Here is a 57,671-nt window from a genome sequence, read left to right as displayed (position 1 = left end):
GGGAGATCGATTGCCATTAATGTCAAATATACCAGCTATTGCTCTTGCAAATTTTCATTTAATTTTCAATGTGACGACGAGCTTAATCTTTATTGTCTTCTTAAATCCTTTTTCGAGTCTTATTGATCGTATGTTAGGAGAAGGGCAAATGGACTTTGAACGTATTGAGCTGGGATTAAAAGAAGAAACACAATTTGATGAAATTGAAAAAAATCTGATGGTGGATCTTGAAAAAACTTTTCGATTTGTTCAAGAAAATTACAATTTAGTAACATTGAGTATCGAAACAAATTATCGAGGAATCTATGAAGCCGCAAAGAAGCGTATCGAGTATATGGACTTTCTTAAAGCAGAACTTTTAGGATTCTTTTCTAAGTTTATTTCAAAATGTAACAATGAAGACGAGATTGATCGTATTGTGAATGTAATGGCAATGTATGAGTATATCTTCCAAATGCATGACTCAGTTAAAGATATTGCAGGTGTAAAAGAGTCTATGGACAATAATTATATTGAGCTTAAAAGTGATGTGCTTATGATTGTCCGAGAAATAGCAAGTACGACACTTTCTGTTTTTGAGAATATCACTAGTGAAGACCAAAAGGATAAAGATTTAAAGAAGATCTCACAAGAGTTTCAAAGAGATCTTGAGGGTTTTGGAAAGAAGGTTTTTATTTTAATGGCCAAACCGGAACGTAATGATGCTGGCGCAATTATGCATCTTTTAACTTATTCTCAGCGTCTAAAAGATAAGTTAATGAATTTTCATCATCTTAAAGAAGGACATATTGCTCCATGAGTCTACTAAGGAAACTTGAAGATTTATATCTTGATTCTCTTGTATACTTTGCTTCAAAGAAGAAAGGGATGCTCTTAAAGATTAGGAAGTCTTTGATCGTTCTACGTGATGGCCTAGAAAAAGAAGGTGCTGAAACAAGAGAAATGTTTGTCATATATGGACGATATACTCAGGGGCGGGCTTCTAATGAAGAAATGAAAGAAGCAAATAAGCAATTTCTCGAAATTATCAAAGGCTTAGGAGTCGGTGCATTGCTTGTTCTTCCTTTTGCTCCGTTAACTATTCCCTTTGTTGTAAAACTTGGACAAAGGCTAGGGGTTGATATTATTCCTTCTTCCTTTCGATCTAAAGATTAGCTCTCTAAGCTACGCTTTAGATTCTCATAAAGATAGTCTTTAAATATTTTTACATGCTTTGGCGTATGCTTTGAAGGCTTAGATAGTAGAAATAGAGTTCTTGCAAGGTACTTTAAATCTGGTAAAACTTTGATGAAGCTATTTTCCACAAGCTCCCTCTTACAATAGAAGCTAGGAATCATCGCTGGGCCTTTATTCTTTGCAACGTAATCTTTTAATATGGGGAATGAGTTACTAGCAAATTGTGGAACAACCTCTTTAAAACATGACTTATTTAAAGGATTACCATAAAGATCAGTTAAAATTGCTACAGGATGTTTTTGAAGATCATTTACTTCATTAACCTTTGTCGAAGTTTTTAAATATTGTGCTGAGGCAACGAGTCCGACTTCAATATCACATACTTTCTTTTGTATTAACGATGAATCCTTCAGTTTTCCAATTCGAAGGGCCATATCAAGTTTATGTTCTTTGAAATCCATGAGTATATTAGTGGAGTACAACTCAATTCTTATTCCTGGATACTTATCCATAAATTCGCAGACGATATCTGTAAGTATGAGTTGGGAAAGGTCTTCTGGCGCTGTGATTTTTATGAGTCCTTTCATTTCATTAGTTTGATTTTTAATTTTTAAAACGGAAGCATCTAATGACTCAAGTGGTGTTCTTATTAATTGTAAAAGACTTAAGCCTTTTTCTGTAAGCACAATTCCTCTTGGCCCGCGAATTAATAAAGTCTGTTCAAGTTCATCCTCTAACTTAACGAGATCACGACTTATTTTAGACTTGGGGTGTCCTAGTACTGTTGACGCCTTTGTTAAACTTCCAACTTCTGCAACTTTTTCAAATATCTTAAGTAAATTTAGATCCATAGAGTGTTCCTTATATGGAACATTATATTGCAATATTGTGGTCTTTTGCAACACTCCCTTTTTCCCCATAATAGAATACATAACAAAGCAAATCAGGAGAAAATAATGAAAGCTAAATTTATAATTCTAGGACTAATTTTAACTTCTTTTACGGCAATGGCCGATAATATTGACTTAGCTAGAAGCTCTTTTGTGTGGAAAGGAACAAAGATCACAGGTGATTTTCACTCTGGCCCAATTAAAATGAAAAGTGCAAGTTTAGATAATGGAAGAGGTTCTTTTGTCGCAGATATGAGTTCAATTGACGATACAACTCTTAAAGGGGAATGGAAGTCTAAGTTCTTATCGCATATTAAGAGTAGTGACTTCTTTGATGTTGAAAAGTATCCAACAGCAAAGTTGAAGATTGATAAAATTGATAATGGCCATTTATACGGGAAGTTAACAATAAAAGGTAAGACTAATGCCGTTACAGTTCCTGTAACTAAAAAAGGTAAGGTTTACTCTGGTGTATTAGCTTTTGATCGTACAGAGTTTGATATGGTCTATGGTTCTGGAAGTTTTTTTAAGAACCTTGGTGATAAGGTAATTTCAGATACAGTAACTCTCACATTTAAAGTCGTAACAAAGTAATTGAGGGGATAGTCATGACTAAAAAGAGAATACCAACACTATTTTTAGGACATGGCTCTCCTATGAATGCTGTTGCAAGTAATGACTTTACTGAGCAGCTTAGAAGCATAGGAGAGGAACTTCCGAAACCAAGAGCAATACTCATGATATCTGCGCATTGGGAAACTCAAGGTACTTGGGTCACGGCGATGGATAAACCAAAAACAATTCATGATTTCTACGGTTTTCCAAAAGAATTATATGAGATCGAATATCCTGCACCAGGCTCTCAAGAACTTGCCAGAGAAATAGTTGATCTTATTGGTGAAAGCATCAAGCTTGATAATGAAAATTGGGGCCTTGATCATGGCACATGGTCAATATTGAAATTTATGTACCCTAAGGCGGATATTCCAGTTGTTCAGTTGAGTCTGGATATGAGAAAGCCACCTCAGTATCATTTTGATTTAGGTAAGAAGCTTAGCGTTTTAAGAGAAAAAGGTGTTCTGATCATAGGAAGTGGAAATATTGTTCATAACTTAAGAGCAATAAGCTGGAGTCAAGACGCCCAAGTTTCAAATTGGGCAAAAGAATATGATGAGCTTATTAAAGAAAAAATTATTGAAAAAGATTTTGATTATTTAATAAACAAATTTCAAAAAACAGACATTGGTAAAATGAGTGTACCTTCGATTGAACACTACTTACCGCTCTTATATATCATCGGAGCATCAAGTAATGATGATCAGTTGAAATTTGATTTTGAAGGGATTCAAAACGCTTCCATTTCGATGAGAAGCTTTAGCTATAGATAAAAAGGAGAATTATATGATTGCATTAACAGGAGCATCTGGACAACTCGGCCAGTTAGTAATTAAGGCGTTATTAGATGAAGGTGTTAAGGCCAATGAGATTGTTGCAATTGCAAGATCGACAGATAAGTTAAGTGATTATGAAAAACAAGGTGTACAAGTAAGATTTGGGGATTATGAAAAACCAGATACTCTTGATAAGGCACTCGCAGGAGTTGATAAATTACTATTAATATCAGCTAGTGAAGTAGGGAAGCGATTACCTCAACATAAGAATGTAATTGAAGCAGTTAAAAGATCTTCAGTTAAGCATCTTACTTATACAAGTATACTCCACGCTGATAAGTCGCCTTTGGGACTTGCAAAGGAGCATGTTGAAACTGAACAACTTATTAATGAGCTCAATATTGCAACAACTATTCTTCGTAATGGTTGGTATTCTGAAAACTATACAATGGGACTACCTAATATCATCGAACACTCTACTGTAATCGGTTGTGCTGGAGATGGAAAATTATCAACTGCTGCACGAGAGGACTATGCTTTAGCGGCAGCAAAGGTATTAACGAGTGAAGGACATACTGGAAAGGTTTATGAGCTAGCAGGAGATGAGGCCTTTACACTTTCTGAATTTGCAGAGGTCTTAGGAAAAGAATTTGAGCGTGAGATTAAATATCAAAATTTAAGTGAAGTAGAGTTTAAGTCCGCTCTAATGCAGGCCGGACTACCTGAAGGTTTTGCACAGCTCTTGGCCGACTCTGAAAAAGGTGCATCCAATGGAGGCTTATTTGATAATCAAAGACAATTATCAAAGCTCATTGGACGCCCAACGACAACAATCTCAAAATCAATTAGAGATTTTAAAGAAAGTTATCAGTCTTAATTATTTTGACTAGCTAAGGACTCATTCATGCGAGACACCTGATGAACTAGATCGCTTCCGATATCGTTTATCTCTTTTAGTGATTGCTTGAGTGAGTCTTTAAAATTTGTTAGTTGATCGAGTAGACTTGAAAGTTCTCCTGAATTTCGGTTTAACTTTGCCGCTTCAATCTTACCACTTATGCTTACCATCTCTAGTCCAATTGATAGCTTCTTCACATCATTACAGACTCTTTTGAATTCACTAAATTCTTTTTGAATATCAATTAGGCTCGATTTAGCGTTCATATTCTGTTGATTTTGTAAGTGTGCTAAGATTCTCATTTCGTTTTCTTTTTGAATAGGCGAGGGTTTAGTCTCCTTTTCAAAGAAGCTGTAAATTTCTCTTTGCAAAATTGAGTTACAAACGAAGAACTGGCAGTCTTTAACTTTGTCTTGAACGAGCTTTCCCGAAACCATAAACTTATTAATTTCCTCTTGAATCTCTTTTGCAAGATTATCGTATTGTGTGGAGATAGTTGCTATCGAAGCTGCCTCTTCTCCAATCTTTGCCGCCTGAAGTTCTAAGTTCATAGGGACAAGCGAAGTCTTTTGATACTCCTCAAAAATACCTTCTGACTGCTCTTGTAAAAACGATCCTGACTTTAAGGCCTTGCGCAAAAGATTCAGTTCCTCAATTGGTTCTTCTCCAAGTGCTTTCTGTCTCGATTCAAGCTCTTGCATAAGCGCCTCAATCATAAAGTTTTCGTAAGACTCAAACCCTAATTCGCCAATCATTTCAAGAAGCTTCTCCTGAGATTGTGCTGGTGTAAGCTTCTTGCGCTTCTCTAGTAGAGTTAGCTCAATGTACTTCTCTTTTACGATCTCAAAGAAATGACTACTAGGCTTTAGTCTTACTGATAGATAGCCATCGTCAATAGGTGAGACGAGGGCATAGACCCAATAATTACTTCCATCCTTGGCCTGATTGTTTACGTAGGCGCCGATCATCTTATCTTTGGCAATAGTGTCCCAAAGAAGTGAGAAAACCCCTCGGGGCATCTCTGGATGTCTTACAACCTTGTGGGGCTTACCAAGCATTTCCTCCCACTCGTACTGACTGACTCGTTGAAATACTGAATTTCCAGACGCGATAACTCCTCGCTTATCGGTCCTGGAAAAGAATAGTTCATCAAAATCGAAGTTACTCTCTCTCTCCTTCGACATGCGTCCTCCCTTTTCTGAAAAAAATGATGAATATTTTCTGTTTAGAATACAAAAACTAAACAAAACATGATCTATGTCATAAATTGTTGAAATTATTGATTTCTTAACGGAGTTATCTTAACTAGTTGGATTAAATTTACAACTAAATAATTAGTGTATAAATTTCACCACTTATTTTCTTTGTTGAGTGTTCAGGGTAGATAGGCATATGCAAAATCGTCTACTTATCCTTATTCTGTCTTTGAATATGAGCTTTCAAGCATGTGGGTTAAATCTCGCAGGGCAAAGTGCGTACTTTGATAAGGAAGATATAGCAAAGGCCCAAGCAGGTCTGAGCTCTCAGGAAATGTCTCTGTTAGGAGAAGTTGATCTTTCTAAGCAGAGCTGCGAGTACGATGTGCTAGAAGAGATTAATCAAGTAGCGAATCATAAACTTTATGAGGCGCTAATATACTTGCGCTCGTCTTCGAAAATGGATGATACACAATATCGTCTATTGCTAAGAACGATGAAGTCATTTGAGAAGTCGAAGAAAGAAAAATTTCTAGCACCTCTTAATCCTATTGTTAAAGATTTTAGATCACAACCTTTTGATAACTTCCAAAGGGCACAAGAGAGAGGACTGTGCTTTAATCTAGCAGCGATGAGTCTTTTTAAAGAACTTGCACAAAAGAAGCCAATCAAATTTTTAAAGAAGGCATATCATGAGGAGCTTATAAGTAAGCGTACATATTGGATGCTAAAAAGACTAGCTCAAGAAGACTATCATCTTGAGCCACAGACGTTGGCCGAGTATTTGAAAGAACAGGCATTTTTAACAAAACAATTTCCCGAACGACTAGATATAAAAGGTACAAACTTTATTTCAAGTCGACGTGATAAGAGTAAGGTTTCTCGAAGAGAGGCATTACTTGCAAAGTACAATCAATTTCAAATTATCTATCTTCGAGGAATGACTCAAAGATTGTTAAATCGACTTAATGCAGATGAAGTTATTATCAATGTGATAATTGATGATGAAAGTGTTGAAGAGATTATTCTTGATCCAATGGAGCAGTATCGATTTGCTGCAAAGATGGTTAGAAAAGAACTTGGAGATCTTCAAATGATGAATTTATTTGAAGGTGTTAATGTTTCCTTTGAGGATATTCTCTCTGCTTCTTATGAAACAGGACTCGTGTCAGGAGATGATTTAAGTACTCTTGCACTTGTCGATGATGTTTGGAATCCAGAGCTAACCAAAGCAGAAAAGAGAAAAAGATTTATTAGAAGATATGGAACAATTTTTGTTGCAGCAATTCCTACTACTTTCTACTTTGTGAAGGTTTTATCTTTAGTGGGAATTGAGATGTTAACAGAGACAAAACAGGAGCCAGCACGTGATCACTCAATTTTCTAAGTTGCTTCTTGTTTCATTTCTTACAGTAACTACTTTTGCAAGTTATAAGGCCCAGGTTATTACGCGAGATAATGACATGGATCTGATTAAGAAAGAAGTTGAGCTTGATCTAGTTAATACTCCAATCCTAGAAAACAAAAGTTTTAAAATTGTTTATGGGAAATCAAATGAAGCAATCAATCTTGAGAGTTTAACGGACGAAGTTGAAAAGCTAAGGGCCGCAAGTGTCTTTTATCACTTAACAAAGGCAAAACGTTATTTTCTTAATGTCGTTAAGTCTGATTACGTAAAAGAGTTACCTCAACTTATCGTTCGCTTAAATATAACAAATCAATTTAATTCAATTGGTCACTTCGCTCACGATAATTTATCACCTGAATATAATAATGCTCTTTCAATTCCACCTGGAGAGGGTAGAGAAAGGTTTGGGATTAAGCCTTGGAATTATGAAATTTGGTTTCGTCCGGCAAAAGAAATCAACCTTCCACAGGAAGGGTTAAAGAATGACTTTGAACAAACTGCTGCTATCTTTAGTGAGTTTAGGAATCAATCAAGATTAGCAAGTTTTCAAAAATTTATAAGTGACTTATTTTTACTTTCTGGGGATGCTCTTGCGCAGAGTGGTTTAAATATTCTTGGATCGACTGCAATTATTGAAGCTTCTTTTTATGCAATGAAAAAGCTTTACGGACTTCTTCAAGGAAAGAAGTTCTTTTTAGATACAAGCTTTATCCCAGAAGTTGTTTATCATGAGTTTGCTCATGTTGCTTTGAGTGATCATCTTGGCCTTAGTCATTCTTCTCCTGTTAATGAAGGTATGGCAGACTTCTTTGCGGCATCAATCGCTGATAGCGCAACGATTGCTGATAATGTGAAAGATTATGCGAAAAGAGTCCGTGAAAAAGATGCCTTTCGCGATGAAGTTTATAATGCAGGATTTGAAACAAATGCTTACGCCAATATTGATTTTGTCTTGGGCGTATTATGGCAAGTACGCGAACTTGATAAAGAATCAAGTCATGGTCTTGTTTATGATGTACGTAAGAATATCACGAGCAGTTCAAATATTAGAGGAGGTTTATTGAAGTCGATTCTCAAAGAGTGTCGTAAATCATGTAAGTCACCTTTGAGGGATCGTATAAACCTTCTAAATGCCTATCACGAGATGGGTTTATAAAGTAAGTAGGCTTTTATTAAATTGACAAAATATGTTTAGATAGGGTAGTTACCCATAACGTTATTAATAGGGAGATGTTCATGTTAAGAAAATTAGCTGCTGTAGCACTTGTATGCTTTTCGTTCTCGGCTCTTGCAAATGTTGAAGCTAAAATCGCACCAATCTTTGAAGAAGTTGAGTTTAAATTATCTGTAGAATGGGATCAAAAAGATCAAAACTTCTACAATGAAACTGTTAAATCATTTGAAAAACAATTAGGTGATCTAGCTCAAGAAGGTGTTAAGCCATCTGAAGTTTTAAATTACCTACAAGCAAATATTAAAGATAAGAAAGTTGCTACTGAACTTTCTAATCTTGTTGGTTCAATCAACGTAGAAAATATGACTCTTGAAGAATCAAAGTCACTAATTCAAGACTATGTTGATGGTATGAAAAATACAGGTGCTAACTACTCTGGTTACTATAGCTACGACTATGGACTATACTTTGTAGTGTTTGGTGGTGTTGCATTTTATTACTACTGGTATGCATTTCACTATACTTACTACTATGATTGTTACCGTGATTACTGGGGTAACTACTACTGTTACTAGAATCAAATTCTAATATAATAAAGGCTCCTTTCGGAGCCTTTTCATTTTTAAGCTCTTCCAAACAAATAATCTCTAAGTAAAGTTGTCCAGTATATTACCGATAATAGCCTAATAATTTTAAGGGCCCAAATATGGTTTTGAATTTGAAATCGACAGTTATTGGTTGTGGAACTTCAACACAAAGTGGAAATGATCGCGTATTTAGTTTTGTTGAGTTCAGCGATGGAACTAGAATTGAAAATGTGATTACTTCATCTTCTATTGCGGAATTCTTCGATAGTGATGAAGAGATAGAGTTAGCATATTTCAAAGTCGGACAGTACTACTATATCGCGAGGGCAAAGGTAGCAAAGGATGTTAAGGTCGCGACAACTACGCCAATTCTCGTAAGTATGATCGTTAATTTCATTTCTATCTTCTTTTGCTTTGGTATTTTATCTTTCATTATTACTTTTATTGTAATTATGTACTTTCTAAAAGATTTCAAAATGGCATTAACTTATGCTGCCATCATAGGCGTTATGCCTGGAGCCTATTATCTTACGAAGTTATTAAAACTATTTATTGAACTCAGGCAGTGTCGAGCACTAATAAAGTAGGGGAATTAAAATTGCCTATTAACCAATTCAAACATACAATATTTATATGCAAAATAAATATAATGTAACGTACGTATTCTTCGGTTTTATCTTTCTTTTAGTCTGTTATCTTGTATGGATGATGGCCAAGCAAATGATTGCTCCAATCATCTTTGGCTTTGTTCTGGCTGGAGTATTTAATCCTCTAAATACTAAGATAATTGAAAAATTTAAAGTCTCTGACAATATGGCCGCATCGATAACAAGTTGTTTAATTATTCTACTTGTTCTTATTCCTCTAATCTTCTTATCAATTGCTCTTAGTAAAGAAGCTCTAAGCCTTTATCAAACGATAATGAAGGCAATGTCTCATCATGAAGTTAACGACTTTTTATTTGGTGATGGGCCAGTCGCTGCTCTTATTAAAAGTGTTTCAGATATCACTGGAGTTGATATTGATATGGAACAAGTTAAGACGACAGTATTTGGTACTCTTAAAGGAATATCGGGAACTGTTATTTCGAGTATCAATTCAATTGTAGGAAATATCATCACATTCATTTTTGATCTCGCAATTATGATGATTGTGGTTTTTGGTGTTTTTGTTGAAGGAAAGAGGTTAAAGACATATATATTTGATCTTTCGCCACTTCCATCAGACCAAGAACAAAAAATCCTCGATAAGTTTAATCAAATGAATTATGTAACACTGGTTTGTAATGGTGTTGGTGGAGTGATTCAAGGAGTCCTTGGTGGACTCGCTCTTTGGGTGGCAGGAATTGAGTCAGTTGTTCTTTGGACTGTTCTTATGATTTTCTTGGCCTTCGTTCCTTTAGTTGGTATCTCTGTTGTTACGATTCCTGCAAGTCTTTATCTCGTCCTTACAGGAAGTCCTACTTCAGGTGTCATCCTTTTTATTTTCACAGCGCTAGTTGGTCTTGTTGTGGAAAATTGGTTTAAGCCAAAATTCATTGGTAACCGTATTCAAATTAATTCAACTTTCGTTCTTCTTTCGATTATAGGAGGAATGGGTGTTTTTGGTATGGGAGGAATCTTCTATGGACCAATTATTGGAATACTATTTCTAACGATTGTTGAAATTTATCACGATCAATATAACGTCGTTTCATAGGCGAAAGGAAGTGGAGAGCAGTGGAAGTTTTTAAACTTATTTATTCTGTCCTTGGTGGGCTTGGTATTTTCTTCTATGGAATGAAGAATATGTCAGAGGCACTACAATCAGTCGCTGGCGACGTCGTTAAAAATACGATTAATAAAATTACAACAAATCGCTTCTCTGCTGTCATCGTTGGAACTCTTGTTACCATCTTTGTTCAAAGTTCATCTGTAACTACTGTTATGACTGTTGGTTTCGTTAATGCTGGTTTAATGAATTTAGGACAGGCCATTGGAGTTATTCTAGGGGCCAATATCGGGACAACAGTTACTGGTTGGATCATTTCAATAAAAGTAGGGAAGTATGGACTTCTCTTTATCGGTCTTGGAATCTTTCCTTTGCTATTTGCTAAAACTAATCGCTATCGCCAAATTGGGCGTATCCTTTTTTCAGTTGGTATGATCTTCTTTGGTTTAAGTATTATGTCCAATGCATTTAAACCACTTAGAACAATGCCTGAATTTTTAAGTATGATTTCATATTTCTCTGAACAGAATTACGGAGCATACTTTGCGTGTATTATTGTCGGCTGTATATTAACTGTCGTAATTCAATCTTCTTCTGCAATGTTGGGTATTACAATAGCCCTAGCTGGATCAGGTGTTATTCAATTTCATACGGCCGCTGCTCTGGTATTAGGGGAAAATATTGGAACAACCATTACCGCTCTTTTAGCGAGTGTTGGAGCTAATATAACCGCCAAAAGGGCAGCTCGAGCTCACGCTATATTTAATCTCTTGGGTGTACTTGTTATCTTTTTATTCTTTCCATTCTATGTTGAATTTATCGATTACTTAGTTCCAGGTGCTGCAAATGCTGTCAATGCAGATGGTGACTTTATCAATGTTGCTGTTCATATTGCTACAGGACATACTATCTTCAATGTCGCGGCCACGATTATTTTTATTCCTTTCTTAACTCAGTTAGCAAATTTTGTGACAAGGATTACTCCTGCTACCGGAGAGAAAGAGCAACACCACCTTGTCATGTTAGGTGATCCAAGCCAAATGGTAACTGCGGCTGCGCTTGCACAAGCACAGGCCGAGGTTAATAAAATGAAAGATATCGTTTCTAGACTTTATGCTTTAGCAGAAGAGATTTATATTAAACAGAACTTTGGCGAAAGGGAGAAGATTGCTCTTAAGGCCAAGGATTATGAGAGAATTACAGACAATATACAAAAAGAAGTTACCATTTTTATCGTTAAACTTATGGTTAATCCTTTAAGTGAAGATGAGTCACGCCGTTCTCAGTCGATGATTAAGGAAGTCGATGAGTTAGAGAGTATTGCTGATTATATCGAAAGGCTCATTGCTTATAGTGATCGAGGTGATATATCAAAACTTATGAGAGATGAGGCAAAGAAAGACTTTGATGACTTATTTGTTAATGTAAAGGCATTCTATGATTCAGTCTCAAATCAAATTTCTCTTGATAAGGTTGATTATAGTGTTGCTGAAAGAAAGTCTAAGGAATTAAGAGACCAGGCCGAGCAAATAAGAAAGAAGCACTTAGATCGTGTTTCAAGTGGAGAGTATGATGCACTTGGTGCACTTACTTATTCCGATATGATTGTTGCACTTCGAAAAATTAGAAGTCATACTGAAAATGCTGCTCAAGCACATGTTTAATTAGGAGTATTTATGGGTACGTATACAACGATTACTAAGGGAAACTCTGAAAGTATCGAGTTAAGCCTTACGGCAGATAAAAAACAGACCATTACAATTACTCCGCCGCCTGAATTTAATGGTGTCGAGAGTGAGTGGAGCCCTGAAGATCTTTTTAGTGCAAGTATCTCTAGTTGCTATATTCTAACATTCAAGTCTTTTGCTTCTTTTAAAAAACTTGCTTTTAATAATATTGAAGTAAAGGCAGATGCTCATCTCGAAAAAGTGGCCAAGGGCTATGAATTTACGAAATGTGATATTCACGTTCATTTAGAAATTTGTTGTGAGTCAGATGTTGATCCTTATTTAGATCTTCTTTACAAGGCCAAGGATAATTGTCTTGTTACAAAGTCAATGAAGTGTGAGTTTACTCTACATCCTAAAATTAAAAACCTTGCAAAGAAGTAACTTACATTCTTCCTTTAAGCATTCCATGCCAGTAAACAATTGGCAAAATATGTGCTTTTAGAAAGTACATGCTCCAGCGAGGCTTTGCTTGATCAAATGGGAAAGTCTCACATGGATTTCCGTCGTAATCAAATTCTGCAAGAATTAGTTGTCCGTAGCCAGTTACAATCGGACATGAGGTATAACCATTATAGCTTGTATTGAAATTAGTTTTATTATTAATGAATTTCACAATATTTTCGACAAGAACTGGAGCCTGCTTTCTTACTGCCGCACCTGTTTTGGCCGTTGGGACATTTGTCGCATCGCCAATCGCAAAAACATTGGAATATTTCTTATGTTGAAACGTATGCTTATCAACATCAATCCAGCCCGTGCTATCAAGTAGATCACTATCCTTTAAGAAGTCTGGCGCTGACATCGGCGGAACAACATGAATAAAAGAATAATCTTTTTCTATCAGTTCATTTGTTTGGAGATCTCTAAAATAGGCCTTGTTATTTTCACCATCTAGTTTTTCTAAATTGATGTGAAAGTGTGTTTTGATATCTCTTTCTTTTATAATCTTTTCAAGTGCAGCTTTATATTTTGGAATTCCAAAAATTGCCTGACCTGGACTTGCAAACTCAATCGTTACATTGTCTCTATTGCCATGTTTACGTACATAGTCTTCAACAAGGTACATGATCTTTTGAGGAGCACCACCACATTTTAGTGGGGAGTTTGGAAAGGTAAATAGCGCGTTGCCATTTTTAAGTTCTTGGAGAAATTTCCAAGTATAATCCACATAGTCATAGCTATAATTTGAACAAACACCTTTCTTTCCGATGGAGTCTTTTAGGCCTTCAATTTCATTCCAATTAATTTGAATTCCTGGTGCAACTACCAGGATATCGTAGTTTAGTGTTCCATGCTCAAGAGTTTCAACTTCCTTCTTATCTGGTCGGATTTGTTGACAACGATCCTTGATCCATTCAACACCATCTGGAATGACTGAAGCAGTTGTACGTCTTGTATCTTCTTTTTTTCCGATACCAGCGCCATTAAGGGTCCAATAAGGTTGGTAGTAATGATACTCAGAAGGTTCAATGACAGAAATAGTATATGAAGGGCTTAATTCATTTCTTAAGCGTGCCGCCATTGTAATACCGGCCGTTCCACCACCAACAATAATAATTTTCATAATTATTTTCTCTTATTTATTTGCTTTAAATGTTGCCCAAAAGTATCCACGAATATCACCGCTCTTATATCCAGTGGCCTTATCACTCGGATAAAGCTGAGTGATCTTTGACTGTACTTCAGGTTTTAGGTTATCTCCATGGCAGTTAAGACAAAGAGGCATTGTTTTGATTGGCATGATAATACCATTCTTATCTGAGTCGATTCTTACGACGGAATATTTCTTCTTATTTTTTCCTGACTCATAACTCATAATTGTGTCATTCATCCAACCCTTTACAGTATTGTTTGGATTTCTATTCTTAAGACTGACACGGCCGACTTCGACTCCGTCTTCATGAAACTTCTTAGTGATCGGCATGGCCTTTGTATTACAAACCGATACAGCGTTAACTGGAGAGACTTTCATTGCTGCTTGAAGCTCTTTCTTAAGTGCCATTGCTGTTTTCTGTATTGCTTGGACGGCCTGCTGCTCAGAGGCAAATAAACTTGACGTAATTAGTAGGGAAATAATTATCTTTTTCATATAAATATCCTACCATAAACTCTATTGAGTAAGTTTGATCCTCATCAAGTTTAGATTTTTTTTAACCTTCATGCTTGTTATAATCTAGAAATTACTAGGAGAAGATTATGAATCAAAAATATACACCACCAAAGGTTTGGACATTTACAGAAGGAAATGGGGGACAGTTTGCAAGTATTAATCGCCCAACTGCAGGAGCGCGCTTTGAAAAGGAACTTCCTCAAGGAGAGCATCCGTTTCAACTGTACTCTCTAGGTACACCAAATGGAGTTAAGGTTACGATTATGTTTGAGGAGCTATTAGAGCTTGGAATTAAAGAAGCCGAGTATGATGCTTACTTAATTAATATTGGAGAAGCAGACCAGTTTGGTTCTGACTTTGTTGCTATTAATCCAAACTCTAAGATTCCAGCTTTACTTGATAAGAATAATGGTCAACCAATTCGAGTATTCGAATCAGCATCAATTCTTGTTCACTTGGCAGAAAAGTTTGGACACTTCTTACCAAAGGATCCGGCCAAGAGAGCTGAGGTATTTAATTGGCTTTTTTGGCAAATGGGAAGTGCTCCTTATTTAGGGGGAGGCTTTGGTCATTTCTATGCCTATGCTCCTGAGAAATTTGAGTATCCGATTGATCGATTTGCGATGGAAACAAAAAGACAGCTAGATGTACTTGATAAGCAATTAGAAAATAATAAATACATTGCAGGAGATGAATACTCGATTGCAGATATAGCGATCTTTCCATGGTATGGGGCACTTGTTAAAGGCAAGCTCTATGATGCAGCAGAGTTCTTGTCAGTACATGAATATAAGAATGTTATTCGTTGGGCAGATGAATTGATTAAGAGGCCGGCGGTATTAAGAGGAAGGCTAGTTAATCGAGCTTGGGGAGATGAAGATCAACAAATCCTTGAGCGCCATGGCCAAAGTGACTTTGACGCTAAGGATATTACATATCGTTAGAATTTATAACCAAATCCAAGGCCCAGTCGATTTACTGATAAATCGGTTGGGCCATCCATAAAGTGCATTTTGAAAATTGCATGAGCAAAAATTTTCTTTGTGATATCGCCCATTACATAGGCCATAATCTTGCCTCCAGTAAACTCTTGTTTATCACTTGTGTTAGCGTAACCTATGTCTCGACTTGAAAGTAGTGAGTGAGAGTAGCTAAATTTTGCTAAGAAGTTTCTTCTGTATAACTTAAAGTTTTTTTGTACACCAACAGTTAAAAAGAAGATTTGGTTCTTATCAAATTTAACTTGATCGGCTTCTGTTAATCCATCAAAATTGAAAGTATTAAAACGCTCGAAATCTAGACCAGCATATGCTTCTAGTCCATAGTCTGCAAATTTATACGTACCGTATAGGTTAAAACCAATCTCTGGATCAACTGAAACATTATCAAGATACTGATTTGCAGAAGCAGTATTTAGGTGAGAGTAGTAAAGACTTGCTTGAGCACCATACTTGGCATTCACTTGATATACTGACGTAAGGCCCAGGGAAACGGAAGAGTTTTGCTTGAACTCAACAGATCCTGGTGCACTTTTCTGGTTAAATTCTCCAAGAGAAGTCATGTAAAAAACTGAAAATTTTAGTGGGCCAGAATCGTTTTGTTTTTTAGGTGTTGGTCTATCTGATTTAACGACTCCAAATAACGCCTTAATTTGCTCATCAGTTAAGTTTAGAATATTCATGAACTTATTTATATCAATGAGTTCAATCTCGACATAGAGTCTAAAGCTTTTATCTTTTAAATTATTCCAGTCTTTGATATGCCCATTTTCACGTCTTGTTTTCTTGGCCATGAAATCTTCTTCTTCATAGTTATAAGAATCAATTAGAAGTTGTTCATAGATTGTTTGAAGTTTTTCACTATTCACTGATTGATATGAAAGTCTAAGATATTGATGCTTAGAATTTCTCTTTGATTCCTCTAAGTTTATTGAATCAGCATATAAATAATTAAATGATAAAAAGAAAAGGCAGGTTAGTTTTAAAAATTTTTGTTTCATTAATTCTCACTTTTATTTACTTTAGTTAAATTATTTTAGTTGAAGATAATCCTTCATCCTATAGAGCGATTTCTGCAGTCTATAAAAAGATATCTGATGTAAAAGCTCGTTTTTTCTAAACTTTTTTTATCCCTCATATGATTTTGTTTAAATAACTTAAAAGTATTTACCGATAGTAAAAATATTGAGTTTAAAAAGTGGGGGAGAATGCAAAACATTCTATTATTGTCGGTTATTGTTTTATTGACCAGTTGTTTAAAAGAGTCGGAGGTTAGCTTTAATTTTGGAATTGAAGTAGCGGCACTAGAAGTTATTTTAAGTGACAGTAGTTCTGGTTCAACAACTCATTCAAATATTAATAGTATTGATATGACAAAAAGTGGTGGAGACGATCTAACTCAGTACTGTATTAGTGAAACGCAAACAACTCCTCCAGTCGATACAAGTGCAGGATCATGTGGAGGAGGAAATTGGGTCACAGGATTTCCAGCTTCATTTGCTTTATCAGGTGGTGATGGACTAAAGACTGTCTATATTTTTGGAGCAGATGATTCAAATGCAATTTCTTCTGAATCCGTGACAAAATCAATTACCCTCGATACGACTGATCCGACTGCTGTTTCCGCATTAACACTTGGAGCAGTTCCCGCCAGTTTATCAATTACTCCTACGGTGACATGGACAACGGACTCAACTGATAACTTAGTTCTTGTGGGTTATCAGGTAAGAGTCATTAAAGTTTCAGACTCTTCTGTTGAGCAGGATTGGACTTCTTTCACAAAAGGAGATTCTGTTAGTGGTTTATCTTTAGATGGAGCAGAAGATTATCGAATCGAAATTCGTGCCATAGATGAAGCTGGAAATACAAGTGTTGTGGTCTCTGATACATTTACAACTTTAAATGTCGCAGGTGGGCTTACATTAGGAGCAACAGAGTTCTCTCTTTTATATCAACCAGGAGGAGCAGGGCCTGGTGAGACTGAGTCGATTACACTAACAAACTCAGGCGGAATAACTACTGGTCTATTACAGGCGCCCCTTATTTATGGAAGTTCAGGGAATTTTCAAGTTACAAACGATACTTGTACTGGAACAACTTTAAATCCTGGTGAAACTTGTACTATTGATATGACGATTAATGCTTCTGCGGATGGATATTATTTTGCCAATATTTATATTACAGATGGAGCGATTGTTTCCTCTGAACATCGTGTGCAGGGAATGGCCACAGGCTATAGTGCTGGAAATTTATATTACTTTGGTTCTTGGGATGTTGGTGCGCCTATTGATGTTTATGATCCACAAAAATTTCAATCTCTTTATCCAAATGATCTCAACAAAGTAGTTGGAAATTTAACTTGGTCAAAAATTGTTGGTGGAGATCAACACTCTTGTGGAATCACAACTCAGTCTAAGCTCTATTGCTGGGGTGAAGGTTGGTATGGTGAGATTGGTTATGGAGTTGATGAACCTAAGTATATTCCTCATATCGTTGATGGTGAGAAAACCTGGAAGGATGTCTCAACTGGTTATCGTTTAACATGCGGAATTGATGGTAGTGATGATCTCTATTGTTGGGGAGATAATAGTTATTATCGGTTTGGTGATGGAACAGCAACTGATTCATTTGTTCCAAAACTTGTTCCGGGAGGAATGAAGTGGAAAATGGTTTCAACTCGAAACTATCACGTTTGCGCTATTAACTCCCTTGATGACCTTTATTGTTGGGGGAGAAATAATTATGGTCAAATCGGAATGGGAGATAATACAACAGTTATTACGGCACCTGAGCATATAAGTTCAGGAACGAAGTGGAAAAATGTTGCAGTCGGTGAATATTCCACATGTGCAGTTACAGTCGCGGGAGTTGGATACTGTTGGGGAATGGGGTCTAACCATGTTTTAGGAGATGGGCTAAGTGCTGATACGTATTCTCCTAGTCCTGTCAGTGGTGGCCTAACATTTGATAAAATTGAAGTTCATTGGTTTCACGCTTGTGGGCTAACAAATACAAGTGATATTTATTGCTGGGGAACTGACTTTAGTGGGGAAGGAAACTTAGGTGATGGCCTAGGAACAACTTCTAATGTCCCGGTACAAGTGACTGGTTCTCAAGACTGGGTTGATGTTTCGGTTAGGGGAAGACACTCATGTGGTATCGATAATCTAAATCAAATGTACTGTTGGGGTGAGGGGGAAGAAGGAGAGATCGGAGACGGTGATATTCAAAACCGCCTGACACCAACGCTTGTTATTGGTGGCCATAATTGGGCATCTGCTTCAGCTTCTGACTATTTAAGTTGTGGTGTCACAACAAGCGGTGACGGCTATTGCTGGGGACAATACTGGAACTGGGGACAGGCCGGAACTGGAATGGGGAACGCTGGTCTTTTTATGCCTAAGAAAGTTCCTTTGGCAAAAACTTGGAAGTCTATGGCCGCTGGTTATATGCTTTTTTGCGGTATTGATGACTCCGACGATGCGTATTGTATGGGACGAGACCAATATGGTGAACTTGGAAATGGAGCTGCCGATACGGCCAACTATTCACACCCATCGACAATAGTTACAGGTGGCCATAAGTGGGCGTCTCTTAGTGCTAATTATGATTCTGTTTGTGGTGTAACAACCACTAATGTTGGTTATTGTTGGGGAAGAAATAACTACGGGCAAATAGGAAGTGGGGATACAACAGCGTCCTTTCATGATCCTAATTTAATTGTTGGTGGTCATAGCTGGAGTAAGATTTCTGTTGGATATTATCACGTTTGTGGAATACGTACCGATGGTGCAGCTTACTGCTGGGGGACGAATCGTTTCGGTGGTCTAGGAAATGGAGTGGCCACTGGGAACACGACAACCCTTACGACAACACCAACAGCAGTTAACGGTGGACTTACTTTTACTGATATTGGAACAGGTGATCACTTCGCTTGTGGCCTAGCTACTGATAGCAAAATATACTGCTGGGGTTATGATAATCGAGGGCAGTTAGGTAATGATGCGGTTTTTACAAATTCTTCTGTTCCTGTTGAAGTTGTTGGCGGTGCCGTTTGGACGAGTTTATCTGTTGGAGAATCTCACTCTTGCGCGCTTCAGGCCAGTGGGGATGGATACTGTTGGGGAAGTGGTAATAACGGTGCTCTTGGACAAGGGGATTACACAAATCGAGCTGAGCCAGCAATCATAACAGGACGCTCATGGAATAAGCTCGTTTCTGGCATGTGGCACACTTGTGGAATCGAAAATGTAACTGGTTATATGTACTGTTTTGGTTACGGTGAAGGTGGTGAGATTGGAAACTTTCCAGATACATTCTGGGGCTCAATTGAAACACCACTACTTTATGATCGAGGAATTAAATTTTCAGAGATTTTCTTAGGAGGGTCAGCGACATTTGGAATCGCCGCCCCTTAAAAGATAAAGTGATTAATTAGAATTGATAATTAAATTCGATTCTGTGGTCACCGTCAGCAATGTCTACTAGGTTACTCCAATTCGCAAAGTAGCGAAGGTTAAAGCGTGGAGTGAACTGGTAGCTTGCTGCAAATTCGTGAAGAAGAATATTATCTTTTCCACCATATGCTGATGACTCATAAAGGTCAGAACCCGCAAGGGCCGCTGCCCAGATAGGGTTATAATTAAACCAAATTTTATCAGTGATCGTAAATTTTCCGTAGAAGCCAACCACACTATTGATACCAATAACAGAGAAGCCACTATCAATTGAGTTATCGTCTTCTACTGTATTCTTTCCAAATTCAACACCAACTCCTGCTAGTGGATAGAGGTTAACAATCCAAAACTTTGGAAGTGCTTGTAGGATAGAATAGGAAGCATTTCCTGTTCTTTCTGCTAGAAATGATTCTTTAAGACTATAGTTTATATCTAATTGTGAGCCACTACCTGTTTTTATATTTGCGCTAAAATTTCTGAAGCGAAAACTATCAAGTCGATTAGATCTTTTAGATGTACCATCCCATCCAAGTTCTTCTCCAAGAAAACCCTTGAATTCGATAACATTCATCGCTGCTACATTTTGAATGCCTGTATCATAAGAAATTCCAATCTTAGCATTTAAGCCTTTATTTGTTGCGCCAAGACCTGCTTGAGTATAGACCGCTAAAGGATCAGACATATCTTGAACTTCCTTTGCTACGGCCGATGAGCATAGAAGTAGTGAACTAATTGCAAGTGATAAAATACGTTTCATATCAATTCCTTTATTTCTTTTCTAAATAACAATTATTATTGCTGAGTTCGTTACGCATGCCAAATTATTCTTTAAAAAATTTTAATATTCTTAAGTTTTTATCCAATAGTGCAGAAGGTAAAAATTTATAGTTTTAAAATTTTATGATGTTGTGGAGTAAGTATCGAAGCATTTAGCGATAAATTATTAGATATGATTGAGCGTAAGTCTTGGTGTGTCGAAAAGTATCGACTCACAAGAGATGCCACTTTAAAGACTTGTGTTGGTCTTAAGATCGAGGACTTCACAGTGCAGTCTGCTCCTGAGGTAAGTCCTCCTAAGTGGCATCTTGCTCATACAACTTGGTTTTTTGAGGAATTTGTTCTCGTTAAGTATTTATCAAATTATAAAAGATTTAATGCCGATTATAGTCTCTTATTTAATTCATATTATAAGTCTGTAGGCACCCATTGGAAGCAGGAGAGCAGAGGGCTTCTTTCCCGACCTACTGTTCAAGAAATTCTGAGCTATCGAAATTACGTCGATAGAGCAATGCTGTCATTATTAGAGCTGACGGAAAGTATTGATGAAGTCGAATCGTTATTGGAGGTTGGACTTAATCATGAACAACAGCATCAAGAGCTTCTGCTAATGGATATAAAGCATATCTTAAGTTTGGGGCCAATTGATTCAGTCTACTCCCAAAAGCGACTTGAGAACTTTTCCGCAGGCTCATTAAAATGGCGACACTTTAAAGAAGGACTCTATACTTTCGGTCAAGATGAAAGTGAGTTTTCATACGATAATGAAGGTCCAGATCATAAAAGGTATCTTACTTCTTTTGCGATTCGTGAAAGTTATATTTCAAATGGAGAGTACTTAGAATTTATTAATTCAGGTGGCTATCAAAACTTTCAATACTGGCTTAGTGACGGATGGGATTGGATAAATGAGCAAAGAATAATTGCGCCTCTTTATTGGCGACTTATTGATGGACAGTGGTATGAGTTTTCCTTACACGGCTTAGTGCCATTAGATATGTATGCACCTGTTTCTCATATTAGTTTGTATGAAGCTCAGGCATTTGCAAAATGGGCAGGTCATCGTCTACCAACTGAATTTGAGTTAGAGTTGGCCCTTGGGGATAAGAAATTACCTCTTTGGTGTTGGAGCTCATCTCATTACTCACCATATCCAGCCTATGAGTCCTATAAAGGGGAGCTAGGTGAGTACAATAGTAAATTTATGTGTAATCAATTTGTTCTTCGTGGAGGATGTTTTGCAACTCCTGAAGAGCATTATCGTAAAACTTATCGTAATTTCTATCGCGCTCATCAGAGATGGATGTTTGCGGGAATTAGGATTGCAAAGGATATATAATGGAAGTGTCTATACTGAGAGAAGTAAGTGAGAATCAAGAATCAGAATTCTTAGAAGAGTTTGCCATTGATGTTTTAACAGGCTTATCTAAGACTGAAAAAAAGCTATCAACTAAATACTTCTATGATGATCGAGGAAGTGACCTTTTTCAAAAGATTACTCAACATGGTGATTATTATTTAACTAGAACAGAATTTGAAATTTTACTTCAATCAGGTTCTAAACTAGCTAGTTTAATAAGTGATGAAGAAATCGACATTATTGAATTAGGAGCAGGTGACGGCCACAAGAGTGAGTTGGTTATCGATGCCTTTTTAAAAGTAGATAAGAAAGTAAATTATTTTCCAATCGACATCTCAGCACAAGCCTTAAAGCAAATGCAGGCCCATATAACTCATAAGTCTAATTTATCTGTACATGGTATTGTTGCAGATTATTTAGAGGGGTTAAAATTTTTGAAGCAGAAGTCAAAGCGACGTAAGCTTGTCTTATTTCTCGGCTCTAATATCGGAAACTTTGATAGGGCCCAGAGTGAAAGCTTTCTTAGACAACTTTGGAAGCACCTCGATAATGATGACTATTTATTAATTGGTTTTGATCTAAAGAAAGATGTTGAAAAGCTACATGCTGCTTATAATGACTCAAGTGGATATACTCGTGACTTTAATTTAAATCTATTAGATAGAATTAATCGTGAGCTAGGTGGAAATTTCAATAAAGAGAAATTTCAGCATGTCGGAGTTTTTAATCCGAAGTTAGGAGCAATGGAGAGTTACTTACTTCCAAAAGAGAAGCAGGAAGTTTATATCGAAGAGTTAGAGCACCTCTTTGAATTCGAAGCCTATGAGCCACTACATCTCGAATACTCATTTAAGTACTCGAAAGAAGATATAGAAAGAACGTGTCAGCACACGGGCTTCAAATTAAAAGAACACTTTATTGATAAAGAAGAGTTATTTATCGATTCTCTTTGGCAAGTTGTAAAAAGATAGTCTTATATTAAGCTTTTTTTACAACTGAGCACTTAAGATACATCGAACCATGGCCATCGACTTTACAAGAAATGTCGTGTCCATTTACTGGCTCTTCTAGTAGGCGGATATTCTTTACTTTTGTTCCTGACTTAATCGTACCTTTTCCGGCCTTTAGGTCTTTAACAACTGTTACAGAGTCACCATTTTGTAATTGTGCACCGTTAACATCAACAAATTGAGGAGTACTATCTTCTTCAGAGCTAGCATCCAGACTCCATTCATTGAAGCATTCAGGGCAAATCCATAATTGGCCATCGCTATAGGCGTAAGGTGAGCTACATTTTGGGCATGTTTGATTTTCTTCTGTCATGGCATAAGAGTAATACTTAGAACGTTTATTGTAAATATGACTTATCCCCATCAATAAAAAAGTTATTAAAATTTAATTAAAAATTTATGAATTATGTTGACTTTTATCCTCACTGTTCAGTGATTCTGGACTATATTATATAGGTGCAAGATTAGTTTGCTATTTTTATGGAGCATAAATGAATATTTTGATTTTATCTTCTAATAAGAATCTTTACTCTACAAAGAGACTAGTAGAAGAAGCCAAACTTAGAGGTCACCATGTCGAAGTCGCTCGTCCAGACAAATGTTATATGGATGTGGCAACTGGTTCTCCAATGGTTTACTACCGCAAGAGAAAATTAGACAAGGTTGATATTGTTATTCCAAGAATTGGGGCCAGCGTAAGTGCCTATGGTATGGCGATTGTTCGTCAGTTTGAGATGATGGGAGTGTACTGCTTGAACTCGTCCAATGCAATTGGACGCTCAAGAGATAAATTACGCTCACTCCAAATCCTATCTCAAAAGCATCTACCCCTTCCAAAGACAGGAATGGCAAATAATACTCAACAAACTGAGAGCTTAATCAAGCTTGTTGGTGGAGCGCCAATGGTTGTTAAACTTATTGAAGGCTCTCAAGGTAAAGGTGTTATTTTGGCCGAAACGAAGAAAGCTGCAGAGAGTTTGATTGATGCTTTTAGAATTTTAAAGGCAAATTTTCTTGTTCAAGAATTTATTAAAGATGCAAATGGCGCAGATATTCGTTGTTTTGTTGTTGGAGGCAAGGTTATTGGCACAATGATGAGACAAGCGAAAGAAGGTGAGTTCCGCTCAAATATTCATAGAGGTGGAATTGGATCACCTGTGAAGATTACACCGGAAGAAAGAAAAGTTGCTATTGCTGCCGCAAAGGCAATGAAGCTTAATATGGCCGGGGTTGATATAATTCGTTCTGGTACAGGTCCTAAAATATTAGAGGTTAATTCTTCTCCGGGGCTTGAGGGAATTGAAGGTTGTACGAATAAGAATATTGCCGTTCAAATCATCGATTACGTAGAGAAGAATTATACAAAAGTCATAAAGGATAACTAATTGACGGATCAATTATTTAAATTAAAAGTTGAAGAAGTTGAAATTGGCAGACCAATCGTTGAGTTTGTCAATTTCCCTTCTTTTTACGGGCTTCAAAAAGTAAAAGCTCCTATTTATATCTATCGTGCAACAAAGGAGATCTCTCCCTGTGTTGTAGTCACTGCATGTATGCACGGTGATGAAATCAATGGATTAAGAGCAGCCCAACTTTTAATGAAAGGTAAATTGAAACTTTTAAAAGGGACTTTAATAATCATTCCAGCTGTAAATATTTACGGCTTTTTGAATAAGCAACGATACCTTCCTGATCGTAAGGATCTTAATCGTTGTTTTCCTGGTAAAGCAAAGGGGAGCTTTGGTGCTCGCTTTGCAAATTTTATCTTTAAGCAAATAACGAAGTATGGTGATGTCTTTGTCGATCTCCATTCTGGAGGTCCTGGCCGTTTCAATATTCCACAAATCCGATGTGATTTAGAAACAAAGGGAATGCTAGAGCTTGTTAACAATATTAGTATTCCATTGGTCGTTAATAGCACGCTTAGGGATGGTTCTCTAAGAGAGGCCATTAATGATTTAGGTAGGCCTTGTATTGTCTTTGAAGGTGGAGAAGGCTTACGCATTGATGAAACAATTGCAAAGTATGGTGTTAACCTCGTTAAGAGTATTCTTAGTCACTATGGCATGATTAGAACTAAAATGAGTTTTAAAGAAGAAAAATTCATTATTAGAAAAACGAAGTGGATGAGAGCGGCCAAAGGTGGACTATTAATTAATAAGGCCCATCATGGAAAAATTGTAAAAGAAGGCGAGATCGTTGGAGAATTGCGCCAACTTACAGGTGAGCTTATTAGTCGAATCACAATGGAGCACGATGGAGTTATTTTGGGTATAAGCAAGTCATCTGTTGTTATGGCCGGAGATGCTCTCTACAATATTGGCTTCCTTGGTGAAGAATCGCATGAAGAAATCGACGACCTTCAAGAAGGTGATGGTGAGCTTTCAGACTACTTTGATTTTGAAGTTTAAAAATTATTAGTCGTCGTTCTTAATTCCCATTAAATGTGAAAATGAGTAAGTGAATTGCTCAGGTATAATTTTCTTATGTAATTCTATAGTTTAGATACTTAACTTATTGTTTTTACACATGTCACATAAACAACTTACATTTCGATAAAACTGAGTAGTTTAAAATATATGGAGTCATATAATTTCTTTAATAGAAATAACTTTCTCTATGAGGATGTAGGAGACTTATATGACCATGGCAAAAATAAACCAAGAACTTGATTGTCGAAATGTATTTGAAGGAAGTGGAGCTATTTACGATATGCTAGATAAGCTACCGTTTAATGTTATGTATTGCGGAACTGATTTAGTAATCAAATACATTAATCCAAAAAGTTTTGAGAGTTTAAGGGCCATTGAATCTCTTCTGCCTATTCCTGTTGCAGAAATTATTGGTTCAAAAATCGATGTCTTCCATGAGAATCCTATTCATCAACAAAAGCTTTTAGCAAATCCTAAAAATTTACCAATTAAGACTCAGATTAGAATTGGTGATGAATCACTTGAACTAAATGTTGTTGCTGTTATGGATGGTAATGACTACATAGGTGCGATGGTTACATGGGATATCATTACAGAAAAGTTAGTTGCTGATAATCGCAATGCTCAATACAGCTCAATGCTTGATAATATGCCAATCAACGTAATGCTTTCAGATCGAGACTTTAATATCACATATATTAATCCAAAATCGAGACAAACACTTACTTCAATTGAAGGACTATTGCCAATTAAGGTTTCTGAGATTGTTGGAAGTAGTATCGATGTTTTTCATAAGAATCCTGCACACCAAAGAAAAATGTTATCTGATCCATCTAATCTTCCTCATGAAACAAAAATTCATGTTGGAGATGAAATATTAAACTTATTAGTAAGTCCAGTAATGGATATGAATAATACTTACCAGGGAGCAATGGTTACTTGGGATGTTATTACAGAAGATGAAAGAATTAAAAAGGCCATCAATGAACTGGCCAAGGAAATGAAAGATAGCACAGAGGATATTTCGACAAAATCATCGAATGTTGCTGAAGGTGCTGTATCTCTTGGTGCAACAACTGAGGAGATGAACGCTTCAGTTGAAGAGTTAACAGCATCGATTAATTCGATCGCTCAAAACGCTAAATCTGCTAATGAAATTGCCGAGCTTACTTCTACAGAAGCACAAGAGGGAGCGAAGTCAATACATGAAGCTGTTGAAGCAATGGAAATTATAACAAGATCATCGGAAGAGATTAGTGAGATTGTAGAAGTTATTCGTGAAATCGCAAGTCAAACAAATCTTTTAGCATTCAATGCTGCTATTGAAGCGGCAAGAGCTGGAGAGCATGGTGCTGGCTTCTCTGTTGTTGCAGATGAGGTTAGAAAGTTAGCAGAGCGCTCTTCACAAGCAACGAAAGAGATCTCAAAGCTTATTAATGATTCTGTTAAGAAAATTTCTGAGGGGAGTCAAATCTCTAAGAAGGCCGGTGAGGCATTTTCAAAAATTGTCGACGGGGTTAATAATACGAATCACTCAATTGCTGAAATTTCTAGTGCCACGCAAGAACAACTTCTTGCAGCAAAAGAGGTAAGTGAGGCCGTACAACAAGTTGCATCTGAAACAGAAAACTCAGCTGCGGCATCTGAGTCAATTGCCATGGCCACTCGCAGTCTAGCTGATGGTGCAAAAAGACTTAGTGACTTAATCCAAGATTAAGAGAAAGGTTTTGCGAATGATTTACTTAATGGAGCTAAATAGTAATCAAATGGAAAAGATTATTGACCTCGTTCACTTCCATACAGGAATTACTATTTCTCCATCAAAAAAAAGTATGCTGCAAGGTCGAATTAGACAGAGGCTTAAGGCACTGGAGTTAGAAAGTTATGATGATTATATTGCTTATCTACAAACTGATATTAATGAAAAGCAAGAATTCATCAATATTATAACGACTAATGAGACAACATTTTTTAGAACTGAGAAAGTATGGAAATACTTTCAAGAAGAATTTTTGATTAATTGGAAAAATTCTTTACCAGTAAAAATTTGGTCAGCAGCATCTTCTACGGGTGAAGAAGCTTATTCTATTGCGATGTCTTGTGAAGAGCATAAAAAGATTAAGTCTAGCTTTCAATACGAAATCGTTGGGACAGATATTTCGACAAAAGTTTTAAAATATGCCCAAGACGCAAGATATAGTGGTCGAAATATTAATAATTTTAAGGAACGACATACAAAACTCTTTCAAACTTACTTCAATGAAGATGATGAGTTTGCAGAAGTTGTTCCCGAGTTGAAGAAGAATACGTCTTTCTCAAGTCACAATTTATTTTCAATTCCTAAAGGTAATATTGCTCAATTTGATATTGTCTTTTTAAGAAATGTTTTGATTTATTTTAAGCAAGAAGATCAAAAACAAGTAATTAATAATATTTCAAGAGCAATGAAGCCTGGAGCAATTCTAATTCTTGGAGAATCAGAAAGCTTGAACGGACTTTCTAGTGAATTTGAGTATGTGCATCCTCAAACTTATAAAAAGAAGTAGGGTATGAGAAGAAATGAGCGAGAGTATATTCATGTACGTATCGGCGAAATAAAATTCGGTAAAGCTGGAGCTATCTTACAGGCTACTTTGGGTTCATGTTTAGGGATCGCTATCATCGATAAGGTTAAAAGAACATGTGGGCTAGCTCATTGTTTCTTGCCACAAGGAGAAGAATCATCTCCTGAACACCAGCCTGGAAAGTACGTTGTAGATGCAATTCCATACCTTTTAGATAAATTACATCTAAATGAAAGAGCTGAAACAGATTTTGATATCTATCTTGCGGGTGGTGGAAATATGATGGCCCAACTTAAACAAAGAAATGTCGATCATATTGGACAGTTGAATAAGGCCAAGGCCCTCGAAGTATTAAAAGAAAGAAACCTTCCAATTCGAAAAATTATGGATGGGGAAGAGCTAGCCAGTAAAATTATAATTGATTGTGATAGCTTAGAAATAAAAATGATTCGTATTAACGAGAAGTTGGAAAAGAAGATATGAATGAATTAAAAGAAGTTGAAGTTTTAGATACAATTGAAAAATATGAATCAAATATATTTGCTTCATTTACTTTAATGGGTAATGAGTTTGTTCTTGATATTACTGCAGTTCAAGAAGTTGTCAATTATCCAGAGTCTCTATTTCCAATGCCTCTTGCTCCAGACTATCTAGAGGGGATATTTAACTTAAGAGGGATGATTATCCCGATTTTAAGCTTATCCAAGTTATTAAATCTTTCAGGTGATAATCAGCAAGACTTAACAGCTTCTAAAGTAGCAATTGTTAATGTCCACGGCATTAGTGTTGGAGTTTCTTTCGATTCGACAGGAGAGATCTTAAGAGCTGAGAAGTCAGAAATCAGTATGTTTGAAATTACTGATAGTAGTGATATTACTCAAGTTGTTAAAGGTGCAATTAAAAGAGATATGGGAAAGCGTATTTATCAAATTCTTGAACCATCTCAGATTATTAAGATTAGAAATTTGGCCAGACTTGGGAGCTACGATTCATTCAGACAAGAAGTAGATCGACGACTTAAGGTTCAAAGCCAACATAAAAAATGTATTTCATTTCGAGTTAATGAAGTTCCTTTGGCAATAGAAATTACTTCTATTAATGAAATTATCAATATGCAAGATATTGAACATTCGGCATTTGCATCGAAGCTCTGTTTAGGATTAGTAAATTTGAGAGGAACGACGATTCCTGTGTTAAGTTTTTCTCGCATTCTAGGTCTAGAGTCGACAGATAAAGAAGGGATTGATCAAAAAATCCTAATAATCAAAATCGATAGTGAATACTTTGGTCTTGTCGTTGATTCTCTTGATGCGATTACTTTCTATGATGATGAGGGAGTCATGCCTGTTCCTGTTTTTTCGTCAAAGCGCTCCAATATGTTTCTTGGGGGAATTGAGACTAGTGAAAATGGAATGACTTTCTTAATCGATCATATGGAAATTTTAAATAACAGTGAAATTAAAGAGATTACAAAAAGCCATTCTGAGATTTATAAGGCCTCACATGAGGAAGAAGAAATGAAGAAGGTTGAAATGAAGTTAGAATCATTTGTTACATTTGATTTTGGTTATCATTTCGGTCTTGCCGTAAGTGAGGTGCGTGAAATTATTGAAAAACCACAAGATATTCTCACAACTCCAGGTGCTCCTTCACATGTTATTGGAGTCTATAACTTACGAGATCAACTAATTACTATTATTGATGCTCGTCGTATGTATGGAATTAAGGAAGATCGTGAAGAGCAGGTTAGTAAGTCTAAAAAGGTTATTATTTTAGAGGCCGATGAGAGAGGTGAGAATTACGCTCTTTTAGTAGATGAAATTGATAGTATTGTAAAAATCGATATGCTTAACAAAATGAAGATGCCAAGTATATTATCTAAAATCTCAGGTCAACTTGATCAGGATGTTTCTGAAATTATCCGTGATACTAACGGATCAGGTGTTGTGATTTTAAACCATGAAGCAATTATTAGAAGAATTGAAACATCTGTTTAGTAGCGTCTTTCAATAAGGAGTGAATTTCTAATATATGATGTGATGAGAATATCTAGTTCTCTATCAAGTTCAAAATTATGAAACTTATCTGGGCTAAACTCAAGATAGCTTCTTATCACTCCTCTCAAAGAGCTAATGATGATATCGATGGGAACTTCTGATTTAATCTCAGAGCTTTTATAAAAGTGATTCTCAATAAGGGTTTGAGTTTCACGAGTTACATATATGAATTTTTTCTCAACTTTAGGATGTCTTTTATAGAATAGGATAAGTTTCCTTAGCTCAAGATTTCGTCGATAATTATCTAAAACAAGCTTTAAAAATTTATGAAACTCTGCTTCAATATTCTCTCTTATTGAGTCGTCATTAAAGAAATTTCCATAGGTAAGAAGGTCTTGATCGAGCTGATTGTTGATTAGCTCAACAATGATTTCATCTTTATTTTTAAAGTGATTGTAGACACTTCCAATACTAACTCCGGCCATGCGTGCAATCTTATTTGTCGTTAACTTACATGCTGGGTTATGCTGCAAAAATAGGTCTGTAGCCTGTAGTATACACTTGCGCGTATTGGCCGTGCGAACTTGCTCATGCTTATATTGTGAATTTAGTCTATCTTCCATACTCGTCATAAGAGTATTTTACTTTATCTAGAACAATATTGAAATAAAAAACGTTTAGTGTTTTTTAGTTTAGTTCAACTATGAACGCTTTAAGTACCACCAGAGAAGTCGATTTAGCGGCGCAAAAACTCCGTGGAGAAAGTTCAAACGATTTTCAACCCAAGATATTACCAAGCAGCCATCTTCACTTGTTGTCGATGGTTCATGAGTATCAGATTCTTCAAATGTAGAGAAATCTCCAGTATCAAGCTTGTGGCCATCACTGCTATAGTAACCGTCAAGAACATAGCTATACTCTCTGCCATGGTGACCGTGTTTAGGAATTGTTTCCCCTGGCCCAAGGTAGATAAAGAATAGACCACCGGCCTTGCCTGAAGTAACTTGTGCAACGGCGCTATTTTGTCCGAACTCTTTCCAGTGAATTTCCTTATCGGAAATAAAAGAGAGAGTGTCTGGTAATGTGAAGACCTTATTGTGAAAGCTTATCTTCGAAGGCCCTGGTGCAGGTTTCTTAAGCTTCGGTTCAGAGGCTTCAATACTGTTAAGTATATTATTGAAAATGTCATCACTATCTTCTTGCGTTAATTTGAGATGTGAACTTGAGTGAAAGAATTCATCTGCTTGTTTTTCAAGCTCTGAAGCTGCTTGCATACGACAAGCTTCACATCCATTTAAATGAGTCTTTACTAGAAGACCTAGTCCGGCATCTAGTTCACCAGATTCATATTTTTTTATTAAATCAATGCCTGGATGATAAAGTTTTCTCACTTTTCCTCCAATATAATCTTTAAGTTTTTTATGGCCAAGCGAATACGGGACTTAACGGTTCCTAGAGGGAGCTTCTCTTGATCGGCATATTCTTTTTGCGTTAATCCTTGTTGGTAAACTCCATTAAGGACTTCCTGTTGTTCACTTGAAAGTTTAGTTATCATTTCTTTTGTATATGCTAGGTGATAGATATCTTCACTATTGTAGTCTTCATCTTCTTGCTGCAGAAGATGTTCATCATCAAAAATATCATCAGCACCAATAATACTTAAGGGGTCACGACTTTGTTTTCTGAGCATATCGTACTTTTGATTTCTCACAATCGCATAAACCCAAGTATTAATATTTCCTTTTTCATTATTGTAAAGTTGGGCATTCTTCCATATTTTAAGCATGACCTCTTGGGCCATGTCGGCAGCTTGCTCCTTAGAAAGTCCTCCCTTAATTCCATATCCAATTATTTTTGGATAATAGAAATCAAAAAGCTTTTTAAAAGCTTCCTTTGATTTCTCATTCGCAATTTGCATAAGCAAATGCTCTATATCGATAAGACTTAACTGCACTTTTTCTGCTCTCCCAATAATAGGAATTATTGTAGCATAATTTATGCACGTGTTACTTAGTAAGTCATTTGCTGCACTAAATGCCTTCATATTACTTGATACGTCAAACTCTCATATTTGGATCACAGCAAAAAAAAATAATTATAAGTAGCTAATAATAGTGATAGAAATGACTTTTTTTTTCAGGAAGTGATCCATTCTCTTTGATCCGCCGTACCTATAAGCATAAGACAAATAAAGGATCGACCGTGTTTGAACTAATCATGCTTATTCTATTTTTAGTGCTTCTATATTTCACGATAGGGTGGTTCATTTCTTTGAATATTAAAATATTCTCATATTTAGACTTTTACTGGAGCTCAAGTTTTCTGATCGTTGTTGGCACACTATTATTTTCTCGACCGCAATTAGCAGAATCGGCCAATGCTCTAATACTATGTCTACTTTATACATTTTGGTCTCTTCGCTTAAGTTCACATTTATTTCAAAGAATTAGAAAAACGGGGGAAGATAGTCGCTATTTAAATTTAAAGAAAAAGTGGAAGGTCATGTATGGTGTCTATCTCTATGGACTCTTTGTCGCAGAGGGCATTTTAACAGTGATCTTATCGGCTCCTCTGTTTCTTTTAGGGCCAGGGGAGATTACAATTTTTAATCTTGTGGCAATACTTCTTTTTGCTGGCGCTCTTATTGGAGAGCTAATAGCAGATGGCCAACTAAAACGTTTTGTATCCAATAAGGATAATAAAGGTAAAGTTTGTGATATCGGATTATGGAAGTACTCTCGTCATCCGAATTACTTCTTTGAAACATTAATCTGGTTATCGTATGGGATTTATGGACTAGATCTGAGCCGCCCCATCTCTCTTGTCGGCTTCGTCCCATATATTATCATGCTCTACCTAATTACTTGTGTAACAGGGGTTCCTCCAGCGGAGGAGTCGTCATTAAAGACTAAAGGTGAACGTTATCGAGATTATCAATTAAGAACAAATCGCTTCTTAATATGGTTTCCAAAGAAAGTCGTAAAAGTAGCCTTAATCGTTTGTTTAATTGGAGGAGTTACAGTGAAGGAATTAAGAGCACAAGATCTAAATACTCAAAATCAACAAGCACAGAGAATTGAAAAGGTATTTAATGAGCTAAGAGCAGATAATATTGATATTCTGGATGGCTTTTATGCCCAAAAAACTCTCTTCATTGACCCAATAGGAGAACATAAAGGGCTTAAAGAGGTAAAGGCCTACTATCAGGGAATTTATCAGGGAGTTGAAGACATTCGTTTCGAATTTTCTGAAATTATTTCAAATGGTAATCATCATGTTGCAGTTTGGAAGATGATTCTAACTACTCCTAATTTGAACTCTGGTAAACCAGTTATCTTACATGGAAACTCTGTTATTAAATTTAATGATGATGGACTAGTTAGTTATCATCGAGACTATTTTGATATGGGTGAATTTATCTATCAGCATATACCAGTACTAGGTTCACTTATAAAGTACATCAAAAATAGGCTAAAGGGGCAGTAATGAGAATTGCAATTATTGGCTCTGGTATTTCTGGGCTTACATGTGCCTATAAACTTTCGAAAAAGCACGATATAACGCTATTTGAGGCCAATGATTATCTTGGTGGTCACACTCATACACATGAAATTGATTATGAAGGAGAAGAGTTTAGAATAGATACCGGCTTTATTGTTTTTAATAAGAAGACTTATCCTAATTTCTTGCGCCTAATGGAAGAGCTTGATGTCGCTTATAAGCCTACAACCATGAGCTTTAGTGTTCATTGCGACAAGACTGGGCTGGAATATAATGGAACGACACTAAATACTTTATTTGCTCAAAGAAGAAATCTCTTCAGACCTTGGTTTTATTCGATGATTAATGGAATTATTGACTTTAATAAGAAGGCCAAGGAATTCTTGTCTAATGATTCTGGCGATATTTCCCTTTCTCATTTCTTTGAAACAAGAGGTGTAAAGAAGAGTGTCATTGAATATTATATCGTACCAATGATGGCCGCCGTGTGGTCGACTGACCCTATTGATGTTTGGCGCTTTCCTGCAAAATTTGTTTTACGTTTCTTTGAAAACCATGGTTTTTTAGAAGTTGATGATAGACCTCAATGGTATGTCATTGATGGTGGCTCAAATTCTTATATAAAGAAAATGCTGGCCCATTTTAAGGATTCAGTAAGGCTAAACACTCCAGTGAAAAGTATTACTCGTGAGCAAGGTCAAGTAATTATTGAAACCAATATAGGACGTGAAAGCTTCGATCAAGTTATCATTGCAACACATTCTGATACAGCATTAAAGTTATTAGCTGATCCTTCAGAGAAAGAAGCTGAGCTACTTTCTGCAATTCCTTATGTTGCGAATCCAACATTCTTGCATACTGACGACAGTTTTCTACCTAAGAGATCTCTTGCTGTAGCGGCATGGAACTATCAATTACCTGTTGAAAAGTCTGTTGGCTCCACTGTGACTTACAATATGAATATTCTACAAGGAATAAATTTTCATAAGAATTTCAATGTTACCTTAAATCCATATCGACCAATTAAGAATGAAGCAATTCTAAAAGAACTAAATTATATGCACCCCTTATTTACTCTCGACGGGATGAGGGCGCAGGCCAAATGGCACGAGATTAGTGGGCATAATCGCACACATTATTGTGGTGCCTATTGGAGAAATGGATTCCATGAAGATGGTGTCTTTAGTGCATTAAGAGTTATCGAGAAATTGGAGGAGTTATGAACTCATGTCTTTATCAAGGCAGTGTCGTGCATTCTCGCTCCTTACCAAAGAAACATTACTTTAAATATAATCTTTTTCTCGTTTATTTAGATCTAGATGAGATTGAAAACTTTTTTTCTATGTCACGCTTTTGGTCATATCTTAAACGTAACCTTTGCTATTTTAAAAGAAGTGACTATCACGGTGATACAAGTAAGGACCTTAAGGACGAAGTATTAAATACTGTTGCAAAACATCTAGGGCGCAACACTGATGGCCCAGTTAGAATGTTGACTAGCCTAAGGTACTTTGGCCATTGCTTTAATCCTGTAACATTCTACTACTGCTTTAATAAGAACAATGAGATTGAAGCGATCATGGCCGAGATTGAAAATACTCCATGGGGTGAAAGGTTTTGCTATGTTGTGGATGCAAGAAAAAGTCTTTCCGTAAATGACATTGAAGCTGCTTTCAAGAAAGAATTTCATGTCTCACCATTTTTTCCAATGTCTCTTGCATATCAGTGGAGTTTTTCTCTTCCTAGTGAAGTTTTGAAAATCAAAATGGATACATTTGATAAGGATGAAAGTGTTTTCTTCGCAAGCATGAATCTTAAGAAAGTACAGGCATCAAAAAAATCTCTCAATAGAATGTTACTAAAATTTCCATTTATGACAGTGAAGGTAGTTTTAGGAATATATTTTCAAGCATTCAAGTTGTGGGTAAAAGGAATTCCTTTTTATGATCACCCAAATCCAGATAGTCGAAGAAGTCTATTTTCACAAGCGAATATAAAGGAGTAGTTATGAAACCAGATATAAAAACAATAGAGAAATCACAATTGCTCAATAAGGATCAAAGGCCAGGTATTCTTCTTAGAACTCTTCGAGATGGGATTATAAAGAAATTGGCCTTACTAGAAAATGTTCGTCTAACGATATATGTTGGCGATGAAAAACATATCCTAGGTCGAGGAGAGCAACGAATTAGTGCTGAAATGATCATTCATGACCAAACTTTCTTCACAGATATTTTTATCAAAGGCTCAATTGGAGCAGCAGAATCCTATATCTTAAAGAAGTGGGATACACCGAATTTAAGTAATGTCATGAGAGCTTTTGCTATTAATAAGACACTTTTAAGTGAAATGGATGCAGGGTTTGTAAACCTTTTAAAGCCTGCTCGTTTTATTGAGTATTGGCAAAACAGAAATACAATTGATGGTTCAAAAAAGAATATTGAGGCCCATTATGATTTACCTGACGAATTATTTAAGCACTTTCTCGATGACTCGATGATGTATTCAAGTGCAATTTTTGCAAATGAAAATTCAACGCTAGAAGAGGCCCAGCAGTATAAACTTAAAACTATCGGTGAAAGACTCAATATTAGAGCAGGTGATCATATTCTTGAAATTGGTACGGGTTGGGGCGCACTTGCCATTCATCTGGCCCAAGCATATGACTGCCATGTAACAACAACAACGATTTCGGAAAATCAATATATTGAAGCAGAAAGAAGGATTAAAGCAGCAGGTCTTGAGGATCGAATTACACTTTTAAAAAAGGATTATCGTCTCTTAGAAGGTAAGTATGATCGAGTTGTTTCTATTGAGATGATTGAAGCAGTTGGTGAGAAGTTCTTGAACACTTATATTCAAAAAATATCAGATGTATTAAAGGAAGATGGTCTTGCCCTTTTACAGATTATTACGATTAATGACCAAGAATATGATCGTGCAGTGAAAGAATTAGATTTTATTAAGAAATTTATTTTTCCTGGAAGCTTTATTCCTTCAATTCATGCGGTCTTAGGTTCTGCAAAGAAAGTAACTGATTTACGTTTATACTCTCAAATTGACTTTGCTCAGGATTATGTACGAACACTTGAAGAATGGCAAAATCGTTTTAATCACGAAACTTATAAAATTCCAAAGCTCGGTGAGGATGAACAATTTAAAAGACTTTGGAACTTTTATTTTTCATATTGCATTGGCGGATTTAGTGAAAGGGCCATTGGTGTTTCTCACTTAGTATTTGGAAAACCACTATACAGATCTTAGGAGGATAAGATGTCTATATTAATGAATGCCGCAGAAAGAGGTTATATACCTGATCCATTAATTAGAATGGGGATTAGAAAGCTCATTAAGCAAAGAAAGGATGAGATTAATAAAAATTTAGAATTTCACAAGTCTGGAATTATAAATGACTTTAATAAATCACTAATTGCCGAGGACGTTGATAAAGCAAATGAACAACATTATGAGCTACCTCCTGAATTTTTTAAATTAGTTCTAGGTGCTAATCTTAAGTACTCAAGTGCATTATTTGATAATGGAATAACATCACTTGATGAGGCAGAGAGTGCGATGCTTGAAAAGTATTGTGAAAGAGCGCAAATTGTCGATGGAATGGACATTCTGGAGCTTGGTTGTGGGTGGGGTTCTCTGAGTCTTTTTCTTGCAAGAAAATTCCCAAACTCAAAAATTACAGCTATCTCAAATTCAAATGGACAAAGAGAGTTTATTGAAGAGCGTATTAAAGAGCGTTCATTAAATAATTTAGAGATTAAAACTTGCGACATAAATGATTTTAATATCGAAAATAAGTTTGATCGAATTGTCTCAATTGAAATGTTCGAACATATGAGAAATTATTATTCGTTATTTAAGAAAGTCGCGTCCTGGCTAAAAGATGACGGAAGATTATTTATCCATATCTTCTGTCATAAAGATGCTTCTTATTTCTTTGAAACACAAGGTGAAGACAATTGGATGGGCCGCTACTTTTTTACTGGTGGTGTTATGCCAAGTTTTGATCTTTTTGAAAAGGTTCAGGATAGCTTTAAATTAGTTGAAAAATGGAAAGTTAATGGCGCTAATTATCAAGAAACTTCTGAGCAGTGGTTTCTGAATATGGAAAAAAAGCGCAGTGAAATTATGAAAGTCATGGCCAATACATACGGTGAAGATCAGGCAAATATTTGGTTTCATCGTTGGAAAATTTTCTTTGCTTCATGCGCGGAGCTTTTTGGTTATGACAATGGTGAAGAGTGGTTTGTAGGACACTTCCTATTTGAAAAGAAATAGTCGAATTCGACGGAGAAAGTAATGGTTTTTGCAATAAGCTTTTTAGTTATACATTGGTACTTATCGCTGTTTTGTCAGTCTTTCTATTTACATCGCTATATTTCGCATGGCCTTTGTAAGCTAACTCCTGCATGGGATAAGTTTTTCTTAATCTTGACGATTCTCTCGCAAGGTCCAAGCTTTCTTCGTCCACAGCATTACCGTACATTGCATTTAAATCATCACAAGCATTCAGATGTAGTTGGAGACCCGCATTCTCCTGTTGTTAGTAAAAATATTATCTCTATGATGTTACAAACTTATAGAGAGTACATGAGCGCAGAGACACAAGAAGAGAGGTATCCTAGTGTTGTTGCTATTGCCGATTCCGTATTCGTCAGGTTGCTCTTTGTCGTGTTATATGCGCTCATGTATTTATTATTCACTGATTCATATTGGTATCTATTACTTGTTCCTATCCATAGCTTTTTAGGTCCTATTCATGGTGCTATTGTGAACTGGTGTGGTCATAAATATGGCTATCGTAATCATGATCTCGATGATCATTCAAAGAATACACTTATAATTGATTTTCTTATGATGGGGGAGCTGTATCAAAATAATCATCATGCAAACGAGCATAGCTTGAATTTTGCAGATAAGAAATTTGAGTTTGATTTCACTTTTATTGCTCTTAAGTTTTTGAAAAAGGCAAAGGTGGTGAGCTATGAATAGATTAATTAGTAAACTTTTATTGCTTGGAGTTCTTTCCTTGTATGCAAGTGCTGTCAGTAATGATTTACGCTTAGTTGGGAAAGGCGTACTTTCCTATTTTGTTTGGGATGTCTATGAGGTGTCTTATTTAACAAGTGTTGATAAAAAGGTAGAGCTAATAAAGATTAAGTATTTGCGAGACATTGATAAGTCTTTATCTCAAAAGGGGTGGAGAGAATCTTTAAAGAACTACAAAGATGTTGATAAGCAACTTAAGGATCTTGTCGAAAGTAGTGTCGATGTAACAGAAGGGGATATTATATCTATCTATAAGATTAATGGTGACGATGTAATTATTAAAAAAAATGAAAAAGTTATTCTAGAGAAAAAAGATGATAAGAAACTTTATTCATTGGCCCACGCTCCATGGATTGGTGAATATCCTGTGGATTCAGATTTAAAGAGAGACCTCCTAAAGTAATTATATCCAGGCCAAGGCACCTGCACTATAGTTACTCGTATTCTTCTGTGTTTCTCTATCTAGGTCTTTATTTACCTTCTCAACAGAGTCGTTCAATGCTTTTTGGATGAGGAGTTGTTCTTGTCTTGTAAATTCAAGTCGCTCTTTTACACCTATAATAAGATCTATTTTTCCCTTATTGATTTGAGATGGCATTTTAGTAGCTATCGTAAGGTTCTTAAGCTTTGAGTGAGGAATTTTTCCATCTCCAATACCTGTTAAAATCTTTCTAAGATGCTTTTCAACTAATTCACCGTGGACGGCCAAATTTGTACGTTCACTTTGTTTCACACCTGATGGAATAAAGCTTAGTCGATATTGCGATGGATTTTCTTGGGCAGAAAACCGACTAACAAGTGCAACCTCATCCTTAGCTGTAAGTTGTTTTGAAGGTATCATGACACAGTCGTCACCACTGCAAGCGTCAAAATATTCAATTTGTCTTTCATCTAAGACATCTTTTACGATTTGGTTAAATTTAGTTTTAATCTGATCAAATGTAGTAGTAACCTGTTGTTCACCTGCTCTCGTTGCTTTTATGATATCCCTAGGGGATTGGTTTTCAGTTCTCAATATATCAAGTGCAACTTGACGTATATTTCTTGCACCCATTCCTGTGATATCACCTGACATGCCACCAAAACTTGCTGTGTTTAGGTTTGCGTTTACTCGTTGCTTTAACCAAAGTCCAGGAGTTAAAGAATCGAGATTTCTGATGTAATTCATAAGATCTTGGCCATCTTGGATTGATAGCTTGCTTCCAAAGCGACGATTGAGTTCATTTGCCAGTGTTTCGCCATGGCCATTTAGTGGACCAGTTATTTTTCTTGCAACCTCAAATACTTCAAGTGTTGGAATATAGTTTTGTGATTGCCCAACCTTCTCAATAAGTCCTACTCTAGATAGTGGATGGTTTGTATTGAGTTTAGTATTGTACTTAGTGATATTCTTAACTTCTTCCTCTATTGTGAATTTTACTTTTTGAAAATTTGCAATCTGTCCTGAACGATCTATTGAGCGACTTCTCTTTGCTGCCTGTCCTGCTTCGTCTGCAGTTTCTCCAATGCCGGCCTGAAACCAACCCCTTATGTTTTCATTTGCTGGTATTCCTTCCATTGTCTTTACCATGTTGGCAAATTCACTATTTGCTTCTTGGTAGACGCTATTTAATTCTTTAGTTAGTTGTGCTTTAATATCACTTGATAGTTCTTTTGGTGCAAATGCAAAACGCATCGACTTGAAGTCTGAATATACTTCAATATCAATATTTGGGTACTTCTTTAAAAGCTCATTTATTTTAGTTGCAACAATAGTTTTATGTGCATTTGTTAGAGCTGTGACAAGACTTTTATCTCCAATCGTATCATTAAGTCTTTTAAGTGCTGAATTTTCAATATCTAAATAGAGAGATGCATTTGTTGCGCTGGCATTTTTAATCCAACGTCCGTTCAGCTCTACTCCTGTAAGGACATAGTTTTCATACTTTGTGATAAAGTCTGTCTTAGATGTTATTTTATAACTTGGGTCATTAAATACAGACTGACGATAGAGGTCTCTTTTCCTTATTCCATTTAAGTCATAATCGATACCTGTGCCTGAAGGAGTGTAGCGAATTGCTTTTGTTGCAACTTTTACGCCGCTACCTACGAGTTCTCCTGTTACTGAAAGAGGGGCAAGTAGAAGGGTGAAATCTCTTTCAAATTTTCGATCTTCATAATGTCTGGCGGTTGTTAAACCTGAATTGAATGCTAATGCCGCATCTTCATAACGATTTTGCGCAATACTTATCCCAATCGTTTCGGAAGCAATACCAACTCCAATAATACATCCAACACCGGCCGTGAAGGCACAAATTCCACCGCCTATTAAGGCAGCACCAGCAAGAGCAAGGTCTGTTTTTATCTCATTGAAGTCTTCTTGATCCTTCAAGTCTTGCGAAATATCGCACAAAACTTTCGTCGCACCACGATTTTTTATAAATGAGTTTAGGATATTATCATTTCGAATTAACGTTACATCATCCTCTTTATCTTGTTGTGTAAGCTTATCAATTGATTGTTTCGTTTGCTCACTCAACTTTGAAATTACTTTTGTAACTTCATTAAGTATCTCTTTGTTGTCTTCGTTACCTCTAAGATCGATATGTGCGAGTATTGGGTTTTTTGCTAATTTTTCGTGATATTCACTTTTTAACTGATCACGGTACTTTGACATTTTATTTTTCACTGCTTTAGTGAGTTTATTTTGATGAAAGGACTCACAAGTGTATCGCCCCTTTGAGGGGATAAAGCGATATGAAGTAGGAGATATTTGTTCAATACACTTATTCTTATCAGCATTTTCTTTGAACCAGCTTTGTGTAAAGTGATGCTTTATCGCGTTTGCTTCTTCTTCAATTTTTAATTTCTCGTCTTTAGTAAGAGATTTCAAATCTTTATTTTGAAACTTATGCTTTATTGAAGCATTATAAAGTGTTGGCATCATCCCTTGATAATTAGGTGGTGGAACCATCATGGACATGGTTGCTCTTAGTTTTGGAATTTCCGTTCTAATTGTCTTAAGTATTGTCTCTCTAATCTTAAGACATTCCGGACGAGAATTATGTAAGCATTCTCTTAGTTTCTCTAAGTATGATTTGTTTATCTTTAGCTCACTAATGGTATATTCTTTAAGTTCACTTAGAATGTTGTCTTCATAAATACTTCTTTCTATTGCACTTGCAGTCTTAGACAGTGATGTTAAATTATCAAAGTAATTGATACGTCCATTTTCGCATCCAATATAGTATTCATCGTTATGATTATTTGAAGTGATTCTTTGGCAGGCCGCTATTTCATATTCTTGGTGAGACTCTATGGACGAGCTACTTTGCACTGAAGTATTTATTGTAATAATACCTGTAAATAGCAGTAAGAGCCTCATCCTCATGTCCATATTATCGACCATTTATGTTTTTTTTCTTAGCTTTATCTTAAGGTGAACAGGATGAAAAAATATGACTTTTAACATGTTTTTTGATTAGATATTATAACGTTTAGAAATTAGTCATTTATGGAGAAAAAATATGTCACATTTTAATCATGCGGCCAACACTTGGGACACTGAAGATAAGATTGCCCTAATGCAAACACTTGCAGAGAAAACTAGAGAACGTTTGAAACTGACTCAAAAAGTTGACCTTCTTGACTTTGGTTGTGGAACTGGTCTCTTTGGTCTTGAGTTCATTGATGATGCAAAAAGTATTACAGGTGTTGATACTTCGACAGGAATGTTAGAGGTATTTGATAAAAAATCGAGTGACTTTGATCATATTAATTCGATTAATATTGATTTAGAAAATCAAGAGCTTGATAAAAAATTTGATCTAATTATTAGCTCAATGACATTTCATCATCTCGATTCGCCAGCAAAAATGACTGCAAAACTTGCTGCCATGTTAAATGAAGGTGGTCAGATGGCCATCGTTGATCTTGAATCAGAAGATGGAAGCTTTCATCCAGACCCTAAAGGGATGGGTGTCAAACATTTCGGATTTTCTAATGATGAAATCGTTTCATGGGCAGATAAAGCAAATCTAAATGTAAAGATCGAAACAATTAATTCACGTACAAAGAACGGTCGTGAGTACAATCAATTCTTAGCAGTGTTTTATAAGTAGGTAATATGAAAATAGGTGTAATTGGTGGAAGTGGTGTTTATGATCTTGACCTTATGGAACAAGTCGAATCATTAAATATTGAAACTCCTTTTGGCATGCCAAGTAGTCATGTTGATCATTTGAGAATCAATGGGAGTGAATTCTACTTTATTACACGTCATGGGAAAGGACATCATATTAGTCCTTCTGATATTAATTATCGTGCAAATATTTACGCGCTAAAATCACTTGGCGTTACACATGTTATTTCTATATCTGCAGTAGGTTCTTTAAAAGAAGAAGTTGCTCCTGGTGACTTCTTTCTTCCTGATCAATTCATTGATTGGACTAAAGGACTACGTAAAAGGTCTTTCTTTGAAAATGGTATTGTGGGGCATGTTTCTGTTGCTGGGCCAATTGAAATGGGGCTTGTTGAGCGAATTAAAACATTAGCAGATAAGATCGAAACAAAATTTCACTTTGGTGGAAGCTATATTTGTATTGAAGGGCCACAATATTCATCACGAGCAGAGTCTGAGCTTTTTCGCAGCTTTGGTGCAAGTGTTATCGGCATGACGAATGTTCCTGAAAGCTATCTTGCAAAGGAAGCAGGGATGGCATACGCAACAGTTGCTCTTGTGACGGACTATGATTGCTGGAAAGATGAGGCATGTTCTCTTGAGGAGATCACAAATGTCATTAATAAGAATGTCTCGAATGTTAAAGAATTGTTAATTCATTTAATACCGAGCTTAGTTAATGATGAAGTTAAGTTTGAGAGATCCAATGAGAATGCCATCGTAACTGAACCGTCTTTTTGGCCTAAGGATTCAACAGATATAATTAAGACGCTAATTTCCTGATTTTTGGCATTTTATGTGACAAAAGGTGACGATTGTCATGTAATGACTGTCTCGTAAACGATATAAATTTATCAAGAAGAGGAAGGCGTTTATGTTGTATTATTTTAAGGATCTCCCTGAAGAGAAGAAAGAAGTTGGCGGCAAGGCCTATATGCTAGCAATGATGGCCCAAATGGGGATTGTTGTTCCTAATGGGATTATCTTAGACGCTCTACCAACCAAAGAAGAATTAGCTGAAATTTTTAGCTTTGCTCGCGATGGAGAATACTCACTTGCTGTCAGAAGTTCAGCAACGGGTGAAGATTCAAAAGAGAATAGTTTTGCAGGTCAAAACTCAACTTTCTTATATGTGAATAACGATACAGATCTTGAGCACGCAATTGAAAATTGTTTCAATTCTATTCATAAAGAGTCCTCAAAAGCTTATCGAAAACATTTTTTAGGATCTGATAAAGAAGTTCCTATGAATGTTGTTGTTCAGCGTATGATTGACCCTTCATATTCAGGTGTCTACTTTTCTAAAGATCCAAGAGGTAAGTATAAAACTTGGATGCTTGAATATATTGATGGAGTCGGTGAGGACCTAGTTTCTGGTAAACGTACTCCAATTATTCTAAGTGAAGAAGATTCACAGAGTGAACATATCACTCAAGATCAAGTAAAAGAGATTGTTGCTTTCGCTAATCTTGTGGAAGATAAATATCAAGATGACTTTGATATTGAATGGGCAATTGATAAAGCAGGTAAGGTTTATCTTTTGCAAGCGAGGCCAATTACTGCCAAGGCTTCAATTACAAATCTTAAAAAACTGGCCCATGATGAACTTGAAAGACTATCTCACTCATTTTCTGATGATACAGTATGGGATGGACAAACTTTTGCAGAATGGACTGTTTCTCCTACGACTTTAACTACTCAGATATGGTCAGAGTCATTTAAAAAAGATCAAGCCTTTGATAAGGCCCTTCGTAAATTAGGCTATGTTGGCTTTAAAGGTAATGAATCCATTATGGATGAAGTCTTTGGACGAAATTATATCAACCTGAGCAAACTTGGGCAGATGTACTTTGGACCTATTCCTTATTCGATTGAACCAATGCCAAGGCCACACTTAAAGTTTCATTTCTCAAAAATAACTCCAAAGGTTCTTTTTAGCACACCACAAACAATGTGGCGTATGCTCAAGGTTGGACTCTCGATTAATACTCATCGTCAGGAAGTTATTGATCAAGCTTCAAAAGAGCTGCTGGAGATTACAACAATTTCAAAGCGACCGAATGATCCTTCAATCTATAAAGACTGGAGTGAGGAAGATATTAATGGCCGTCTTTCTAAAGAGATTACAATTTTCAGTAATCGAACTTTAGAGTGGCCGTACATTTTAATATCGCTAACTGAAACAACAATTCAAACATTGATTTCTCTTCTTAAAAGTATTTATTCTGAGCAAGAAGCAGATCAAATGATTAAGAAGTGGTCTGGAGCGGGAATCAATTCTGAAACATACAATATGGGGCTTTACTTCAAAAAAGCTTGTGCAAAGCCTAATGTCAGACCCCTTTTTCTTGCTCGCTACGGCCATCGTGGACCAGGTGAATTAGATTTAAGTGCTAAGCGCTGGTCAGAAATAGGTGATGATGCATTTTATGATTATCCCTTAGAAAAATATGTACAGGATAAAAACTCTCACTCCTTTATTGATGTTGAAGCAGAAATTATGGGGATGAGGTCTTTTAAGAAGACTCTTATCTTAGAAGAATGGAAAATTTTAAAGCAATTACTTGAGCTTAGAGAGAAGTGGAAGATGGCCATTCTAAGACCTTATGCTCATATACGCTTTCTTGCTCTTGAAAAGGCAAGAAGGATTAATTTAGAAGATGAAAATGATATTTTCTTTCTTACTAAAGAAGAAATATTAAGTTTTGAATCATCAATGCTTGAGCTAATTAAAGAAAGAAAAGAGCGAGCAGTATTATTTAAGAACTTTAATTTTTCAACTGTTACTTCTTTGCAAGAAATTAAGGCCGTCATTGATGGCAAAGAAGATAGTAGCTCAAATGATCTCATTGGTGAGGGGCTCTCTTCTGGTGTTGTTAGAGGAAAGATCGTGGTGGTTAGTAACCCTGCAAGTTGGAAAGAAATTGATTGGCCTCAAAATGCAATTGTTGTGGCCCAGTCAACAGACCCTGGCTGGACTCCTGTTTTTACTAAGGCCAGTGGAATAATAGTTGAGCGTGGAGGAGTTTTATCTCATTGTGCAATTGTTGCCAGAGAGATGGGGATTCCTGCGGTTAGTGGAATTAAACAGTGTCATTTAAAATTTAAAGGTGGAGAAGATGTTTTCGTTGATGGAAATACTGGATCAATTAAACTCATGCAATAGTTTATGTAGCGACTTTAGTTACTCAATTGTTCCTACTGTTTTATTACCTCTTGCTTTCCTAAGTACTGGTATCACTGTAGTTGCAACATTTATTGCAGGTCTTTTTGGTATTAAGTTAAAGGCCGAGGGCCCTAAGAAGTTACTTGAGGTCTTACTAAAACCAAAGATTCTAATCTCTGCTATGATCTTTAACGTTCTTATTTATGGCGGGATGGAAGCATATCAATACTTAAAGCATGGCCCTGTGCCTCTTTTTGTGCAGGAGTTGGTGAATAAAGATACTAGTTTTTCAAAAGCTCCTTTAAAAGCACAGGAAGGAATGATTTGGCAACAAAGTGTCGAAGAAGGAATTTTTGCTTCTGGTGTTGTGGTTGGTGATGAGTTATTTGTTGGCTCAAAAGAGGGAAATCTCTTTGTCATTGATATTAATTCTGGTGCTATTAAAAATAAGATTTTCTTTGGGAAGTTTCTGTCTCCAACTCCAGTCTATTATAAAGGATACCTATATTTTGGAGAAGGTCTTCACGCTTCTCATCATATGAGGGTTTATAAATTTGATCCTATTGCTAAGAAAGTAGTGGGTTCTTTTCAAACTAAAGGTCACACTGAAATTTTTCCTGTTATTACAGAAATTGATGGGAAGGATTACCTCTTTCAATCTGCTGGTGGTGACGGTCTTTATGCAATTGATCCAAATTCAATGGAGCTAATCTGGCAATACAAAGGTGGACACATGGATGCCTTTGTTCTTGTGAAGGATAATGCAGTCTATGTAGCAAGTGGAGTTCCTGAAGAGGATATTGGTAAAGCAAGACCTTATGCTTACAAACTAGATGTAAAGTCTGGAAAGCTTTTATGGAAAGAAGAACTACCACTTTCAAGTTGGTATGGGCCAGTGGCCACAAGAGATAATATCTGCTTTATTCAGGGGGAGCTTCATGTTAAGTCTGAACTAGGTGGACTTGTCTGTTTAAATTCTATTGGCCAACAAGTTAGTTCTATCAGTATCGATTCTCCTGTCATTGGTAAGCCAATTGTTTTTGATGACCTTATTGTCTTTAATGACTTTGATGGAAGAGTCTATGCGTGGAATAGCATTACTTCTAAACTAGAGTGGAAGTACGCCAGTCGTGAGAAGAAAATTGGCTACAACTATTCGTCAGTTAAGTATGACGGTGAAAAGCTTATTTTCTCTGATCGCAAGGGTAAAATTTCTTATCTTGGCCTAAATGACGGGAAAGTGATTAATTCCATCGAGTTTGGGGATGAAAGTGTTTTTGCGGATTCTCTGATTCTCGACCAAGGTCATTTGATCTTTGGAATGAAGGGTAGTATCAAATATTATAATAATACAGTTAATTAAAAGAGGGCCTTAGAGGCCCTTTTTTATTTGATCTCACATTTTGGAATCGATTTTTTGAAATTTCTAAATACTTTATTACAAATTGATTTTCTGTACTGATTTTTAAATAAGCTTACTTCAGTACTTGTTGTTACTTCCTTAGAGATCACTTTATAATTATTTTTATAAAGCTCCACACTCATACGGCATAAGTGGTCATCTGAGCTTTCACCTCTAAGATCTCCGGAGATGATTTGGTAAGTAGCACGATAAAAGAAAGCTAGGGCCTTTTGATCATTAGCATTTTGATGAACATATGGATGATCATGATAAGTTCCGATGCTCATTTGATCGACAACATTATATCCCTTACTTTCAAAAGCTTGTCTAAATTTATCAAAGTAATCTTTTGGCATATCATAATTTGCAAATGTTCCGTAATAAGGACCTTTTGCCATCACAACATTACAAGTTTCATGTTTGATTTTTCCGGCAGCAAATGATTGGATCGATAGGATTAATGTTGCAATTAAAATTAAAGTTTTCATGTTGTTCTCCTTTTGTTTTTTGCCAATGTAATCGAAAGGAGGACTGCGCTCAATATGAGCAGGGGCCAATGTGTTGACCCTCGATTGTCATCATATAAATACTACAGCTTTTAATAATTTTAAGGAGTTATTTCTTCTTTTTCCCACTGAGCGGAAAAAGTGAAAGACTTAACTGATAGATTGAATCATATTCATTTGTGTCTTCTAGAAAATCACAAAGCTTACGCCTGAAGTCCCTAATCAGCACCTTTGCCTCTTCAATTTTTTTCTTATTAGTTGCCATCATCATTGATGATTGCTCACGAAACTCGGGAGTGACTTCGTCAATGGCAAGCTTTGCAAGATCAAGAATACGACGTTGTGATTCTTTGTTGGCCATATTGATATCTTCATCACTAAGAGCATGAGTAGAGCTTCCTTCCGTAAGATCTAGCCAATCACCATCATCACGAACTTCTAACAACTTTGCTTCAACAAGGTCATCAATTAGGCTTTGTGCATACTCTTCAGTCGTATGGAGCTCTCCCGCAATCCACTTTGCTGTTGGATCGAAGCCTTTAACTTTCATTAGCTCGAGGATAGCGTAATACTGCCAATTCTTAATGACCTCTTGGTGAATCATATCGACACGAGTATATTCTTCTTTTGGATTTTTTAGGCGAAATGACTTTATAACCTCTTTAGATCTTACTTCTTTTTTAATCTTAGAAAGCTCTTCTTCTGTAATTCCCAGTAGTTTAGCTCTTGATTCAATGAAGGCATCCGGAATTTCACGTTTACCATTTAAGTATTTAGAAAGAAGACCTGGGTCCATATCGAGGTAATTAGCAAAGGAGCGCATTGAAAAGCGTTTATTCTTTGATTTCTTTTCTTCAAGTATTTTTGTGAGTAATTCTAAATAATCCATTAGCTATAAGTATGAGGCATCTTTGAAGGAAGTTCCAGATAAAGTTATCGTCACAAAATCTATAATAAAAGTCTGTGAAATCAGTAACTTGGCATTTGCTTAAGATATGGACACCATGGAGATATTTTACATAAGGGCCTAATATTTCTTAGTTGGCCGATATGATTTAGCTTATGAAAATGAAACTTATTATTTTATCGATTCTTCTAACTCAGATGCTTTCTGCTTCAGCAAACGAAAAGGCAAAACAAATTCGTGCAAGTCTAAGGGTTGCAAGGCCTGAGATTAATTTACAAGAAACAAAGATTAATAAGAGCTTTCTATTAAAGAAAAATATCGAAGAAAGAATTCAAGTTTTAGAGATATTAAAAGATCGTCCAGAAGATTTTAATATTGACGAAAATATTCTTGATCAGGCATTGCGCCTTGGAAGAGAAGGAAATGGTGGTGATGATATCGCAGCTGAATTCTTTGAAATTGGAGCGAAACTTCGTGATCAAATTGAAGGGCAACAGGCACTTCTTTTCTCAAAGCATAGTATCTTTGATGATATCAATCTTGATCTATTGGATTTAATTGTTGAAAAGACGGCAGTCTTCTCTGTGAATTATAAACTTTGCTCAAGGGCCGGTGATTACCGTTGTCGTAATGAGCGTGGCTTTGTTGCAAAGAACTTTCCTGAGACCTTAGAAATTCACGTTAATCAACAGCGTTGGGAGTCACTTAATGATCATGAAAAGTTAAAGATCGTTTTTCATGAATACTTAGGTCTATTAGGGCTTGAAGAAGGAACTTATAATCTAAGCTCTCTACTCGTTGTCGATGCAAAAGAGCAATCATCTTTCAATAATGTATCTTGTTCTTTTTCATATATTGATCAGTTAAATCGTCTCCACTCAGGTGCCGCTTCTGGTGTAAAGCATAGCATTCTCTCTGGTGGAGTTCCTTTGATGATGGGAAATCATTTCAATTATATGATCTCTTATGTCATCTCAACTGGGTACCTTCGCATTGAATTAAGAGAAGGAAAGCCCTTCGCAAACTCAGTAATGCCTAAGTTTGAAGTAGAACCTATTCTTCCTGAAGTTATCGTTTTTGATGGAGCTGTAGAAGGGCGTAAGTCAATTGAGTTTGATAAAGGTAAACTTGTTATAAGCTGTACTGGTGTTTAATTGTAGAGACAAGACATAAGCTTCTTTAGATTATTCTTTGTCGAGTTCTGTAGTGGCCCAAAATGATTGTATGACCAACCTGCATAGAAGTGAGGAGTGACACATCTTTCACTTGCGCCCTTAAGTTTTCCATCTTTTTGATTTTGTGGATGAGTGAATCTTTTTTCTGAAGTATTTAATTGAACTGAAAATGCTTCAATGACTTTATGAACTCCACAATAAGCATTGAAATGCTGAGCAGTGGAACCGAAAGCATTAATTAATGCATCTTTCTTTTTATTCTTTATCTGACAACTTTCATTTGAATAATAATGATTCCATGAATCCACACAAGGTTTTATATTTCCACCATAGTTTGGCGTGAATTGATAGAGGCCAATATTTAAACGACTCACTTTTGGCTGCCATTTATCGTAATAGAATTTTACCCCTTGAGGTCTATTGTAATTTTTTGGAGCATACTTCTTTGCGAGTTTCTCACTCGCAGCGTAGTCCGCTGTCGTTAAACTTTCAGTGTAAGCAAGGCAGCCAAAGAATTTTCCCCATAGCTGTTGAAGCTCTTCGCGATCTTCTTGCTCTCTAAGCTCATTATGTTCACGAGCAAAACGATTGGCCAATTCAATCGTCATCTCATCTGGTATATTCTTAATCGTCTTTGATAGAGATTCTTTTGTTACGGGACATAGCGGATGACTTAAAAGTCCGACTCGCTCTTGATCTTCCATCTTTGTAGGCATCTTATAAATACTGCTTACGTGAAGAAACGTTGTTCTCTTTGATGATAAGTCCTTTATGAAATAGTGGAGAGTCTCACCAAAGGAGTTTTGGTTTTCTAATTGAGTGTGACACTTATCGATTTGAAACTCAGACTGATTTCGAACTTTAGTTAATTCATTACTTTGAAAGTAAGTATCAACTTCATCAACAAAAGAATTTGTTGCGAACGAGAAGGTTGAGATAAGCAGTGCTATTAATATTTTCATCTATAAGGACAATAGTAAATATTTAACAAATCGAATAGTATTTTAATAATTGCCTGTAATAGCTCTACGTATTATAAATGTCTTATGATTAATTATTTTGAAGTTGTTGTAATTGGACTAGTTTTGTGTGCTGACTCATTTTCTGCTGCAGTAGCAATGGGCGCCAGGCCTCACAAATTTAGTGATACTCTTAAGTTTGCCTTTTCTTCAGGTGGTGCAGAAGCGCTTGTTGCATTTTTAGGCGCAATCGCTGGCGCGAAAGTTATTGCCCAATTTGACTATATCGATCACTGGATTTCATTTGGTCTCTTAACAGCTGTGGCCATTCACATGGCATATGAAGGCTACGAAGAACTAAGCGGCAAGCATGATGATGAAGAAGAGAAGCCAAAACAATTTCATAGCTTATTAAAAGTGATCCTTGTTTCATTTGCCACAAGCCTTGACGCATTTGCGGTAGGTGTGACAATTGGTGCATCGGGTAAAGTTTTAACTCCGTATATTACTTCAATTGGAGTTTGGGCATTTTGTTCGACAATCGTGGGAATGAGCATTGCTAAACGTGCTTCTGATAAGTTAGGGCCAGTTTTTAGCATCATTGCAGCGATAATTTTACAAAGCCTTGCAGTGAAATTCCTGCTAGAAGGGCTATAATTGGCAAATCCAATTTATTCACTTATGATTTTGCAAAAAAAGAAATAGGTGAGTTATATGGATATCAAAAAGATTTTTGCAAATAACAAAGAATGGGTTCAGTCTAAATTAAAACAAGACGAAAAATACTTCGATAAATTAGGTGCAGGACAAAACCCTAATTTTCTTTATATCGGATGCTCAGACTCTCGTGTAACAGCAGAAGAAGTTATGGGTGCAGGGCCTGGTGAAATTTTTGTTCACAGAAATATCGCCAATATGGTTATTAGTATCGACTTAAATGTAATGAGTGTTCTAAACTATGCTGTTGATCACTTAAAAGTTGATCATATCATTGTTTGTGGGCACTACGGTTGTGGTGGTGTTAAGGCCGCAATGGAAAGCCAAGACCTTGGAATTCTAAATCCATGGCTTAGAAATATTCGCGATGTTTATCGTACTCATAAAAATGAACTTAATGCAATTGAAGATGAAGACAAGCGCTATGAGCGTCTAGTTGAGCTTAATGTTCAAGAGCAATGTATCAATGCTATTAAAACGGCAGCAGTTCAAAAAGCGAACCGTGAAAGAGGCCTAAAAGTTTATGGCTGGGTCTTTGATGTTCACTCGGGAGAGCTTAAAGATTTAAATATCGACTTTGAAAAAACTCTAGAAAATATCATGGAAATCTATCATCTAGATTAAACTAATTAAGTTTTAAACGATTACAGTTACATATGCACCTGTGTTGCCGCATGGCTTCATAGGTGTCATCTATCAAGCATTAGATAATTAATATTAGATAAAAATCACCTCTGATGGAAGAATCTTATAAGTAGATTATCACTTATTAAAACTTCTAAAGGAGATGAATAGTGCAAACTTTAATTAACACAAAAGTACAAGATTTCAGTGTACAAGCTTACCACAATGAAGAGTTCAAAACTGTTACTGCTAATGATTTAGAAGGAAAATGGTCAATCCTTTTCTTCTATCCAGCAGACTTTACATTTGTATGCCCAACTGAACTTGGTGATATGGCAGATAAGTATGAAGAATTCCAAAAAATGGGTGTAGAGGTTTACTCTGTATCAACTGATACTCACTTCACACACAAAGCTTGGCATGACACTTCAGATACAATCAAGAAAATTAAGTATCCAATGCTAGCTGACCCAACAGGTAAGCTTACAAGAGCATTTGGTGTTCATATCGAAGAAGAAGGTCTTGCTTACAGAGGGACTTTCCTAATCAACCCAGCAGGTGAAATCAAACTTGCTGAAATTCACGACAATGGAATTGGACGTAATGCTGACGAACTAATGAGAAAGGTGCAAGCTGCTCAGTTCATCGCAGCTCACCCTGATGAAGTATGTCCAGCTAAGTGGAAGCCAGGTGCTGAAACACTTAAGCCAGGTTTAGACCTTGTAGGAAAAATCTAAGATTTTTTCTCAACGATATTTTGGGCCCAGGCTTTATTGCTTGGGCCTGTCCTAAAATTTGATTGGAGTAATTATGTTAGATAGTGGAATCATTGAACAATTAAAGTCAGTCTATGCTCAGCTAGAGAGTGAGATTGGTCTTGTCTACAATGAGTCAGCACATGCTAAACAACAAGAGCTTGTTGAGATGCTAGAGAGTATTGCGACTACTTCTCCAAAGGTTGTGGCAAAGTCTAGTGGACAAAATTACGACTATCCACATTTTGAAATTCATGTGAACGGCAAGGCAAATGGAATTAAGTTTTCAGGAATTCCAGGTGGGCATGAGTTTACTTCACTTATCCTTGCTATCTTAAATAGTGATCTTAAAGGAAAGCTTCCTGATGAGATGATTATTAATCGAATTAAAGCACTTAAAGGTGAGATAAGCCTTAAAACATATATTTCACTATCTTGTGAAAATTGTCCTGATATCGTTCAGGCGCTAAATCTAATGGCCATCTTTAAAGAGGACTTCTCTCACGAAATGGTTGATGGAGAGTTTGAGCAAGATGAGATTGCAAGACTTAAGATACAAGGTGTTCCAAGTGTTATTGATGGCGATGATCTCGTACACTCTGGAAAGTCATCACTTGTTGATTTACTTGAAAAGCTAGAAGCACGCTTTGGTAAAGAAGAAGCATCTATTTCAAGTGAAACGAAAGATCTTGGCCTATACGATGTTATCGTTATTGGAGGAGGCCCTGCTGGAGTTTCATCTGCAATCTACTCATCTCGTAAAGGGCTTAAAACGGCCGTTATTACTGATCGCATTGGTGGTCAGATGCAAGATACTAAAGGTATCGAAAACTTTATTTCAATTCCATATACAGAAGGTCCGCACTTATCTGCGGCCCTTAATGAACATATGTCACAGTATGATATTAAAACACTTGAGCATCGCCGCGTTGATAATATTGAAAATGGTGATGTGAAAACATTATTTCTAAATAGTGGAGAAACTGTTCAAACTAAAGCACTTATTATTGCAACAGGTGCTAAATGGCGTGAGCTTGGTGTTGACGGTGAAAAAGAATATATCGGTCGTGGTGTTGCTTATTGCCCACACTGTGATGGGCCTTACTACAAAGGCAAGGACATCAGTGTAGTTGGTGGTGGTAACTCAGGGGTTGAAGCTGCCATTGATCTTGCTGGTATTGTAAAGTCTGTTACTCTTTTTGAATTTGCACCTGAGCTTAAAGCTGACTCTGTTCTTGTAAAGAAATTAGAATCTCTATCAAATGTTACGATTGTTAAAAATGCTCGTACAGAAAGAGTTGTAGGGGACGGGGAAAAAGTAATTGGTCTAGAGTATGAAGATCGTGCAACAGGTGAGATGAAAAAAGTTGACCTTGATGGTGTCTTTGTTCAGATCGGACTTGTGCCAAATAGTGGCTTCCTTGGGGATCTTGTTGAAAAGAATAAGTTTGGGGAAATTGTTGTAACTGATAAGTGTCGTACAAGTCAGAAAGGTATTTATGCGGCCGGAGATGTAACAATCGTACCTTATAAACAAATTATTATCGCAATGGGAGAAGGGGCCAAAGCAGGTCTTTCTGCCTTTGAAGATTTAATGCTTGTGTAAACGCAATAACTCTCTCTGCGTTACATAAATAATCTAGAGAAATCTAGGGGGCCCCTCATCTTCTACTCATGCGTGAGGGGCTTTTTAAATTTTAGATTCATTAATCGATTGAAGCACTTACGCTATATCTTCCAAGTAATTCACCCGCTTTATTAAGTAGAAAGTACTTCGTTGTTATGTGCATATTATCCCATTCTCCACCTGTCGACTCGTATTGAAAAAGGTAGAGGTCGCCAACTTTATATGCATTTTTAAAATCTGTTGATGATCCGTACTCGCCATCTGGTGAAGTATAGCGTCCACCCATATAGTCTTTTGAGCGAAGTGCCTTTGCCAAAGTGAACTTCATATCAAAGCTTGTATCGTCATGGATATTAATTAGCTCAAGTTCTCCGCCTAGGATCTCAGCAACTTTAAATGTTATTTTCGTGATTTTGAATTCATAACATTTTTGTGCTTCATCACCAGCGCTTAGATCTTGATTACTGTAAATGTCATATAGGTTACAGTCTTTGAATAATTTGTAGTCATTTCTTAGATCATTAAAGTAGCTCTTTAGCTCTGGAGCATTTGCGCTAGCAAAAGCAGGAATTAACATTGATAAAACAATTAGCGATAAAGTTTTCATAGATAAGCTCCTAAGTTACTACTCTACATAGTACAGCGGGTTAAAATTGACAAAACATTGTGTTTTGTAAGTTGTGACACTAGATACAATTTACTTAGTTTTAGGACAATCTTTTTGAAATATTAGTATTTTGTGAGGTTCTGTGAGTCGTGTTGCAGCGAGTCTTAATTCTGGGTTAAAGAGAATTTGGCCATTCTTATCTGTGGCCCCATGGGTATCTCACCGATATTAAACTTATGGGAAATAAGTCATTAAAAAAAGATCACTATCCAATCGATACAGAGTTTCGTTACCAAGAGGATGAAAGTTTTGGTTCCTTTGTTTCAAAAGGTAGTCTTCGAATTCTACAGCTAAGAAAAATTTTTTCTAAAATTATTGAAAAGAAAAAAGAAGACCCAATACCAAATGAAGCAAGCATACCTCGTGCTTTTTATCACGAGTTTGATATTCATTGTATGCAAATTCAAAATAGAAATCTCTTTCAATTTCGTCCAATAAAAAAAGAATGCCTAAAAACAGTTTTCTATATTCACGGTGGAGCATTTATCTACAATATGAATGTCGGCCAATTTCATTTGTTAACTCAATTGATGAGAAATATTGATATCGAAATCATCGTGCCTGATTACCCGCTCGTTCCTCATGGCAGTGTTTTAGACGCTCTGTCGATGATTAGGGAGTCTTTTGAGAAAACAGCACAAAGAGTAGGGGCCGAAAATATTATTGTCATGGGAGATGCGGCAGGAGGCTGTCTTGCACTTGCACTATGTGAGCAAATGAGAAATGAAGGTAATCCTCTTCCATCTTCGATCATATTACTTTCTCCTTGGCTTGATATTAGTATGAGTAATCCTGAAATTGAGGATATTGATGAGCATGAAATGGTATTGGATCGAAAGGGGATAAGAGAATTAGGTCATATCTTCGCTGAAGATCTTGCAGAGGATGATTATCGTATTAGTCCACTTCGAGGGGAGTTAGATGATCTGCCTGAGATAAATATTTTTACAGGTACTCACGATATTCTTTACCCAGATGCCAAGGAATTAAAGAATCGTCTAAAAGAAGAAAATAGGCCATACCGCTATTTCGAATACCCTAAGATGATGCACGGATTTATTGAAATGCCTCATCTTAGGGAGTCCAGATTCGCTATTAATCAGATTATATCTTTATTAAAAAGTGAGTTTGATCGTTAGGTTAAGTTTTTTATGAACCACAACCGATACAATCGATAAAACTTTCTGGTGGTTTTACGCCATCAAGCTTCATTTTAATATTGTGAATTCTGCCACGAATATCCATATCTTCCATCATATTTCCAGTAAGTTGTCCTTCTAGAAGTGTGATTTCCGCTAGTAATTCTTCTTTTTGTTGTGGCGTCAATTGACTCATGTGTGCTCCCTGTCGATGTGTGTTGTGTGACTTAAATTATCCATTAGATTGTAAAAATATGCAAATTATCAAGAGCTTATAGTTGATAGTTAATAACTATCAAAGCTTTAGTTTAATCGAATATTGTCTGGCGCAGAATTTCCGTAAAATTAATATATTCTCCTTTAAACAGAGGGGAAGAGGAGAGTTTATGAGTGCAAATTATATGGCCATCTCTGGAGTATTAGTTGCGGGCCTTGCAACAGGAATAGGTGCATTACCTATCTATTTGAAGAAGCATTATTCAAAAGAAATACTTGATATCGCAATGGGCTTTAGTGCAGGAGTCATGCTAGTTGCATCATTTGTTTCACTGATAACCCCTGGTTTGGAAGAGGCAAAGAAACTCTATTCTGCTTCAATGGCAATGCCTATTTTTCTATTAAGTCTATTCTTAGGCTATGTCTTCATCATTTTTGTTCATGATCTAATACCCCATAAACATATTAATAAGAAAAGCGATATGGAGCTTGGTGGCCACGAGCGCAAACTGAGTCGGGTTATGTTAATCACTTTGGCCATCGCGCTTCATAATATACCTGAGGGCCTTGCTGTTGGAGTGGGGTTCGGTGGTGGAAACCATGCTGGAGGAATGGCGCTTGCTCTGGCCATTGCTTTACAAAATATTCCTGAAGGACTTGTTATTGCTTTTGGAATTTTAAATGAAGGTGCAACTAAGAACCGTGCTTTCTTGATGGCCTTACTTTCTGGCCTTGTAGAACCAGTTGCTGCAGGTGTTGGTTTTTTAGCAACTAGTATATCAACTCAAAGTCTTCCGATTGCATTAGGTTTTGCTGCAGGGACAATGTTATTTGTAATTTGCCAAGAGATGCTACCCGAGCTTTTTAGGCAAGGGCATGAGAGAAATGCAACTCTTGGCGTAATTATTGGTGTGATGACAATGCTTACGATAGATTTCTATCTATAGTGCACGTGAACCACTATTTTGTTTTGATCTCATCAAATGATGATCAAAGATACTCGCAATATTTCTCATAAATGGTCTGCCATCATCAGTGACAATTATTTTATCACTATTTGTAATCAGGCCATCTTCTTCTAGTTCGCAAATTTTACTATTAATGTGTGAAGCATTCTTGAGGCTTTGCCAGTCTTTCTTTGAAACGCTATTTGTCGCAAAGAAATTTTGTAAGATCTCTTCTACAACGATATCTTCTTGCGTGTGGATATGGCCTGTGGAAA

57 protein-coding genes (2 of these 57 running past the window's edge) are annotated in these 57,671 nt (G+C 36.4%); 40 read left to right on the top strand and 17 right to left on the bottom strand.

Annotated features, from left to right (window positions below; genetic code table 11):
- Positions 1–799, top strand: partial view of a Na/Pi cotransporter family protein gene (locus ACMAYS_RS10660; protein ID WP_412463263.1) — the 3' portion only. The gene continues 779 nt to the left of window position 1, outside the view; only the last 799 of its 1,578 coding nucleotides appear in the window; its start codon lies beyond the left edge, outside the window; its stop codon occupies positions 797–799.
- The gene (locus tag ACMAYS_RS10655) at positions 796–1,155 is read left to right on the top strand and encodes a hypothetical protein (RefSeq protein WP_103218246.1); all 360 of its coding nucleotides are present in this window, start codon (positions 796–798) and stop codon (positions 1,153–1,155) included. Before ACMAYS_RS10660 ends, ACMAYS_RS10655 begins: the two co-directional genes overlap by 4 nt.
- Here ACMAYS_RS10655 and ACMAYS_RS10650 read toward each other — a convergent pair.
- Positions 1,152–2,027, bottom strand: a complete 876-nt coding sequence (locus ACMAYS_RS10650; protein WP_412463262.1) for a LysR family transcriptional regulator — start codon at positions 2,025–2,027, stop codon at positions 1,152–1,154. The two genes, ACMAYS_RS10655 and ACMAYS_RS10650, sit on opposite strands and share 4 nt — an antisense overlap.
- Before the next feature lie 105 nt (positions 2,028–2,132).
- Between ACMAYS_RS10650 and ACMAYS_RS10645 the strand changes: the two genes are divergently transcribed.
- The 3 genes from ACMAYS_RS10645 to ACMAYS_RS10635 are packed head-to-tail and all read left to right on the top strand — an operon-like array spanning position 2,133 to position 4,334.
- Complete coding sequence (locus ACMAYS_RS10645; protein ID WP_103218244.1) at positions 2,133–2,660, top strand: YceI family protein; 528 nt, start codon at positions 2,133–2,135, stop codon at positions 2,658–2,660.
- Between the two features lie 14 nt (positions 2,661–2,674).
- Entirely contained in the window at positions 2,675–3,454 is a 780-nt protein-coding gene (gene ygiD, locus ACMAYS_RS10640; protein WP_412463261.1) for a 4,5-DOPA dioxygenase extradiol, read from the top strand.
- Positions 3,455–3,467: 13 nt separating this feature from the next.
- Positions 3,468–4,334: an SDR family oxidoreductase gene (locus tag ACMAYS_RS10635; RefSeq protein ID WP_412463260.1), complete on the top strand. Its 867-nt coding sequence runs from the start codon at positions 3,468–3,470 to the stop codon at positions 4,332–4,334.
- On the opposite strand, the gene ACMAYS_RS10630 is transcribed toward ACMAYS_RS10635, so the two are convergent.
- Positions 4,331–5,539 carry a PAS domain-containing protein gene (locus ACMAYS_RS10630; RefSeq protein WP_412463259.1) on the bottom strand — a complete coding sequence of 403 codons (1,209 nt, stop codon included), beginning with the start codon at positions 5,537–5,539 and terminating at the stop codon, positions 4,331–4,333. The two genes, ACMAYS_RS10635 and ACMAYS_RS10630, sit on opposite strands and share 4 nt — an antisense overlap.
- Positions 5,540–5,747: 208 nt before the next feature.
- Between ACMAYS_RS10630 and ACMAYS_RS10625 the strand changes: the two genes are divergently transcribed.
- The 7 genes from ACMAYS_RS10625 (at position 5,748) to ACMAYS_RS10595 (ending at position 12,541) form a co-directional block, all read left to right on the top strand.
- On the top strand, positions 5,748–6,938 hold the full coding sequence (locus tag ACMAYS_RS10625; RefSeq protein WP_412463258.1) for a hypothetical protein: 1,191 nt from the start codon (positions 5,748–5,750) through the stop codon (positions 6,936–6,938).
- Positions 6,919–8,115: a hypothetical protein gene (locus ACMAYS_RS10620; protein WP_412463257.1), complete on the top strand. Its 1,197-nt coding sequence runs from the start codon at positions 6,919–6,921 to the stop codon at positions 8,113–8,115. Before ACMAYS_RS10625 ends, ACMAYS_RS10620 begins: the two co-directional genes overlap by 20 nt.
- An 80-nt stretch (positions 8,116–8,195) precedes the next feature.
- Positions 8,196–8,708: a hypothetical protein gene (locus ACMAYS_RS10615; protein ID WP_103218238.1), complete on the top strand. Its 513-nt coding sequence runs from the start codon at positions 8,196–8,198 to the stop codon at positions 8,706–8,708.
- Positions 8,709–8,839: 131 nt separating this feature from the next.
- Positions 8,840–9,307, top strand: coding sequence for a hypothetical protein (locus ACMAYS_RS10610; RefSeq protein ID WP_103218237.1), 468 nt, complete (start codon positions 8,840–8,842; stop codon positions 9,305–9,307).
- A 46-nt stretch (positions 9,308–9,353) separates the two neighbouring features.
- On the top strand, positions 9,354–10,418 hold the full coding sequence (locus ACMAYS_RS10605) for an AI-2E family transporter (protein ID WP_412463256.1): 1,065 nt from the start codon (positions 9,354–9,356) through the stop codon (positions 10,416–10,418).
- A gap of 20 nt (positions 10,419–10,438) precedes the next feature.
- The gene (locus ACMAYS_RS10600) at positions 10,439–12,094 is read left to right on the top strand and encodes a Na/Pi cotransporter family protein (RefSeq protein ID WP_103218235.1); all 1,656 of its coding nucleotides are present in this window, start codon (positions 10,439–10,441) and stop codon (positions 12,092–12,094) included.
- 12 nt (positions 12,095–12,106) lie between these two features.
- Positions 12,107–12,541, top strand: a complete 435-nt coding sequence (locus ACMAYS_RS10595) for an OsmC family protein (RefSeq protein WP_412463255.1) — start codon at positions 12,107–12,109, stop codon at positions 12,539–12,541.
- Position 12,542: 1 nt separating this feature from the next.
- Here the strand turns inward: ACMAYS_RS10595 and ACMAYS_RS10590 are convergent, their stop codons facing one another.
- Both ACMAYS_RS10590 and ACMAYS_RS10585 read right to left on the bottom strand, forming a co-directional pair.
- Positions 12,543–13,724, bottom strand: a complete 1,182-nt coding sequence (locus ACMAYS_RS10590; RefSeq protein ID WP_412463254.1) for an FAD-dependent oxidoreductase — start codon at positions 13,722–13,724, stop codon at positions 12,543–12,545.
- 12 nt (positions 13,725–13,736) lie between these two features.
- A complete protein-coding gene (locus tag ACMAYS_RS10585) occupies positions 13,737–14,249 on the bottom strand; it encodes a DUF3365 domain-containing protein (protein ID WP_103218232.1) in 513 nt (170 codons plus the stop codon).
- Positions 14,250–14,356: 107 nt separating this feature from the next.
- Between ACMAYS_RS10585 and yghU the strand changes: the two genes are divergently transcribed.
- Positions 14,357–15,214 (top strand): glutathione-dependent disulfide-bond oxidoreductase, encoded by an 858-nt coding sequence (gene yghU, locus ACMAYS_RS10580; RefSeq protein WP_103218231.1) that lies wholly within the window; start codon positions 14,357–14,359, stop codon positions 15,212–15,214.
- On the opposite strand, the gene ACMAYS_RS10575 is transcribed toward yghU, so the two are convergent.
- Positions 15,211–16,269: a hypothetical protein gene (locus tag ACMAYS_RS10575; RefSeq protein ID WP_103218230.1), complete on the bottom strand. Its 1,059-nt coding sequence runs from the start codon at positions 16,267–16,269 to the stop codon at positions 15,211–15,213. The genes yghU and ACMAYS_RS10575 overlap by 4 nt on opposite strands.
- A 207-nt stretch (positions 16,270–16,476) precedes the next feature.
- Between ACMAYS_RS10575 and ACMAYS_RS10570 the strand changes: the two genes are divergently transcribed.
- Positions 16,477–19,686, top strand: coding sequence for a hypothetical protein (locus ACMAYS_RS10570; RefSeq protein ID WP_412463253.1), 3,210 nt, complete (start codon positions 16,477–16,479; stop codon positions 19,684–19,686).
- Between the two features lie 16 nt (positions 19,687–19,702).
- Here ACMAYS_RS10570 and ACMAYS_RS10565 read toward each other — a convergent pair whose 3' ends face one another.
- The gene (locus ACMAYS_RS10565) at positions 19,703–20,482 is read right to left on the bottom strand and encodes a hypothetical protein (protein WP_392992751.1); all 780 of its coding nucleotides are present in this window, start codon (positions 20,480–20,482) and stop codon (positions 19,703–19,705) included.
- Between the two features lie 192 nt (positions 20,483–20,674).
- On the opposite strand from ACMAYS_RS10565, the gene egtB reads away from it, so the two are divergent.
- Together egtB and egtD are read left to right on the top strand one after the other, a co-directional pair.
- Complete coding sequence (gene egtB, locus ACMAYS_RS10560; RefSeq protein ID WP_412463252.1) at positions 20,675–21,841, top strand: ergothioneine biosynthesis protein EgtB; 1,167 nt, start codon at positions 20,675–20,677, stop codon at positions 21,839–21,841.
- Entirely contained in the window at positions 21,841–22,833 is a 993-nt protein-coding gene (egtD, locus tag ACMAYS_RS10555; RefSeq protein ID WP_412463251.1) for an L-histidine N(alpha)-methyltransferase, read from the top strand. Before egtB ends, egtD begins: the two co-directional genes overlap by 1 nt.
- A gap of 7 nt (positions 22,834–22,840) precedes the next feature.
- Here the strand turns inward: egtD and ACMAYS_RS10550 are convergent, their stop codons facing one another.
- Positions 22,841–23,185 (bottom strand): zinc ribbon domain-containing protein YjdM, encoded by a 345-nt coding sequence (locus ACMAYS_RS10550; protein WP_103218225.1) that lies wholly within the window; start codon positions 23,183–23,185, stop codon positions 22,841–22,843.
- A gap of 178 nt (positions 23,186–23,363) precedes the next feature.
- On the opposite strand from ACMAYS_RS10550, the gene rimK reads away from it, so the two are divergent.
- The 6 genes from rimK to ACMAYS_RS10520 all read left to right on the top strand — a co-directional run bounded on the left by rimK (position 23,364) and on the right by ACMAYS_RS10520 (position 29,865).
- Positions 23,364–24,257: a 30S ribosomal protein S6--L-glutamate ligase gene (gene rimK, locus ACMAYS_RS10545; RefSeq protein WP_103218224.1), complete on the top strand. Its 894-nt coding sequence runs from the start codon at positions 23,364–23,366 to the stop codon at positions 24,255–24,257.
- On the top strand, positions 24,258–25,283 hold the full coding sequence (locus ACMAYS_RS10540) for a succinylglutamate desuccinylase/aspartoacylase family protein (RefSeq protein WP_392992743.1): 1,026 nt from the start codon (positions 24,258–24,260) through the stop codon (positions 25,281–25,283).
- A 229-nt stretch (positions 25,284–25,512) separates the two neighbouring features.
- Positions 25,513–27,021 (top strand): methyl-accepting chemotaxis protein, encoded by a 1,509-nt coding sequence (locus ACMAYS_RS10535; protein WP_412463250.1) that lies wholly within the window; start codon positions 25,513–25,515, stop codon positions 27,019–27,021.
- Positions 27,022–27,037: 16 nt separating this feature from the next.
- Positions 27,038–27,850: a CheR family methyltransferase gene (locus tag ACMAYS_RS10530; protein ID WP_412463249.1), complete on the top strand. Its 813-nt coding sequence runs from the start codon at positions 27,038–27,040 to the stop codon at positions 27,848–27,850.
- Between the two features lie 3 nt (positions 27,851–27,853).
- Complete coding sequence (locus ACMAYS_RS10525; RefSeq protein ID WP_412463248.1) at positions 27,854–28,351, top strand: chemotaxis protein CheD; 498 nt, start codon at positions 27,854–27,856, stop codon at positions 28,349–28,351.
- Complete coding sequence (locus ACMAYS_RS10520; RefSeq protein ID WP_103218219.1) at positions 28,348–29,865, top strand: chemotaxis protein CheW; 1,518 nt, start codon at positions 28,348–28,350, stop codon at positions 29,863–29,865. Before ACMAYS_RS10525 ends, ACMAYS_RS10520 begins: the two co-directional genes overlap by 4 nt.
- Here the strand turns inward: ACMAYS_RS10520 and ACMAYS_RS10515 are convergent.
- From ACMAYS_RS10515 to ACMAYS_RS10505, 3 genes are all read right to left on the bottom strand, one after another.
- Positions 29,862–30,488: a TetR/AcrR family transcriptional regulator gene (locus ACMAYS_RS10515; protein ID WP_412463247.1), complete on the bottom strand. Its 627-nt coding sequence runs from the start codon at positions 30,486–30,488 to the stop codon at positions 29,862–29,864. The genes ACMAYS_RS10520 and ACMAYS_RS10515 overlap by 4 nt on opposite strands.
- Before the next feature lie 78 nt (positions 30,489–30,566).
- Entirely contained in the window at positions 30,567–31,256 is a 690-nt protein-coding gene (locus tag ACMAYS_RS10510; RefSeq protein WP_412463246.1) for a cupin domain-containing protein, read from the bottom strand.
- On the bottom strand, positions 31,253–31,783 hold the full coding sequence (locus ACMAYS_RS10505) for a sigma-70 family RNA polymerase sigma factor (RefSeq protein WP_158246884.1): 531 nt from the start codon (positions 31,781–31,783) through the stop codon (positions 31,253–31,255). The genes ACMAYS_RS10510 and ACMAYS_RS10505 overlap by 4 nt, the downstream gene beginning before the upstream one ends.
- 353 nt (positions 31,784–32,136) lie before the next feature.
- On the opposite strand from ACMAYS_RS10505, the gene ACMAYS_RS10500 reads away from it, so the two are divergent.
- The 7 genes from ACMAYS_RS10500 to ACMAYS_RS10470 are packed head-to-tail and all read left to right on the top strand — an operon-like array spanning position 32,137 to position 38,833.
- Positions 32,137–33,351 carry a DUF1295 domain-containing protein gene (locus ACMAYS_RS10500; protein ID WP_412463245.1) on the top strand — a complete coding sequence of 405 codons (1,215 nt, stop codon included), beginning with the start codon at positions 32,137–32,139 and terminating at the stop codon, positions 33,349–33,351.
- Positions 33,351–34,589, top strand: coding sequence for an NAD(P)/FAD-dependent oxidoreductase (locus ACMAYS_RS10495; protein ID WP_412463244.1), 1,239 nt, complete (start codon positions 33,351–33,353; stop codon positions 34,587–34,589). Before ACMAYS_RS10500 ends, ACMAYS_RS10495 begins: the two co-directional genes overlap by 1 nt.
- Positions 34,586–35,371, top strand: a complete 786-nt coding sequence (locus ACMAYS_RS10490; protein WP_103218213.1) for a DUF1365 domain-containing protein — start codon at positions 34,586–34,588, stop codon at positions 35,369–35,371. The genes ACMAYS_RS10495 and ACMAYS_RS10490 overlap by 4 nt, the downstream gene beginning before the upstream one ends.
- A 2-nt stretch (positions 35,372–35,373) precedes the next feature.
- Positions 35,374–36,630: an SAM-dependent methyltransferase gene (locus ACMAYS_RS10485; protein WP_103218212.1), complete on the top strand. Its 1,257-nt coding sequence runs from the start codon at positions 35,374–35,376 to the stop codon at positions 36,628–36,630.
- A gap of 9 nt (positions 36,631–36,639) precedes the next feature.
- Complete coding sequence (locus ACMAYS_RS10480; RefSeq protein ID WP_412463243.1) at positions 36,640–37,659, top strand: SAM-dependent methyltransferase; 1,020 nt, start codon at positions 36,640–36,642, stop codon at positions 37,657–37,659.
- Positions 37,660–37,680: 21 nt separating this feature from the next.
- A complete protein-coding gene (locus ACMAYS_RS10475) occupies positions 37,681–38,373 on the top strand; it encodes a fatty acid desaturase (protein ID WP_103218210.1) in 693 nt (230 codons plus the stop codon).
- Positions 38,366–38,833, top strand: a complete 468-nt coding sequence (locus ACMAYS_RS10470) for a chalcone isomerase family protein (RefSeq protein WP_392992712.1) — start codon at positions 38,366–38,368, stop codon at positions 38,831–38,833. Before ACMAYS_RS10475 ends, ACMAYS_RS10470 begins: the two co-directional genes overlap by 8 nt.
- Here ACMAYS_RS10470 and ACMAYS_RS10465 read toward each other — a convergent pair whose 3' ends face one another.
- Positions 38,834–41,818, bottom strand: a complete 2,985-nt coding sequence (locus ACMAYS_RS10465) for a hypothetical protein (RefSeq protein ID WP_412463242.1) — start codon at positions 41,816–41,818, stop codon at positions 38,834–38,836.
- 118 nt (positions 41,819–41,936) lie between these two features.
- Between ACMAYS_RS10465 and ACMAYS_RS10460 the strand changes: the two genes are divergently transcribed.
- The 4 genes from ACMAYS_RS10460 (at position 41,937) to ACMAYS_RS10445 (ending at position 47,118) form a co-directional block, all read left to right on the top strand.
- Positions 41,937–42,530, top strand: a complete 594-nt coding sequence (locus ACMAYS_RS10460; RefSeq protein WP_412463241.1) for a class I SAM-dependent DNA methyltransferase — start codon at positions 41,937–41,939, stop codon at positions 42,528–42,530.
- Between the two features lie 5 nt (positions 42,531–42,535).
- Positions 42,536–43,372, top strand: a complete 837-nt coding sequence (mtnP, locus tag ACMAYS_RS10455; RefSeq protein ID WP_103218206.1) for an S-methyl-5'-thioadenosine phosphorylase — start codon at positions 42,536–42,538, stop codon at positions 43,370–43,372.
- 91 nt (positions 43,373–43,463) lie between these two features.
- A complete protein-coding gene (locus ACMAYS_RS10450; protein ID WP_412463240.1) occupies positions 43,464–45,755 on the top strand; it encodes a PEP/pyruvate-binding domain-containing protein in 2,292 nt (763 codons plus the stop codon).
- Positions 45,709–47,118 (top strand): PQQ-binding-like beta-propeller repeat protein, encoded by a 1,410-nt coding sequence (locus ACMAYS_RS10445; protein ID WP_412463239.1) that lies wholly within the window; start codon positions 45,709–45,711, stop codon positions 47,116–47,118. The genes ACMAYS_RS10450 and ACMAYS_RS10445 overlap by 47 nt, the downstream gene beginning before the upstream one ends.
- A 23-nt stretch (positions 47,119–47,141) precedes the next feature.
- Here the strand turns inward: ACMAYS_RS10445 and ACMAYS_RS10440 are convergent, their stop codons facing one another.
- Positions 47,142–47,645: a hypothetical protein gene (locus ACMAYS_RS10440; RefSeq protein ID WP_412463238.1), complete on the bottom strand. Its 504-nt coding sequence runs from the start codon at positions 47,643–47,645 to the stop codon at positions 47,142–47,144.
- 127 nt (positions 47,646–47,772) lie between these two features.
- Positions 47,773–48,552, bottom strand: coding sequence for a TIGR02147 family protein (locus ACMAYS_RS10435; protein ID WP_412463237.1), 780 nt, complete (start codon positions 48,550–48,552; stop codon positions 47,773–47,775).
- A 173-nt stretch (positions 48,553–48,725) separates the two neighbouring features.
- On the opposite strand from ACMAYS_RS10435, the gene ACMAYS_RS10430 reads away from it, so the two are divergent.
- Positions 48,726–49,724, top strand: a complete 999-nt coding sequence (locus tag ACMAYS_RS10430) for a hypothetical protein (protein WP_412463236.1) — start codon at positions 48,726–48,728, stop codon at positions 49,722–49,724.
- On the opposite strand, the gene ACMAYS_RS10425 is transcribed toward ACMAYS_RS10430, so the two are convergent.
- Complete coding sequence (locus tag ACMAYS_RS10425; protein ID WP_412463235.1) at positions 49,721–50,707, bottom strand: hypothetical protein; 987 nt, start codon at positions 50,705–50,707, stop codon at positions 49,721–49,723. The two genes, ACMAYS_RS10430 and ACMAYS_RS10425, sit on opposite strands and share 4 nt — an antisense overlap.
- 84 nt (positions 50,708–50,791) lie before the next feature.
- Between ACMAYS_RS10425 and ACMAYS_RS10420 the strand changes: the two genes are divergently transcribed.
- From ACMAYS_RS10420 to ahpF, 4 genes are all read left to right on the top strand, one after another.
- Complete coding sequence (locus ACMAYS_RS10420; protein WP_199177548.1) at positions 50,792–51,361, top strand: manganese efflux pump MntP family protein; 570 nt, start codon at positions 50,792–50,794, stop codon at positions 51,359–51,361.
- 57 nt (positions 51,362–51,418) lie between these two features.
- Complete coding sequence (locus ACMAYS_RS10415; protein WP_412463234.1) at positions 51,419–52,045, top strand: carbonic anhydrase; 627 nt, start codon at positions 51,419–51,421, stop codon at positions 52,043–52,045.
- Positions 52,046–52,215: 170 nt separating this feature from the next.
- A complete protein-coding gene (gene ahpC, locus ACMAYS_RS10410; RefSeq protein WP_103218201.1) occupies positions 52,216–52,782 on the top strand; it encodes an alkyl hydroperoxide reductase subunit C in 567 nt (188 codons plus the stop codon).
- 73 nt (positions 52,783–52,855) lie between these two features.
- Positions 52,856–54,406: an alkyl hydroperoxide reductase subunit F gene (ahpF, locus tag ACMAYS_RS10405; protein ID WP_412463233.1), complete on the top strand. Its 1,551-nt coding sequence runs from the start codon at positions 52,856–52,858 to the stop codon at positions 54,404–54,406.
- 100 nt (positions 54,407–54,506) lie between these two features.
- Here ahpF and ACMAYS_RS10400 read toward each other — a convergent pair whose 3' ends face one another.
- Positions 54,507–55,034, bottom strand: a complete 528-nt coding sequence (locus tag ACMAYS_RS10400; protein WP_412463232.1) for a hypothetical protein — start codon at positions 55,032–55,034, stop codon at positions 54,507–54,509.
- A 236-nt stretch (positions 55,035–55,270) separates the two neighbouring features.
- Here ACMAYS_RS10400 and ACMAYS_RS10395 point away from each other — a divergent pair, with 236 nt between their 5' ends.
- Positions 55,271–56,233, top strand: a complete 963-nt coding sequence (locus ACMAYS_RS10395) for an alpha/beta hydrolase fold domain-containing protein (protein WP_412463231.1) — start codon at positions 55,271–55,273, stop codon at positions 56,231–56,233.
- 10 nt (positions 56,234–56,243) lie between these two features.
- On the opposite strand, the gene ACMAYS_RS10390 is transcribed toward ACMAYS_RS10395, so the two are convergent.
- Complete coding sequence (locus ACMAYS_RS10390; protein WP_021268045.1) at positions 56,244–56,429, bottom strand: hypothetical protein; 186 nt, start codon at positions 56,427–56,429, stop codon at positions 56,244–56,246.
- 190 nt (positions 56,430–56,619) lie between these two features.
- Here ACMAYS_RS10390 and ACMAYS_RS10385 point away from each other — a divergent pair, with 190 nt between their 5' ends.
- A complete protein-coding gene (locus ACMAYS_RS10385) occupies positions 56,620–57,396 on the top strand; it encodes a ZIP family metal transporter (protein WP_412463230.1) in 777 nt (258 codons plus the stop codon).
- Here ACMAYS_RS10385 and hemN read toward each other — a convergent pair.
- Positions 57,391–57,671 carry the end of an oxygen-independent coproporphyrinogen III oxidase gene (gene hemN, locus ACMAYS_RS10380; protein ID WP_412463229.1) on the bottom strand. 1,054 nt of this gene lie beyond the right edge of the window, so only the last 281 of its 1,335 coding nucleotides appear in the window; its start codon lies off the right edge, out of view — the gene reads right to left on this strand; its stop codon occupies positions 57,391–57,393. The two genes, ACMAYS_RS10385 and hemN, sit on opposite strands and share 6 nt — an antisense overlap.

This window comes from Halobacteriovorax sp. RT-2-6 (assembly GCF_047085025.1).
Taxonomy (GTDB): domain Bacteria; phylum Bdellovibrionota; class Bacteriovoracia; order Bacteriovoracales; family Bacteriovoracaceae; genus Halobacteriovorax_A.
This window is presented reverse-complemented; position numbering and strand designations above follow the sequence as displayed.

What these genes read in the sequence shown, in the direction of transcription:
- ACMAYS_RS10655 (WP_103218246.1), top strand. Translation starts at nt 796, where the DNA reads ATGAGTCTACTAAGGAAACTTGAAGATTTATATCTTGATTCTCTTGTA.
- ACMAYS_RS10650 (WP_412463262.1), bottom strand. Translation starts at nt 2,027, where the DNA reads ATGGATCTAAATTTACTTAAGATATTTGAAAAAGTTGCAGAAGTTGGA.
- ACMAYS_RS10645 (WP_103218244.1), top strand. Translation starts at nt 2,133, where the DNA reads ATGAAAGCTAAATTTATAATTCTAGGACTAATTTTAACTTCTTTTACG.
- ygiD (WP_412463261.1), top strand. Translation starts at nt 2,675, where the DNA reads ATGACTAAAAAGAGAATACCAACACTATTTTTAGGACATGGCTCTCCT.
- ACMAYS_RS10635 (WP_412463260.1), top strand. Translation starts at nt 3,468, where the DNA reads ATGATTGCATTAACAGGAGCATCTGGACAACTCGGCCAGTTAGTAATT.
- ACMAYS_RS10630 (WP_412463259.1), bottom strand. Translation starts at nt 5,539, where the DNA reads ATGTCGAAGGAGAGAGAGAGTAACTTCGATTTTGATGAACTATTCTTT.
- ACMAYS_RS10625 (WP_412463258.1), top strand. Translation starts at nt 5,748, where the DNA reads ATGCAAAATCGTCTACTTATCCTTATTCTGTCTTTGAATATGAGCTTT.
- ACMAYS_RS10615 (WP_103218238.1), top strand. Translation starts at nt 8,196, where the DNA reads ATGTTAAGAAAATTAGCTGCTGTAGCACTTGTATGCTTTTCGTTCTCG.
- ACMAYS_RS10610 (WP_103218237.1), top strand. Translation starts at nt 8,840, where the DNA reads ATGGTTTTGAATTTGAAATCGACAGTTATTGGTTGTGGAACTTCAACA.
- ACMAYS_RS10605 (WP_412463256.1), top strand. Translation starts at nt 9,354, where the DNA reads ATGCAAAATAAATATAATGTAACGTACGTATTCTTCGGTTTTATCTTT.
- ACMAYS_RS10595 (WP_412463255.1), top strand. Translation starts at nt 12,107, where the DNA reads ATGGGTACGTATACAACGATTACTAAGGGAAACTCTGAAAGTATCGAG.
- ACMAYS_RS10590 (WP_412463254.1), bottom strand. Translation starts at nt 13,724, where the DNA reads ATGAAAATTATTATTGTTGGTGGTGGAACGGCCGGTATTACAATGGCG.
- ACMAYS_RS10585 (WP_103218232.1), bottom strand. Translation starts at nt 14,249, where the DNA reads ATGAAAAAGATAATTATTTCCCTACTAATTACGTCAAGTTTATTTGCC.
- yghU (WP_103218231.1), top strand. Translation starts at nt 14,357, where the DNA reads ATGAATCAAAAATATACACCACCAAAGGTTTGGACATTTACAGAAGGA.
- ACMAYS_RS10575 (WP_103218230.1), bottom strand. Translation starts at nt 16,269, where the DNA reads ATGAAACAAAAATTTTTAAAACTAACCTGCCTTTTCTTTTTATCATTT.
- ACMAYS_RS10570 (WP_412463253.1), top strand. Translation starts at nt 16,477, where the DNA reads ATGCAAAACATTCTATTATTGTCGGTTATTGTTTTATTGACCAGTTGT.
- ACMAYS_RS10565 (WP_392992751.1), bottom strand. Translation starts at nt 20,482, where the DNA reads ATGAAACGTATTTTATCACTTGCAATTAGTTCACTACTTCTATGCTCA.
- egtB (WP_412463252.1), top strand. Translation starts at nt 20,675, where the DNA reads ATGATTGAGCGTAAGTCTTGGTGTGTCGAAAAGTATCGACTCACAAGA.
- egtD (WP_412463251.1), top strand. Translation starts at nt 21,841, where the DNA reads ATGGAAGTGTCTATACTGAGAGAAGTAAGTGAGAATCAAGAATCAGAA.
- ACMAYS_RS10550 (WP_103218225.1), bottom strand. Translation starts at nt 23,185, where the DNA reads ATGACAGAAGAAAATCAAACATGCCCAAAATGTAGCTCACCTTACGCC.
- rimK (WP_103218224.1), top strand. Translation starts at nt 23,364, where the DNA reads ATGAATATTTTGATTTTATCTTCTAATAAGAATCTTTACTCTACAAAG.
- ACMAYS_RS10535 (WP_412463250.1), top strand. Translation starts at nt 25,513, where the DNA reads ATGACCATGGCAAAAATAAACCAAGAACTTGATTGTCGAAATGTATTT.
- ACMAYS_RS10530 (WP_412463249.1), top strand. Translation starts at nt 27,038, where the DNA reads ATGATTTACTTAATGGAGCTAAATAGTAATCAAATGGAAAAGATTATT.
- ACMAYS_RS10525 (WP_412463248.1), top strand. Translation starts at nt 27,854, where the DNA reads ATGAGAAGAAATGAGCGAGAGTATATTCATGTACGTATCGGCGAAATA.
- ACMAYS_RS10520 (WP_103218219.1), top strand. Translation starts at nt 28,348, where the DNA reads ATGAATGAATTAAAAGAAGTTGAAGTTTTAGATACAATTGAAAAATAT.
- ACMAYS_RS10515 (WP_412463247.1), bottom strand. Translation starts at nt 30,488, where the DNA reads ATGGAAGATAGACTAAATTCACAATATAAGCATGAGCAAGTTCGCACG.
- ACMAYS_RS10505 (WP_158246884.1), bottom strand. Translation starts at nt 31,783, where the DNA reads ATGCAAATTGCGAATGAGAAATCAAAGGAAGCTTTTAAAAAGCTTTTT.
- ACMAYS_RS10495 (WP_412463244.1), top strand. Translation starts at nt 33,351, where the DNA reads ATGAGAATTGCAATTATTGGCTCTGGTATTTCTGGGCTTACATGTGCC.
- ACMAYS_RS10490 (WP_103218213.1), top strand. Translation starts at nt 34,586, where the DNA reads ATGAACTCATGTCTTTATCAAGGCAGTGTCGTGCATTCTCGCTCCTTA.
- ACMAYS_RS10485 (WP_103218212.1), top strand. Translation starts at nt 35,374, where the DNA reads ATGAAACCAGATATAAAAACAATAGAGAAATCACAATTGCTCAATAAG.
- ACMAYS_RS10480 (WP_412463243.1), top strand. Translation starts at nt 36,640, where the DNA reads ATGTCTATATTAATGAATGCCGCAGAAAGAGGTTATATACCTGATCCA.
- ACMAYS_RS10475 (WP_103218210.1), top strand. Translation starts at nt 37,681, where the DNA reads ATGGTTTTTGCAATAAGCTTTTTAGTTATACATTGGTACTTATCGCTG.
- ACMAYS_RS10470 (WP_392992712.1), top strand. Translation starts at nt 38,366, where the DNA reads ATGAATAGATTAATTAGTAAACTTTTATTGCTTGGAGTTCTTTCCTTG.
- ACMAYS_RS10465 (WP_412463242.1), bottom strand. Translation starts at nt 41,818, where the DNA reads ATGGTCGATAATATGGACATGAGGATGAGGCTCTTACTGCTATTTACA.
- ACMAYS_RS10460 (WP_412463241.1), top strand. Translation starts at nt 41,937, where the DNA reads ATGTCACATTTTAATCATGCGGCCAACACTTGGGACACTGAAGATAAG.
- mtnP (WP_103218206.1), top strand. Translation starts at nt 42,536, where the DNA reads ATGAAAATAGGTGTAATTGGTGGAAGTGGTGTTTATGATCTTGACCTT.
- ACMAYS_RS10450 (WP_412463240.1), top strand. Translation starts at nt 43,464, where the DNA reads ATGTTGTATTATTTTAAGGATCTCCCTGAAGAGAAGAAAGAAGTTGGC.
- ACMAYS_RS10445 (WP_412463239.1), top strand. Translation starts at nt 45,709, where the DNA reads ATGTTTTCGTTGATGGAAATACTGGATCAATTAAACTCATGCAATAGT.
- ACMAYS_RS10440 (WP_412463238.1), bottom strand. Translation starts at nt 47,645, where the DNA reads ATGAAAACTTTAATTTTAATTGCAACATTAATCCTATCGATCCAATCA.
- ACMAYS_RS10435 (WP_412463237.1), bottom strand. Translation starts at nt 48,552, where the DNA reads ATGGATTATTTAGAATTACTCACAAAAATACTTGAAGAAAAGAAATCA.
- ACMAYS_RS10430 (WP_412463236.1), top strand. Translation starts at nt 48,726, where the DNA reads ATGAAAATGAAACTTATTATTTTATCGATTCTTCTAACTCAGATGCTT.
- ACMAYS_RS10425 (WP_412463235.1), bottom strand. Translation starts at nt 50,707, where the DNA reads ATGAAAATATTAATAGCACTGCTTATCTCAACCTTCTCGTTCGCAACA.
- ACMAYS_RS10420 (WP_199177548.1), top strand. Translation starts at nt 50,792, where the DNA reads ATGATTAATTATTTTGAAGTTGTTGTAATTGGACTAGTTTTGTGTGCT.
- ACMAYS_RS10415 (WP_412463234.1), top strand. Translation starts at nt 51,419, where the DNA reads ATGGATATCAAAAAGATTTTTGCAAATAACAAAGAATGGGTTCAGTCT.
- ahpF (WP_412463233.1), top strand. Translation starts at nt 52,856, where the DNA reads ATGTTAGATAGTGGAATCATTGAACAATTAAAGTCAGTCTATGCTCAG.
- ACMAYS_RS10400 (WP_412463232.1), bottom strand. Translation starts at nt 55,034, where the DNA reads ATGAAAACTTTATCGCTAATTGTTTTATCAATGTTAATTCCTGCTTTT.
- ACMAYS_RS10395 (WP_412463231.1), top strand. Translation starts at nt 55,271, where the DNA reads ATGGGAAATAAGTCATTAAAAAAAGATCACTATCCAATCGATACAGAG.
- ACMAYS_RS10390 (WP_021268045.1), bottom strand. Translation starts at nt 56,429, where the DNA reads ATGAGTCAATTGACGCCACAACAAAAAGAAGAATTACTAGCGGAAATC.
- ACMAYS_RS10385 (WP_412463230.1), top strand. Translation starts at nt 56,620, where the DNA reads ATGAGTGCAAATTATATGGCCATCTCTGGAGTATTAGTTGCGGGCCTT.